This window comes from Streptococcus equinus (assembly GCF_900101445.1).
Lineage (GTDB): Bacteria > Bacillota > Bacilli > Lactobacillales > Streptococcaceae > Streptococcus > Streptococcus equinus_B.
This window is the reverse complement of record NZ_FNKE01000001.1, coordinates 1424542-1482212: the sequence shown is the minus strand read 5'-3', so window position 1 is coordinate 1482212 and position 57671 is coordinate 1424542. Positions and strand designations below refer to the sequence as shown.

Annotated in this window: 54 protein-coding genes and 1 pseudogene (1 of these 55 running past the window's edge); 43 read left to right on the top strand and 12 right to left on the bottom strand. The window is 37.4% G+C overall.

Annotated elements, in window-relative coordinates:
- A protein-coding gene (locus tag BLR83_RS07350) for a YhgE/Pip domain-containing protein (RefSeq protein ID WP_074561042.1) crosses the window boundary here: on the top strand, positions 1-2277 show its 3' portion. It extends 438 nt beyond the left edge of the window; the window shows 2277 of its 2715 coding nt (coding positions 439-2715); its start codon lies off the left edge, out of view; the stop codon is at positions 2275-2277.
- A 151-nt stretch (positions 2278-2428) separates the two neighbouring features.
- Entirely contained in the window at positions 2429-2782 is a 354-nt protein-coding gene (locus tag BLR83_RS07345) for a DUF1304 domain-containing protein (RefSeq protein WP_074561041.1), read from the top strand.
- Between the two features lie 37 nt (positions 2783-2819).
- Here the strand turns inward: BLR83_RS07345 and BLR83_RS07340 are convergent, their stop codons facing one another.
- The 4 genes from BLR83_RS07340 to BLR83_RS07325 form a co-directional block, all read right to left on the bottom strand.
- Positions 2820-3728, bottom strand: a complete 909-nt coding sequence (locus BLR83_RS07340) for a DUF4097 family beta strand repeat-containing protein (RefSeq protein ID WP_074561040.1) — start codon at positions 3726-3728, stop codon at positions 2820-2822.
- A complete protein-coding gene (locus BLR83_RS07335) occupies positions 3725-4309 on the bottom strand; it encodes a DUF1700 domain-containing protein (RefSeq protein WP_074561039.1) in 585 nt (194 codons plus the stop codon). The genes BLR83_RS07340 and BLR83_RS07335 overlap by 4 nt, the downstream gene beginning before the upstream one ends.
- Positions 4296-4622, bottom strand: a complete 327-nt coding sequence (locus BLR83_RS07330; protein ID WP_074561038.1) for a PadR family transcriptional regulator — start codon at positions 4620-4622, stop codon at positions 4296-4298. The genes BLR83_RS07335 and BLR83_RS07330 overlap by 14 nt, the downstream gene beginning before the upstream one ends.
- A gap of 250 nt (positions 4623-4872) precedes the next feature.
- Positions 4873-5166: a WXG100 family type VII secretion target gene (locus BLR83_RS07325; protein ID WP_021143347.1), complete on the bottom strand. Its 294-nt coding sequence runs from the start codon at positions 5164-5166 to the stop codon at positions 4873-4875.
- A gap of 242 nt (positions 5167-5408) precedes the next feature.
- Here BLR83_RS07325 and essA point away from each other — a divergent pair, with 242 nt between their 5' ends.
- From essA to BLR83_RS07255, 13 genes are all read left to right on the top strand, one after another.
- Positions 5409-5879 (top strand): type VII secretion protein EssA, encoded by a 471-nt coding sequence (gene essA, locus BLR83_RS07320; RefSeq protein ID WP_074561037.1) that lies wholly within the window; start codon positions 5409-5411, stop codon positions 5877-5879.
- Entirely contained in the window at positions 5860-6126 is a 267-nt protein-coding gene (locus tag BLR83_RS07315) for an EsaB/YukD family protein (protein ID WP_074561036.1), read from the top strand. Before essA ends, BLR83_RS07315 begins: the two co-directional genes overlap by 20 nt.
- Positions 6116-7264 carry a type VII secretion protein EssB gene (essB, locus tag BLR83_RS07310; protein WP_074561035.1) on the top strand — a complete coding sequence of 383 codons (1149 nt, stop codon included), beginning with the start codon at positions 6116-6118 and terminating at the stop codon, positions 7262-7264. Before BLR83_RS07315 ends, essB begins: the two co-directional genes overlap by 11 nt.
- Before the next feature lie 6 nt (positions 7265-7270).
- A complete protein-coding gene (essC, locus tag BLR83_RS07305) occupies positions 7271-11722 on the top strand; it encodes a type VII secretion protein EssC (RefSeq protein WP_074561034.1) in 4452 nt (1483 codons plus the stop codon).
- A 7-nt stretch (positions 11723-11729) separates the two neighbouring features.
- A complete protein-coding gene (gene esaA, locus BLR83_RS07300) occupies positions 11730-14525 on the top strand; it encodes a type VII secretion protein EsaA (RefSeq protein ID WP_074561033.1) in 2796 nt (931 codons plus the stop codon).
- Between the two features lie 71 nt (positions 14526-14596).
- Positions 14597-15013 carry a YwqH-like family protein gene (locus tag BLR83_RS07295; RefSeq protein ID WP_074561032.1) on the top strand — a complete coding sequence of 139 codons (417 nt, stop codon included), beginning with the start codon at positions 14597-14599 and terminating at the stop codon, positions 15011-15013.
- Positions 15014-15024: 11 nt separating this feature from the next.
- On the top strand, positions 15025-15306 hold the full coding sequence (locus tag BLR83_RS07290) for a hypothetical protein (protein WP_024344449.1): 282 nt from the start codon (positions 15025-15027) through the stop codon (positions 15304-15306).
- 4 nt (positions 15307-15310) lie between these two features.
- Positions 15311-15973, top strand: coding sequence for a DUF4176 domain-containing protein (locus BLR83_RS07285; RefSeq protein WP_074561031.1), 663 nt, complete (start codon positions 15311-15313; stop codon positions 15971-15973).
- On the top strand, positions 15963-17693 hold the full coding sequence (locus BLR83_RS09795) for a T7SS effector LXG polymorphic toxin (RefSeq protein WP_159427757.1): 1731 nt from the start codon (positions 15963-15965) through the stop codon (positions 17691-17693). The genes BLR83_RS07285 and BLR83_RS09795 overlap by 11 nt, the downstream gene beginning before the upstream one ends.
- Entirely contained in the window at positions 17680-18408 is a 729-nt protein-coding gene (locus BLR83_RS07270; RefSeq protein WP_074561030.1) for a hypothetical protein, read from the top strand. Before BLR83_RS09795 ends, BLR83_RS07270 begins: the two co-directional genes overlap by 14 nt.
- Positions 18409-18415: 7 nt before the next feature.
- A complete protein-coding gene (locus BLR83_RS07265) occupies positions 18416-19159 on the top strand; it encodes a hypothetical protein (protein ID WP_074561029.1) in 744 nt (247 codons plus the stop codon).
- A gap of 12 nt (positions 19160-19171) precedes the next feature.
- Positions 19172-19600 (top strand): hypothetical protein, encoded by a 429-nt coding sequence (locus BLR83_RS07260; RefSeq protein ID WP_074561028.1) that lies wholly within the window; start codon positions 19172-19174, stop codon positions 19598-19600.
- 1 nt (position 19601) lies between these two features.
- Positions 19602-20063, top strand: coding sequence for a DUF5085 family protein (locus BLR83_RS07255; protein WP_074561027.1), 462 nt, complete (start codon positions 19602-19604; stop codon positions 20061-20063).
- Between the two features lie 26 nt (positions 20064-20089).
- Here BLR83_RS07255 and BLR83_RS07250 read toward each other — a convergent pair whose 3' ends face one another.
- Complete coding sequence (locus BLR83_RS07250; RefSeq protein WP_074561026.1) at positions 20090-20665, bottom strand: TetR/AcrR family transcriptional regulator; 576 nt, start codon at positions 20663-20665, stop codon at positions 20090-20092.
- A 296-nt stretch (positions 20666-20961) separates the two neighbouring features.
- Here BLR83_RS07250 and lepB point away from each other — a divergent pair, with 296 nt between their 5' ends.
- The 4 genes from lepB to BLR83_RS07230 all read left to right on the top strand — a co-directional run bounded on the left by lepB (position 20962) and on the right by BLR83_RS07230 (position 28511).
- Positions 20962-21576 (top strand): signal peptidase I, encoded by a 615-nt coding sequence (gene lepB / locus BLR83_RS07245; RefSeq protein WP_074561119.1) that lies wholly within the window; start codon positions 20962-20964, stop codon positions 21574-21576.
- A 31-nt stretch (positions 21577-21607) separates the two neighbouring features.
- Positions 21608-26005, top strand: a complete 4398-nt coding sequence (locus BLR83_RS07240; RefSeq protein WP_074561025.1) for a SpaA isopeptide-forming pilin-related protein — start codon at positions 21608-21610, stop codon at positions 26003-26005.
- Between the two features lie 68 nt (positions 26006-26073).
- The gene (locus BLR83_RS07235) at positions 26074-27507 is read left to right on the top strand and encodes an isopeptide-forming domain-containing fimbrial protein (RefSeq protein ID WP_074561118.1); all 1434 of its coding nucleotides are present in this window, start codon (positions 26074-26076) and stop codon (positions 27505-27507) included.
- Positions 27508-27680: 173 nt separating this feature from the next.
- Positions 27681-28511, top strand: coding sequence for a class C sortase (locus BLR83_RS07230; RefSeq protein ID WP_074561024.1), 831 nt, complete (start codon positions 27681-27683; stop codon positions 28509-28511).
- Between the two features lie 23 nt (positions 28512-28534).
- Here BLR83_RS07230 and BLR83_RS09840 read toward each other — a convergent pair.
- The 5 genes and pseudogenes from BLR83_RS09840 to rpmF all read right to left on the bottom strand — a co-directional run.
- A pseudogene (locus tag BLR83_RS09840) lies at positions 28535-28660 on the bottom strand (trehalose operon repressor); the annotation flags it as partial.
- Positions 28657-28983, bottom strand: a complete 327-nt coding sequence (locus BLR83_RS07225) for a hypothetical protein (RefSeq protein ID WP_074561023.1) — start codon at positions 28981-28983, stop codon at positions 28657-28659. The pseudogene BLR83_RS09840 and the gene BLR83_RS07225, both read right to left, overlap by 4 nt.
- 102 nt (positions 28984-29085) lie before the next feature.
- Positions 29086-29622 carry a 2'-5' RNA ligase family protein gene (locus tag BLR83_RS07220; RefSeq protein ID WP_074561022.1) on the bottom strand — a complete coding sequence of 179 codons (537 nt, stop codon included), beginning with the start codon at positions 29620-29622 and terminating at the stop codon, positions 29086-29088.
- Positions 29623-29724: 102 nt separating this feature from the next.
- Positions 29725-29874, bottom strand: a complete 150-nt coding sequence (gene rpmG / locus BLR83_RS07215; protein WP_002262412.1) for a 50S ribosomal protein L33 — start codon at positions 29872-29874, stop codon at positions 29725-29727.
- Positions 29875-29890: 16 nt separating this feature from the next.
- The gene (gene rpmF, locus BLR83_RS07210; RefSeq protein ID WP_003066947.1) at positions 29891-30067 is read right to left on the bottom strand and encodes a 50S ribosomal protein L32; all 177 of its coding nucleotides are present in this window, start codon (positions 30065-30067) and stop codon (positions 29891-29893) included.
- A 287-nt stretch (positions 30068-30354) separates the two neighbouring features.
- On the opposite strand from rpmF, the gene hisS reads away from it, so the two are divergent.
- The 5 genes from hisS to BLR83_RS07185 all read left to right on the top strand — a co-directional run bounded on the left by hisS (position 30355) and on the right by BLR83_RS07185 (position 36905).
- The gene (hisS, locus tag BLR83_RS07205) at positions 30355-31632 is read left to right on the top strand and encodes a histidine--tRNA ligase (RefSeq protein WP_039696129.1); all 1278 of its coding nucleotides are present in this window, start codon (positions 30355-30357) and stop codon (positions 31630-31632) included.
- Positions 31633-31788: 156 nt separating this feature from the next.
- On the top strand, positions 31789-33537 hold the full coding sequence (aspS, locus tag BLR83_RS07200; protein ID WP_039696130.1) for an aspartate--tRNA ligase: 1749 nt from the start codon (positions 31789-31791) through the stop codon (positions 33535-33537).
- Entirely contained in the window at positions 33537-34475 is a 939-nt protein-coding gene (locus BLR83_RS07195) for a YitT family protein (RefSeq protein WP_039696131.1), read from the top strand. Before aspS ends, BLR83_RS07195 begins: the two co-directional genes overlap by 1 nt.
- A gap of 44 nt (positions 34476-34519) precedes the next feature.
- Positions 34520-35386 carry a YitT family protein gene (locus BLR83_RS07190; protein WP_074482318.1) on the top strand — a complete coding sequence of 289 codons (867 nt, stop codon included), beginning with the start codon at positions 34520-34522 and terminating at the stop codon, positions 35384-35386.
- A gap of 103 nt (positions 35387-35489) precedes the next feature.
- Positions 35490-36905, top strand: coding sequence for a prolyl oligopeptidase family serine peptidase (locus BLR83_RS07185; protein WP_074561021.1), 1416 nt, complete (start codon positions 35490-35492; stop codon positions 36903-36905).
- Positions 36906-36933: 28 nt separating this feature from the next.
- Here BLR83_RS07185 and BLR83_RS07180 read toward each other — a convergent pair whose 3' ends face one another.
- Positions 36934-37227, bottom strand: coding sequence for a bacteriocin immunity protein (locus BLR83_RS07180; protein ID WP_074561020.1), 294 nt, complete (start codon positions 37225-37227; stop codon positions 36934-36936).
- A 112-nt stretch (positions 37228-37339) separates the two neighbouring features.
- The gene (gene argS, locus BLR83_RS07175; RefSeq protein ID WP_074561019.1) at positions 37340-39031 is read right to left on the bottom strand and encodes an arginine--tRNA ligase; all 1692 of its coding nucleotides are present in this window, start codon (positions 39029-39031) and stop codon (positions 37340-37342) included.
- A gap of 189 nt (positions 39032-39220) precedes the next feature.
- Between argS and argR the strand changes: the two genes are divergently transcribed.
- The 19 genes from argR to nrdG all read left to right on the top strand — a co-directional run bounded on the left by argR (position 39221) and on the right by nrdG (position 57272).
- On the top strand, positions 39221-39658 hold the full coding sequence (argR, locus tag BLR83_RS07170; protein ID WP_006531423.1) for an arginine repressor: 438 nt from the start codon (positions 39221-39223) through the stop codon (positions 39656-39658).
- A complete protein-coding gene (locus BLR83_RS07165; protein WP_039696136.1) occupies positions 39655-40008 on the top strand; it encodes a YlbF family regulator in 354 nt (117 codons plus the stop codon). Before argR ends, BLR83_RS07165 begins: the two co-directional genes overlap by 4 nt.
- A complete protein-coding gene (gene mutS / locus BLR83_RS07160; protein ID WP_074561018.1) occupies positions 39995-42562 on the top strand; it encodes a DNA mismatch repair protein MutS in 2568 nt (855 codons plus the stop codon). Before BLR83_RS07165 ends, mutS begins: the two co-directional genes overlap by 14 nt.
- A 119-nt stretch (positions 42563-42681) precedes the next feature.
- Positions 42682-44622, top strand: a complete 1941-nt coding sequence (mutL, locus tag BLR83_RS07155) for a DNA mismatch repair endonuclease MutL (RefSeq protein ID WP_074561017.1) — start codon at positions 42682-42684, stop codon at positions 44620-44622.
- Entirely contained in the window at positions 44623-45216 is a 594-nt protein-coding gene (ruvA, locus tag BLR83_RS07150; RefSeq protein WP_074561016.1) for a Holliday junction branch migration protein RuvA, read from the top strand.
- A 29-nt stretch (positions 45217-45245) separates the two neighbouring features.
- On the top strand, positions 45246-45797 hold the full coding sequence (locus BLR83_RS07145; RefSeq protein WP_074561015.1) for a DNA-3-methyladenine glycosylase I: 552 nt from the start codon (positions 45246-45248) through the stop codon (positions 45795-45797).
- Positions 45798-45998: 201 nt separating this feature from the next.
- Positions 45999-47180 (top strand): MFS transporter, encoded by a 1182-nt coding sequence (locus tag BLR83_RS07140; protein WP_268844489.1) that lies wholly within the window; start codon positions 45999-46001, stop codon positions 47178-47180.
- Between the two features lie 128 nt (positions 47181-47308).
- Positions 47309-48568 (top strand): competence/damage-inducible protein A, encoded by a 1260-nt coding sequence (locus tag BLR83_RS07135; RefSeq protein WP_074561013.1) that lies wholly within the window; start codon positions 47309-47311, stop codon positions 48566-48568.
- A gap of 49 nt (positions 48569-48617) precedes the next feature.
- Complete coding sequence (gene recA / locus BLR83_RS07130; RefSeq protein ID WP_039696214.1) at positions 48618-49772, top strand: recombinase RecA; 1155 nt, start codon at positions 48618-48620, stop codon at positions 49770-49772.
- A gap of 197 nt (positions 49773-49969) precedes the next feature.
- On the top strand, positions 49970-50368 hold the full coding sequence (gene spx, locus BLR83_RS07125) for a transcriptional regulator Spx (RefSeq protein WP_004233512.1): 399 nt from the start codon (positions 49970-49972) through the stop codon (positions 50366-50368).
- 246 nt (positions 50369-50614) lie between these two features.
- Positions 50615-50884 carry an IreB family regulatory phosphoprotein gene (locus tag BLR83_RS07120; RefSeq protein ID WP_003066890.1) on the top strand — a complete coding sequence of 90 codons (270 nt, stop codon included), beginning with the start codon at positions 50615-50617 and terminating at the stop codon, positions 50882-50884.
- Positions 50881-51300, top strand: a complete 420-nt coding sequence (gene ruvX / locus BLR83_RS07115; protein WP_020917593.1) for a Holliday junction resolvase RuvX — start codon at positions 50881-50883, stop codon at positions 51298-51300. The genes BLR83_RS07120 and ruvX overlap by 4 nt, the downstream gene beginning before the upstream one ends.
- Before the next feature lie 32 nt (positions 51301-51332).
- The gene (locus BLR83_RS07110; protein WP_006531413.1) at positions 51333-51650 is read left to right on the top strand and encodes a DUF1292 domain-containing protein; all 318 of its coding nucleotides are present in this window, start codon (positions 51333-51335) and stop codon (positions 51648-51650) included.
- 115 nt (positions 51651-51765) lie between these two features.
- Positions 51766-51894, top strand: coding sequence for a hypothetical protein (locus BLR83_RS10085; RefSeq protein WP_268844488.1), 129 nt, complete (start codon positions 51766-51768; stop codon positions 51892-51894).
- A 42-nt stretch (positions 51895-51936) separates the two neighbouring features.
- Positions 51937-53511 carry a glycosyltransferase family protein gene (locus tag BLR83_RS07105; RefSeq protein ID WP_074561012.1) on the top strand — a complete coding sequence of 525 codons (1575 nt, stop codon included), beginning with the start codon at positions 51937-51939 and terminating at the stop codon, positions 53509-53511.
- Between the two features lie 102 nt (positions 53512-53613).
- The gene (gene nrdD / locus BLR83_RS07100; protein ID WP_074561011.1) at positions 53614-55839 is read left to right on the top strand and encodes an anaerobic ribonucleoside-triphosphate reductase; all 2226 of its coding nucleotides are present in this window, start codon (positions 53614-53616) and stop codon (positions 55837-55839) included.
- 116 nt (positions 55840-55955) lie between these two features.
- Complete coding sequence (locus BLR83_RS09975) at positions 55956-56102, top strand: hypothetical protein (protein ID WP_200796313.1); 147 nt, start codon at positions 55956-55958, stop codon at positions 56100-56102.
- Positions 56103-56113: 11 nt separating this feature from the next.
- Complete coding sequence (locus BLR83_RS07095) at positions 56114-56617, top strand: GNAT family N-acetyltransferase (RefSeq protein ID WP_074561010.1); 504 nt, start codon at positions 56114-56116, stop codon at positions 56615-56617.
- Positions 56618-56657: 40 nt separating this feature from the next.
- Complete coding sequence (nrdG, locus tag BLR83_RS07090) at positions 56658-57272, top strand: anaerobic ribonucleoside-triphosphate reductase activating protein (RefSeq protein WP_074561009.1); 615 nt, start codon at positions 56658-56660, stop codon at positions 57270-57272.
- Positions 57273-57671 lie beyond the last annotated feature (399 nt).

The window sequence follows — 57671 nt, the reverse complement described above, 5'->3', positions numbered from 1 at the left end:
ACTAAGCTTAAAGATACTGTTTCAGAAAATATTACAAAGACTTATACAAAAGCTGTCTTCAAGAGCATGACAGACTTGCAAGATGGTTTGAAAAAGGCTAGCGATGGTGGTAATCAATTAGTTGATGGTAGTCAAAAACTTGAATCAGGTAGCCAAACTATTACAGATAACCTAAATAAAGCCGCTTCAGGAAGTCAACAGCTCGCTGATGGCTCAACAACACTTGTTAATGGTCTCGGTGAATATACAGACGGTGTTGGACAATTAGCACCTGGTCTTGATGCTTTGTATGGAGGAATTCTTCCTTATACAAATGGAGTTGGCCAATTATCAGCAAACTTGCCAAAATTGTCAACAGGTGCTGATCAAGTATCAGCAGGTGTGACAGAGTACACCACTGTTGAAGGTAAGGTTGCTAAAGTTATGCCTCAATTGACACAAGGTTTTAATACATATGCTAACGGTGTTTCAAAAATCTCAGCAGGTCAAACAGCTTTTGCAACAGCTTTAACATCGTATACTGATGGTGTAGATCAACTATCAGCAGGTTTAACTCAATTAAATGCTAAATCTAAAGAGTTAACTGATGGTATTAATCAATTACAAACAGTAAGTAGTAACAATTTAGATCAATTAATCGCAGGTGCGACAAATCTTAATAATGGTTTGCAAGCCCTTCAAACTGAACTAGATAATACAAGCTTACCAGATACATCACAATTGCAAGCCAGTCTTAATGAGCTAAATCAACTAGGGCAAAGTCTATCTGCGATGAGTTCAGCAATTTCATCTATTAATAGCTCAGATTTAGCGGCTGTTCAAGCAACTTCAGCTTACCAAGGGCTTAGCTCAGAACAACAAGCTGAAATTGATGCAGCTATTACAAATAGTACTGGTGCAGCAACTGCGAATAATTTGGTAAATCAAATTTCTGGTATTCAAACACAACTTGCTTCGCTTCAAGGTTTATCAACACAATTAACGAATTTATCAGCTCTTCTTGATAAAGTAGCTACCTTGAAAGCTAGTAGCTCTGCTGCTAGCGCAGGAAGCCAACAATTAGTAGATGGTTTGACACAGTTTAAAGCTGGTTTCTCAGACACAGCACTTTCAGCCTATGCTTCAGGTGTTTCTAATTATACAGCAGTTGTTGGCCAATTAACTACCGGCGCTAATAAAATAGCTGGTGCTAATGAGCAGCTACTAGCTGTTACCTCACAATTGAGCACAGGTAGTAACGCACTTGTTTCAAATAGTCCTCAATTAAGTAATGGTCTTGCTCAAGTTCAATTTGTAACTTCAGCTTTAGCTGCGAAAAATGATAAGTTAGCAAATGGTGCTAATGAAGTAGCAGGCGGCGTTAAACAAGCAAGAGACGGCGCTAATCAACTCGATTCTAAAAGTGATGAGTTAAGAAGCGGTACTAAGAAAGCAGCTGATGTTGCTAACAAGTTAGCTTCAAACAATGATAAACTAAATAGTGGTGCTAAGAAATTGCAATCGGGAGCACAAGAATTGGCTTCTGGTTCAAGTAAATTGGCTGATGGTAGTGGCACATTGACAAATGGCTTGACAACATTGACAGATGGCTTGACAACGTTGACAAGCTCATTATCTGATGCTAGTCATCAATTATCATTAGTTTCAGTAGATAGTAAGAATGCGAAAATGGTTTCTGCTCCTGTATCTACAGCTGCTAAAGATAAAGATAGTGTAAGAACCAATGGTATTGGTATGGCGCCTTACATGATTGCTGTATCACTTATGGTTGTTGCTCTTTCAACAAATGTTATCTTTGCTGATTCATTATCAGGACGTCCTGTTAAGAATCGCTTTGAATGGGCAAAACAAAAATTGTTCATCAATGGTTTGATTTCAACAGCAGGTTCAGTAATTCTTTACGCTGCTATTCAATTCCTTGGATTTGAAGCTAACTATGGTTGGCAAACACTACTCTTCATTATTTTGAGTGGTTGGACATTGATGGCTCTTGTAACAGCATTAGTCGGTTGGGATAATCGCTACGGTTCATTTGCTTCATTGATTATGTTGTTGTTGCAAGTGGGTTCTGCTGGTGGTTCATATCCAATTGAACTTAGTCCTAAGTTCTTCCAAGTCGTTCACCCATACATGCCAATGTCATACATTGTTACTGGATTACGTCAAACAATTTCAATGACATGCTCAAATGGTAAAGAAGTTGCTGTTCTAACTGGTTTCCTTCTTGCCTTCATGGTCTTAGGCCTTGTCATTTATAGAAAACAAGATGCAGAGTGATAGGTTTCCTATCCTCTGTTTTTTTGTAGGCAAATCATTTGAAGAATGTCTTAAGCTTTTGTATACTTAACAAAAGTCGATTAATTTAAAAACGTTTACGATGAGTTTACAGGTGTGTCAAATCTGTAGGTTATGAGAAAGAGGGGAAATAATGTCAATTATTACACTGATTTTAGCTGCTTTAGTAGCTTTGGAACATTTTTACATTATGTATTTAGAGACATTTGCGACACAGTCTAAAGCAACAGCGCGTGTCTTTAACATGTCATATGAGGAGTTGAAACGTGAGTCAGTAACTAATCTATTTAAAAACCAAGGGATTTATAATGGTTTGATTGCTGTCTTTTTGCTTTACGGTATCTTTACAGGAAATACAACTGTTGTGGTTATTTTCCTTTTGAATGTTGTTTTGGCAGCTCTTTATGGTAGTGTAACTGCTGATCGAAAAATTATTATTAAACAAGGTGGTTTAGCTATTTTGGCCTTACTGACATTTTTATTTTAAGATATAAAAAAGGTGCCCTATCGGCACCTTTTTTAGTTTAATTAATAGTAATATCACCGGTATTACCGTCAACTTTTAGGATGTTTTTGGTTGAAGGAATTAGGGAACTTGAGATATCACTGTCTCCCATGCTATGGCTTGATTGGACAGTAAGGTTTTTATTTGCCAAGGTGATGTCAATATCACCAGTGGTGTTTGACAAAGTATTGATTCCTTCGAAGGTGATAGCGTTGGCTGAAAAATCACCAATTGAAAGGTCAATATGTGAGTCGGTTAATTTACCATTTTCAATGTCAATATCACCTGTGTTGGTTGTTAGAGAGAAGTTGGTAAAATCAGAATCTTGGAAGTAAGCATCCCCAACAGAAAGGGTGCTTTTTCCTGATTTAAAGGCACAATTGGTAAAATCCAAATCTCCAGCGTTGAGTTCGATATTAGCGTAATCAGCACAGATAGCTTTCATTTTGAAGTCACCAACTTTTAGGTTAGTTTTAATTGACTGAATGTCTGTATTTTCAGGAACAGAGATGATAATGGTATGTTTATTGGTTATTGTCCCAGTTTTAGTTAGGTTAACAAGGTCAGCTAAACTGAAAAGATTAATGGAAGATCTGTGGTTACCATTCCAACTACCTGTTTGTTTAACGGCTAATGTCCCATCTTTAGTGACTTGGTAAGAAACAGGAAGTTTTTTACTGTCAGAGTAGGAAATAAAAGGCTGGTCAATGTTTTCTTTTGCGATTGTGACATCAAAAGCTGTTGCATTGATATCAATTTTATCAAATTGTTCAAGTGATGCTTTATGATGTTTGATTTTAGATTTCACTTCGTATTTTTGATTGAGTTTTGTTAAACCTCCAGTTGCTAATCCGACGCCAGATAGTCCTGCTCCTGCTAAACTAGCTCCAATCCCGATACCTAAAACGATTTTTGTCCACTTTTTCATGATTTTCTCCTTTTACTTGCCGCTTTTTGAATTAATTTGCTGATACTTTTTACTGCGAATTTCCCAACAGCACCAGCAGCTAAAAGAGCTAGTAGTGCTAATCCGAGTGATAGAAGTCCCAATCCAACTCCCAAGGCTGTCGTTGATGGGGCAATACTGAGGTAAGACCAACTGTCAACCAACATGTAAACGCCAGATGTTAAAAGAGCAACTCCTAGAGCTAGTACCATGGCTATAATGGCAATCCCAATCGCCAAAATGGTAATAATAACCATAAGTAGCGCCAAAATGAGTGGTAGGGCAACTGGGCTAGCTAGAATAGCTAAGATAGCAATCCAGATAATGACAGCTTTGTTTTTAGGGGATTTTTCATCCTCAACGATTTTTTCATCGAGTAATCGACTGATAATATCATGAGCTGCATCTTTTGGTGCTCCAAGTTCGGCAATAACTTCTTCTTCGTTTTCAGGACCAGCTTCATCGAAATATTCTCTGAAATAGTCCATTGCTTCCAAGTAGTCTTCTTTTGGCAATTTTTTGAGGTATTTATCTAGTTTTGCCAAGTACTCACTTTTCGTCATCCTCTAATCTCCCTTCGACAATGTCATCGATTTTAGTGGTGTACAATTGCCACTCACCCTTTAGAAAGGTGAGCTGTTGTTTGCCGCTTTCTGTAGTGGTATAGTATTTACGTTTGCGACCTTGGTATTCTTGTTGGTAGGTATTTAAATAACCTGCTTTTTCGAGTTTCTTTAAGATGGGATAAAGCGTTGATTCTTTGATATTAGCTACTTTTTTAATGGTGTGACTAATAGCGTAACCGTAAGAGTCTTCTTTATCGACAATCGCTAGGATAAGAAATTCAATAACCGTCGCAGAAGTTGGAAAATACATAGCAAATTCCTTTCTGACAATATATAAAATTTTTATATATAATTATTTTATATATAAACTATAAATTAGCTTAATCGAAAAGTCAAGCATAATATATAAAAATTTTATATATTATAAAAATATAGAGTGTAAAGATAAAAAAACTACTGTAAACTTAGGTTTACAGTAGCTGTTAAAATCAAATTTTGGAAAAGGTGGATTCTGTTAATGGCATTTTTAACAGTCTCCCAGTCCACCTTGCCAGAACAAATTAGTTAAGTCCGAATGAAGCAGAGTCTTGTGCATCACGTTCTGCAACAGTTTCAGCATAGTTGTTTAATTGTTGATTGATGCTTGCAAGCAACTCTTCAAATTTTTGAACTTGAGTGTAGAGTTGGTTGTATTGTTCAAGGTAAGCGTTGAAAGCTTGACCTTTCCATTCTTCAGCAATTTGGCTATTCATGCTGTTTACAGATTGGATAGCTTGCTCGATTTGTTCTTTTGAACGAGTGTAAACTTGAGCTTGCTCCTTAAGTTGTTCTGGTGTTACGCTAATAGCGGCCATAAAAATCTCCTTTAAAATTTATTTTTTTCTAAATTATACGCTTTTATTTTTTTTTGTAAAGTATAAACCGTAAAAAATCAATTTTATTTCATCGGGTGAATAAATAATTTGGACTCATGATATCGTTTTATATGGCAAAATATTTGAGTGAAAAGGCTTATTTTGCTATTGGTAGATAGCTTAAAAAGTGGTATAATTATGAGACATACATGAAAGGGAATTTAATATAGACATTTAGGAAAATGAAAAAAGGGATAATGGGGATTTATATTTTGTGTTTATTTTTAAGCACACCAGTCGTTTTGGCAGAAAACGGCAATCTAAATTTAAATACGGACTCTATTTCTAACACGAAACAGAAGTCAGCAGGTAATAGCATTGAGGAGCTTTATGCGCCGAATCTTTTTTTAAATCGCACACAAGAAGTTGTCGATAAGGAACATCAAAAAGAAAAGAAGATGCTAACAACTGCGAATCATTCTGTTTTTAAGAAGGATAATAAAAAGACAACTTATTATCGCTTAGATACTGAGAAGGTGACGTCAAAGCAATTTGTTAATTATCATGTTGATGAGAGTTACAAAGTTGCTAAAGAGAATCAATCTCAGAAGAAATCGTATTTGAATTCGATTGCTGTTTTTTGCTTTTTTATTTTGATGACAGGATTGGGAATTTATTTGGGAAGGAAACGTCATGGCATTCGACAACATTGATATTACGATTGCTTATCAAGATAAGCAAATTGATTTACGAATTTCGCGAGGTTTATCTCTTATTAGGCTAGAAGAGTTATTAAGAGAGTTACATATTTTGTCTCGGCTGGGTTTTATTGAAAAGGAAAATCAAGCTTGGGAACTTTGCTTGAAAAATAAGGCGATAACTTTAAATCGCTACGAGATGTTAGTTAATTTTCCGTTAGGAAATGGGGATATTTTGGAGATTAAAACTTATGATATTTGAGGATAACCATTTAAAACTTGTAGAAAAAGACAATCAGTTATTAGTGACTGTGCAGCCAAGTGATTATGATCGAAAGAGTCAAGAATTTATTAAAGAATACGTTAAGGCGCAAGTATCATTGACTGAAAATGGAGAGTTGGTCTTAGCATATGAGTTGCCAGCTTTTTCAGAGAGTTTAGCGACTTGCATTGCTAAGGCAACGACAGATTTGGAGCGTTATTCTTTAGCTCAAAAAGTGGCGACACTGACTGTCAAACCAAATGACTTTAATGTTGTTTACCTTCATCCGCAAAATATTTATATTTCTGGTAATGATGTTCGTTTGATTCACTATGGGGTCAGTCATATTTTAGCGCCTCAAGTGTTTAATCAAGACCGATACTTAAAGGTTTATAAAGCTTTAGTGGCTTCTATTTTACTGCCAAAGGTTGAGTTTGAATTAGCGGTTGAAGGACTTGATGCAGTTCGTGAGACAATCGCTGAAAAAATCAATGCCTTTCATTCGATTGCTGAAATTAATCAATTTATCAGTGAAGAATGTTATCGTTTAGAGCAAAAAAACAAAGAAAGCAAAGTTCAAGTTAACAAAAAACAATGGCGCGCGTTAGTTGTTGGAGCAATTTTTCTAGCAGTAGCAACATTGACTTTAGGCTTCTTTACTTATAAGTCATATTCGAGAGATTTACCGCTGAAAAGTGCTGTGATTGATTCGCAAGCTGCTTTTATGGCAACTGATTATGACAAGGCTATTGATATTTTGGAACCTTACGGTATTAATCGTCTGCCGAAATCGGCCAAGTATGTTTTAGCAACTAGTTTTGTGAAGTTGGATAATCTTAATTCTGAGCAGATGGAAGCTGTTTTAAATACGATTACTCAGTCTTCAGATGAAACCATTTTAAATTACTGGATTTATTTAGGGCGTGGTGACTTGGAAAAAGCACTTGATGTGGCTCAAAATATCGGAGACACTCAGTTGATTTTACACGCTTATACGAATTTATATGAAAAAGTGAAAGCTGATACGAAAATGAGTGGTTCTGACAAGCAAAAGAAACTCAATGAATACGAGAAAGAAATTAGTAAGCTTTCTAAAGAACTTGGAGAAACATCAGGTTCACAATCTAATGGGGATTAATGATTTATGAATCAAAATGATAATGTAACTTATTACCACCATCTTGGTGATTATTTGGGAGATGATAATCAATCACAAGCTTTTTTGCTAAGCTTGTCTGATAAATTATTGTACATGCGCTTTTCTGAAACCTCTCCTTTGGTTTTTGATGGTAATCGCTACAGCTTGAGTGATGGTGAAATTTTTAGAAATGATCAAAAAATAGCTAATCAGAAAGTTCTTGGAGAAGCTGAAGACTATTATTTTTTGAAACCTGAAATAGATATTTTTACGCTTTACTTGTATCCGCCACATGAAAACTTTGTCTTGTCGTCATCTGATACGTCAGATATTCATTTGGATAGCGAGACCGTTGTCTTATTTTCTAAAGAAAAGGTGTATATCGAGTCTTTGGGAACTTCATTAGTCTATCTTAATGGCAAGCGTGTCCGTGATAATATCTCACAAGCATTTAATGTGGGTGATTCTGTTTTTATTGAGGACTATTTGATTGAACGTCGTCATCATCAATGGAAGATAACGCGTTTTTGGGACAAGCCAGAACTGACACAAATGGAAAAATTCTTGTTCCAAGCACCGATGAGTGAATTTCCAAGTGATTTTCCAGATTATCACAGAAGCCCTCGTATTGTACCAACCATTTACAGTGATGCGATTGTCATTGACAGTCCTATGGAAGCCAGTTCAATGGGACGTAATTCTTTGCTTCGTGCAATTGTTCCACCACTTGGGATGTTTGGGATTACTGCTTTGACAAGTCTTGTCAGTCGTAGAAATCCTTGGATGATGCTTGGTATGGGCGGCTTTAGTTTGCTCACTGCTGGGATGACTTTGACACAATATTTCCAAGACAAGAAATATTATAAAAAGCAAGAATTAATTCGTGTTGAAGATTATGACCGCTATCTCTTAAAACAAATCTCAAAATTAAGTCATTATCACAATGAAGAAAAAGAAATTTTAGATTATAATCAACCAGATATGGACACTTTAGCTAAGATGGTTTTTGATTATGATTCTCGTATTTATGAACGAATGAATTATAATGCTGACTTTTTACAAGTGTCTTTAGGAACTGGTGATATTGATACGAAGTTGAAACTTCAAACCTCTTTTAAGGAGCAAAGTAAAGATAAACAAGCTATTTTTGCTAAAAAGACGGTTGAAAAGTATCGTAAACAACATCAGGTGCCGATTACTTTATCTCTTAGCCAAGCGACTGTTGGTATCATTGGAACCTATGATACAACTTATCCAGCAATCTCTAATCTTTTGATGCAACTGGCGGTTTTTCATAGTTATCAAGATATTAATTTTGTGATTTTGGTGCCTGAGGAGTCTTATCAAGAAAATTGGTATCAATGGCGTTTCTTACCGCATTTCAAACTTCAGGAACGTAATGTTCGTGGCATTGTTCATGATGCGCGTAGCCGAGATGCTGTTTTAAATGCTCTTTATCAAATTATTCAAAAACGCATGCAACTCAAGCGAGAAATGGGAAGTAAAGATGTTCGCTTTGCACCTCATTATGTAGTGACTATCTTTGATGATTCTTACTTGGTTGGACACAGTTTAAATGAGTACTTAGCTGAAGATTTGACAGAACTTGGAATTACAGTGATTTGGATTAAGGAAGCACAGCGTTTCTTGCCAGAAACTGTGACAACTTTGGTGGAATATCAAAACCAAAATGTGGGTCAAATTATCAATGACAATGGAGAATATCTAGCACAACGTTTCACACCGTATCCAGAAAGTAAAAATTACGAAGCGATTGCTAGAACCTTGGCTAATCTACATCACGTGGAAGTCGAGAAGAATTCGATTCCTAAATCAGTTACTTTCTTGGAACTTTATAAGGCTGAAAAAGTTGAAGATTTGCAGTTAGCTGCGCGATGGGCTAAGGCAGATACATCGAAGACTTTAGCGGTTCCTTTGGGACTTCGAGGACGTGATGATATTGTTGAGCTGAATTTGCACGAACGTGCTCATGGTCCTCACGGTTTAGTTGCAGGGACAACTGGTTCAGGGAAATCTGAAATCTTGCAATCTTATATGCTATCTTTGGCTGTTAATTTTGGTCCAGAAGATGTTGGTTTCTTGCCGATTGACTTTAAAGGTGGGGGAATGGCTAATCTCTTTAAAGGTCTTCCGCACCTTATGGGAGTTATTACGAACTTGGATGGTGCAGCCAGTGCGCGTGCGCTAGCTTCTATTAAAGCAGAACTTCAAAAACGTCAACGTCTGTTTGAGGCTTTTGGAGTCAATCATATTAATGGTTATACGAAGCTTTATAAGCAAGGGAAAACAGCCACAGATGGTGGCAAATATCCTACAAAACCATTACCACATTTGTTCTTAATCAGTGATGAATTTGCAGAGTTGAAGGCTAATGAACCTGAGTTTATGTCAGAGTTGGTTTCTGCTGCTCGTATTGGTCGTTCACTTGGGGTTCATTTGATTTTGGCAACGCAAAAACCATCAGGGGTTGTTGATGACCAAATCTGGTCAAACTCACGCTTCAAATTGGCTTTGAAAGTATCAGATAAGTCAGATTCAAATGAAATTATTAAAACACCTGATGCTGCTAGTATTGTGGAACCTGGGCGTGCTTACCTACAAGTCGGAAATAATGAAATTTATGAACTCTTCCAGTCTGCTTGGAGTGGAGCAAGTTACCAACCAAACAAATCAGAGAAGCAAGAGGAAGTCGATGATCGTATTTGGTTGATTAATGATTTGGGGCAATACGAACTTTTGACAGAAGACCTTTCTTTGGAAGAAGACTTGAATGTTCAAACAGAAAAGACACAGACAGAGCTAGAAGCTTTGGTTGATTATATTTCAGCCTATTCGCAAACAGCAGGAGTGATAATTCCTGATAAACCTTGGTTGCCACCGTTAGAAACTAAGATTGTTTCTCCAGTTTTAGAGATGTCTTGGTCTGAGGAAAAATGTTTGGCTGTGCCATTTGCCATGATGGATGTACCATCTGAACAAGCTAAGCGTAATTATAATTTTGATGTGGAAGAGTTGAGTCACACTGTTATTTATGGTTCACCAGGTTTTGGTAAATCTGTTGCTTTGCAGACTTTAGTAATGAATTTTGCCCGTCTCAATACACCTGAACAAGTCCAGTTTAACTTATTTGATTTTGGAACAAATGGGCTCTTACCATTGAAAGATTTGCCTCATGTTGCTGATTTGACACGCCTAGATGAGGAAGAGAAACTTCTGAAATTCTTAAAACGCATTGATAATGAATTGAAAATGCGTAAGGAATTATTTGCTAAATACAGTGTTGCAAGTCTTTCTCAATATGAGCAAAAAACTGGCGAAAAACTCCCTGTTATTTTGACAATAATGGATGGTTTTGATGCGATTAAGGATAGTCCAAAAGAGGAAGTTATCGAAGCATGCATGAATCGTATTTTACGAGAAGGTTCAAGCTTGGGTTGCTATTTGATTGTGACAGCTTTGCGAGCTAATAGCTTGAAGATTAGCATGTCAAGTAACGTTTCAACTAAGATGGCTCTATTCTTGGTTGAAGACCATGCTGTTAAGGATGTTATTGGACGTAATGCCTTGATTCCACAAGAAATCTTTGGACGTGCTCAGGTGAATGATGACAAACCATATGAAATCCAAATCTATCTTCCAAGTGAAGGTGATGAAGATATTGAGCGTTTGCGTCACTTAGAAGAAGAGGTGGCTGAAATGGATAAAGCTTGGACTGGACAACGTCCAAAAGCTATTCCAATGCTTCCAAATGACATTAGCCTTTCTGACTTCTATGGCAATGCTTATACGATGACAATGATAAATCATTTGCAAGTACCGCTTGCCTTTGATAAGGAAACCACAAATGTTATCGGTTTTGTGCCTGAAAAACATGGCTATTTTGTAATTATGGATGATACCCCAACGCAAACACGTTTGTTTGAAACGATTATTCTTAAGAATATGGCTTATTTCAAAGGACACGCGCAACGCATCGTCTTTGATCCAGACCAACGTTTTGAAGGGGCTGTCGATAGTTTTGATTTGATAGCGTCTGAAGAAAATTACAGTACGGTCATGAATGATTTGCTTGGAGAAATGGCTTCGCGTTCGCCAGAAGCTGTTAATCAGCCAATTTTTGTCTATGTACCAGAGGCTCATGCCATTAATGATAAATTAATGTTGTCTAACAGTGCCTTGGATACCATCTTGAAAAAAGCGGCTAAAGTCAATATCTACTTTATTTTCCAAGGACATCAAAAAACGATTGAAACGCGCTTTGATGAATTTAACAAACGCTTGAGATCAAATATTCCAGCTGGAATGTTTGGTACGCGATTTGCAGATCAAACCATTATTAAAGGTCGAACACGTTACGGAGAACCTCTATTAGAATCAGATGAAGCGCAGTTCTTTGAAGGTAGAGAAGTTTCTCGCGTTAAAATACCTAAGGGATAGGAGAAAAATGAAAAAAATTAAGATTAAACCAAGTGTTGTAGTAATTGCATTTAGTGTTTTCGTTTCTATTTTGGCAGTTTCGTCAGGAGTCTTTGTGTATACGCAAGACAAAGAAGTTTCAGTGACAGATAAAGCTAAAAAAGATGAGCGATTGACCGTTGCCTTGGTTAATGAAGATGCAGGTGGTAACTTAAATAATGTCAATTATAACTTCGGTCAAGAATTCACGAATTTATTAACCAATGCAGGGGATTCCAAAGAGAACTGGGTTACCATGCCACGTAGCTTGGCTGAAAGTAAATATAGTGATGGCAGTGCAGATGTCATTATTTATATTTCAAACGACTTTTCAGACAAAATTCTTCAATTGGAAAGTTTTAACCCGTCACAAGCTAAAATTGGTTATAAAGTTAAAAAATCAACAGACACTGTTAAAGAAAAAAATGTTGAAAGCCAAGTTGGCACATACTTGAACTTGATTAATCAACGTGTGATTAAAATGTATTTTTCAAGTGTGATTGGAAATCTTGATGACGCCAAGCGAAATGTTGCAAATATCGTAAATGACCAAGAAACAAGCTACACAAGCTTATCTAACTACATTTACACACCATCAAATGCAGCTAGTCAAAATCTTGGTGGTTTAACAAGTTATGCGACTGCTCTCCAATCAGGGAACAAAGCCTTTGAAGATAGTCAGGCGAATTTCACCAAAGGCGTTTTTGAAATGCTTAACGCAACAAGTAATGGTTTAAATGGGGAATTACCAGAAGTCAAAAGTTTTGTTGATCTTCAAGCGGATATTGCTAAAAGTAATGTCGCTACCGCTAATACAGTTATTTCAGATCAATTTAAAACAGATACAGACCTTTATAATAACTTAAACGATAATGCTCTTAGTAGCTTAAATAAATTCTACGCACCATCAGCTATCACAAGTGAATCTAATGGTGGTAATACCGTTTATAATTTATTTGCTAATAGCATTTCAGATTATAATGGCATTATTGAAAATTATCGCAGTCAAGTTGAAAATACCCGAAATCGCTTGATGGATTTATTGAATCAGGTTCAAGAAACACGTTCAAAAGTATCTGAACAATATTTCAATGCAGATTTAGGGCTCGATAAAAATAATTATTTAGGAATTGGTAACCGAGAAGACCGTAAATCAGCTATTAAAGGTGATGTTCAAAATCAAATTACGACTCAACAAGTGAAAGATGCGCTTGCTAATCAAATTAAGAGCTCACTTGGAGGGACTCTTCCATCAGAGTATGAAGGAGAGATTGCTAATTTGATGGGAAGTATCGATGTTAACAGTGCTGATTACAACGCTCTCTTTTCAAAACTAGAAAGCATGGGAGCTATCACGTCTGACGAAGTGGCTGCTTATCAAGCAAAACTAGGCTTACTTAACCAATACCAAGCAGTAAAAGGTGTGATAACTGCTGGCGGAGCAACTTATTCATTCTTAACTGCTGAAGATGCTAAACCTAGCCAGTCAAATGTTATTTCTATCAACGTTGCACCGACCTCAACACAAGTAACAACGACACAAGTAACTGATTCAGCTAAAGATGCTTCTGAAACAGAATCAAAAGATAACCAAACAAACTCTCAAGAAAGCACTGAAACAAAACAAGATGCTACAACTGTTGCCATCACTGACGTTTCAGGAGGAAGAGTTGTTTTTGCAGATGACTGCTCAACAAGCAAACAAATTACAAGCGCCCAAAGCTTGAAAATCACTTATACTTTTGACTCGCTCGCTGTTGGTACTCATACCATTAACTTCAATTTGAGAATTGGTGACAGTACTATTCCAATGACTTATACAACCTTTGTGACAGACACTGCAGATGATGTGGCATTGGTTAAAGAAGATTTGAAAGCTATTTTAGCGCAATTAAGCAATATCAGCACAGCAGCTGCTATGGTTCAAACTTTATACGGCGAACCTGGTCAAACTGATTTAAGTAAAGTCAATGTAGCCAATCCATCTGCTAACTCTGTAGTTAAAATGTATGGTAATTTGACGTATGATAATATCGCAGGTCTTGATATTGATAACTATAAAAATTCAGGACTTACTTTGTATACTGAATTGACTAATGAAATGACTGAATTACAATCAGCTATTAATGATTTACCTGGTTTATCTGACGAGCGTTTGCCTCGTAATTACTTTGCACAAGGTTTACAAAGTTTAGTAGCTTGGTATAACACAGCAGCCGATAGTTTGAATGCGGAATTTTCAAATTGGTCACATAATCAAGCTAAGGTACTTAATGTCGCTCCTTATGGCAGTGGAAATGCAGACGGAACGAGTCTTTATGTTGATGCTTCTAGTGGAGATGCTCTTTATAGCAGTATTTCAGAACTTGTCAAATCAACATCAGATAATGCTCAATCAACAACAAGTAATTATCAAGCATTGGGAACAATGACTGACCAGTTTACACAATTGGTTTCTCAAGTGAATACGATTCAAAAAGATGTTGATGATACTATGGCAAATACTAATAAACTTATTAGCAGCCAAGCTGGCAATATCCAAGAAAGCACAACATATGCTACGAACTTTTCTAAAGTATTGAAAAACGCTCGTAGTGGTGGTACAGATAACGAAGCTGTTATGAATTTCTTGTCTAATCCAGTGAACATCACGAAAAAAACAACCAGTGGTGTGGTTGCAGAAAAAGACAATAAGATTTGGATTGTTGTGACAGCTCTTGTTTCAAGTATCTTATCAATTATCGTGACATATTTCTTAACGAAATCAAGTAAACCAAAATTCTAATTAAGTATGATAAGTCCGGGTGCTTTTAGCATCTGGATTATCTTGCATTTATTTTAAAAAGGGAGAATGCTGTGGGGAGCAAAGAAGTAAAACATTATCAAAGTTGTGCTAGAACTTGTCGTAGTCACAGTAGTAGTTTGCGTTCGAATCGCAAAGCTGCTATGGACAAAAAAGAAAAATTGGAAAAGGCAAAATCTAAAATTACCAGTGAATTAAGTCAAATCTCTAGTCAAAAATCGACCTTGTCGACTTTAAATAACGTTGACACAGGAAATTTTGTAGGTGACCGTCAAGCTAAATATCAAGGAAAAATGTCAGCGGCACTTCAAAAGTTATCAACTTATAAAACAAGTGAAGATGATAATTTGACATCTATTAATAATAAAATTGCTGAACTGGAGACTACGATTTCAAGCCTAACATCGCAAATTAGCAGTTGGGATCAACAGGCTGTGATGTACGATCGTATGGCTGCAAGTAGCATGTAAGGGGAGAATTTATGGCAAAGACGGGAGTAGATTTAGAAGAGTGGAAGAGTTTAACAGATGGTGTTGCTTCTTCGACAAAAGGTATTAGTAAATTGAAGTCATTAACATTTACAGAGACAACCTTAAAACCATTTCCTGACTTTAATAAAAACATCAAAAAGTTTAATGCATCCATCAAGAAATTAAAGACTTTTACTAAGGATGATGCAGATAAAATGTACAAGGCTGGTAAAAATAAAGCTGACGATGATGCTAAGGAAGCTGAGCACACACGTAGTAAGGGAGGCAAATAATGCAATGCAAAATGAATGGTTGCTAATGCTTAAAGAAGCTCTGAAATCTTTAAAAATTGCTGATGCGGATATCGAATTTTTGGAGAGCTTAGCTTTGGTATTTTCAGGCCATCCAGATGCCTTTACAGCTTGCCATTTGGCTTATTTGGATGAAGAAAAAGTTTATCAGTATCGTCCAATTATTGGAGCCTCTTATGAATTTACCTTTGATTACGATTTAGGCAAGGTGACGATTAGCAGACCAGATGGTCAGTTGGACTTGTCATTGCCACTATTTCAAGCATTTTTATCATACGTGGACTTGTTATTTGGTAAAATTTATCCTTTAGGCAGTATTGTTGAGCTTGATAAGGAGCTTTTACCTGAAAAATTGGTGAGTTCTTTTGCTCGGGAAAATATGGATTTTAACGTTGTTATTACAGGGCGCCGTGCTTTGGTCAATAATCAGACCGCTTATGCCGATTATATTGGCTATGTCTGGCCGTATGGCATGGATTTTGAGACGCAACCACTTTTGATTAGTAATCTTTTTGTTAAACGTGTGATTTCAGAAGGTTATACGGATGCGCGTGATAAGCATTATTGTGATGAAGAGTTACGTCGAGCCTATTTTTATGATAAAATTTTCTCAACGTTGTATCCAAAGGGAGAGATTTATGAAGATTAAGATGAGCGAGGTAATAGCGCAGCGCGATAGCCTCAAAAGCTCTATCAGCCAAACAAAGAGTCAGCTTTCAAGCGCCAAGAAAATGCTTAAAAGCGCAGCCAATTCAGAGGCTTTAAAAGGTGATGTTAAAGATGCGATTGATAACAAAATTAATAACTACCAAGTACCTTTGCTGACTAATTATGTGAACAGCTTGGATGTCATTTCGCAAGGTTATGACAATCTCATCAGCACTTTTAAGAGTATTGTGAGTGAAAACAGTGACTCTGCTATTATCGACACAGACGCCTTACAACAAATGGTGGACAAGTTCGACTCACCGCTAGAGCAATTAAAGACAAGCTCAGATGCGATTAACAAGGCAATTGACGATGTCGCAGACATTGTTACTCTGACTAAGGTCACAACGGATGATGCCATTTCAGAATTTAGAGGTGCCAAGAAAGTCCTAACTAACACCATCAAGGACATGGGGAATTTCAATAATACCGTCTTTACCAGCGAAGTAGGTGATATCCTAGATGAACAAAACACGCAAATTACAAGCTTATCTGACCTAGGAAGTGGTTCGTATACTAGCAAAAAAGCTAAAGATTTCTACAAGAAGACAGCTTTCAAGACAGAAGTTAAAGAAACTAAGCTTGTTGTTAGCGGCAAGGCTAGACGTGACCAACTCAAAAATGAACTCGCCAAGAATTTGTATGACTCTAAGTACAGTGGGTATATGGTAGAGCAGACAAGATTGGAAGCGACTATTGGTAGTATCACAGCACCTTACTTAGTGGGGAAAAAATACTATAAAACTGCTAAAAAGTGGGCAACCTCAACTTATGCTGAATATCGTTTCTCAGAAAATGGAGTAGGCAGTACAATTATTAAAAAATCTGATAAAACAGTTGATCATGTTTTAGATTTTATTTTTGGAACGAGTGACAGTTTGAAAAAGAATGAGCACCACAGTATTGTTAAGTTTCATAGTGGGAGAGTCACCAAAAGTTTTGAAAAAATGATGAAAACACTTGGTGAAACGGACTATTCAAAAGAAGTCAGAAAGTCATTAAAAACAGTTGAAAAGGATGGCTTAAAAGGGGTTGCTAAAGCCAAAGAAATTGCGAAAGGTGTTGTAAGAGGAACAAAATCTAATGTGATTTCTGAAGCTGAGGAAGCATTTAATACCAAAACATTTAAAAATGTGATTAAGGCTACCAAGAAAACTGGTAGAATCACTAAAGGTGTGAAAACAGCGTTTAAGGAATCAAATGTTGGAACAGCTCTAAAAACTGGTTCAAAATTTGCGAAGGGTGTAGCTGTTCTCAATGTCGTAGATGGTGTGGTTGAGACTTTTGATAATGTCGAAAAAAATAAAACCCAAGCTAAAAGGCAAGGGTTACACGGAGCAGAAGTTTCAGCCAGTGTAGCGACAGGCTTTGCCGTGGATGCAGCAAAAGCTACCGTTAAAGGTGTCGCAAGTACGGCTGCTGCTACAGCAGGAGCGGCATTTGTGGGTGTCTTGGCAACGGGAGCTGGCTTCGCAGCTGCTCCTGTATTAGTAACAGGTTTAGCTGCTATAGGTGCAGCTTATGGTGCATCCTGGCTTGTAGATAAAATTGATAGTAAGGGTAATATTTCTACAGGTATTAAATCAAGGGCGAATAATTTGATTAAAGGTACTACTAGTTTTATAAAAGGAATGAAAGGATGGAATCATGGGGTTAATTGAGCGTCTTAGAATTTTGTTAAAAAAACAGCAAGAAAATATTTCTGGTGGAGTCCCTTATTGGGGTGTATATTCAGGTTTGTTAATTTTATATCCATTGGTCTACTTTGGATTTTTAATAATAGTTAGCAACTCGATAGTTCCTAATTCTTTAGTAAGCTTTGGAATATGGTTTGGTGGTATAATTTGGCTACTTTCTATTCTTTTGGTAGCTATTTCACATAAATTAAAAAATCAGTTTTACTCAAGTTTAGCAGTATTTTTCATGGCAGTATACGGTTTTTTAGCTTTACCCTTTATTACAACTGCTTCAGAGGGGGGAACTTTAAGATTTATAGTAATCCAAGAAATTTTAATTTTTATCTGGCCATTGATATCTTATGTTATTTTAGCTTTATTTATTTTAGATGATAAAGGGAACTATATAGATGATAGCCAAAAAATAAAGTATATGCACTTGATATACTTGCCTATGTATTTAGGAAGTTTATGCATACCATTCAATATTCTCTTAGGAAATTTTATGAGGTTTGTATTTTTAGGATTTGAAATGACAATGTCAAATTCTTTAATTCTTATATGGTCATATATTCTCTACCCTCTCCGTCACAAGGATGATGAGGTTGTTGATTCAACAGTTCAAAGTCGAGCGGTCAATGCTTTGAATGACACGTTACAAGACAAACATTTTGATAAAGATGAAATTAAGGAAGATTGATGTCAACATGGGATTAATTGAGCGTTTAAAGTTACAGCAAAAGCGAAAAAAAGAGGCTGTTAAAAAAGGAATGTCTCGCTTGGGAAATTTATCAGGATTATTTATTTTATATCCTCTTATATTCTTAGTGTATTATGGTACTATGAGTGATTCTGAACTCCCAATGGTATTAAGTAGAATAATTTTTTACTTAGGTATTATTATTTGGATAATTTCTTTATCTTTAACAGTTTGGGATTTTCTTCATAATAATCAGGTTCTTGTTGGACTTTCAACATATTTTATGTTTATTTATGGACTTTTTGTAACTCCAATTGTATCAACAACAGCGTGGGGTGATGGTAATTTACAATTTATCATTTTACAAGAAGCTTCCATTATCTTGTATCCAACTATATTTTCACTTATAGCGGCTGTGATATTTACTGGTAGAGATGGTAATTTTCGTTTTGCTAAACTGAGAAATATAGTTGGTAATATTTATATTTATATCCCTGCCCTTGTAGCAATGTTTGGATTATTAATGTCATATCTTGTTTCAGAGTATTATGTTATCTACCTATTTTGGGGTATGGCAATTTTTTGTTCTATTATAATTGATACAATATGGTACATGGCTTTCTACCCACTTCGTCACAAGGATGATGAAGGTGCTGATTTGACAGAAGCTTCAGAAGTTCAAAGTAAAGCAGTAAATGCATTAAATGAGACGCTACAAGACAAACATTTTGATAAAGAGAAATTTAAATAAAAGGGAATTAAAATGATTGAAAAAGCTATTATTAAGCAAACACATTTAGTGAAAAAGACGGTTCGTATTGAGGCGGATCAGTTGCCAGCTTTATTTGAATATACAGAGTATTTGCCGTTTGAATTTGGTATTTATAAAGATGGTCCAACATTTTTTGAAATTACGCCGTCACAATATCAAGAAGAAAAACAAACTTATGATGTTTATATTCCGATTAATACAGAGGTTGCCTCAACTGATGATTTTACTTATGTACCAAGCTTAGAAATAAAAGGTGTGCGTAAGCGAGTGCCTTTTGAGGAAGGACTTGATGAACATTTAAATAGCATGAAAGATTACATGCGAGATGAAGGTCTGGCTATTCCTGATAAACTCTTTTTAATCATTACACCGGTTTATGGTCAATTATTTGTGGATATTATTATTCCGGAGGAAAATTGAAATGACAGAGATTTTAGAAGGACGCAATCAAACCTTAACGCTATCTAATGTTTGGAGTGTTAATTATACTGTTGAGGTAAATAAGATAGGGATTGCTTTTAAAGATGCCTTAGATAGTATCACAGCTGCTGGTTACACCTTAAAGACTGATTTGTTTTATTCAACACCTCAAGTAGAAGGCCATGATGGCATGCTAGATATTACGGTTTATTTACCTGTGAATGAAGACTATCTAGGAGAAGAGGTTGAGTTAGCAGAATTTAATAGTTATTTTTCAATTTCGACCATGTATGGTGTTCGTATTTCAAGCACAAATCCTGAGGATTTTGATAAAGCTTTAGAAAAACTACAGGCTATGTTAATTGAGAACGATGCCGAAGAAGCTTCACCAATCTTTTTCATGTCTTCAAAGATTAATGGAACTGTTTATACAGATATTAGAATCGGTGTTCGTTTTGAGTAGAATACAAAAAGCTAGAGACTTAGTCTCTAGCTTTTTTGTGTTTCCATGGTGTAATAAGAATATAAAGGGGCTTTTGCTAAATTTAAAAAGTCTTTTTTAAATTCTTGGGGCGGCATAGGTGCTTCTTGAAGGAGCCAAGTTTTGATAATAACAACGATTTGTTCCACGATAATTTTGGTTAAGACGTCTTTGGGGAGATTAAAGGTTTCGCTTTGGGGACGAATGATGTCTATTGCCCACTCAGTGTAGGTAGATACGATGGTATCTTCAAATGGTTGGGTAATAGCAGCTGTGTGTAAGAGTCTTAAGTGTTCTCTTTTATCGTAGACAAAAGGTAGCAGGTTATCAGCAACATAATCCAAGGGATTGCCATCTTTTTCTTTATCATAATGACGACACCACTGGCGAATTTCCCAGATGATGTAGTCGTCGACATAAGTGATAATTTCATTAAAATTTCTAAAGTGTTTCTGATAAATCGCTTGTCTAGAAACACCAGCTTTTAATGCAATTTCAGAGATGGTAAAGTTTGTCTTTTGGGGAGTTTCTGCGACTAATTCGAAAAAGGCACCTATGATTTTTTCACGTGTGTATCTTGCCATAGTGTTTTCCTCCAATGATAGTTTGTATTTTACCATAAAATAAAAGAGTTTTTCTCATTATTAGAAAAGAAAGATAATTGCCTATTCTAGCTAATCTACACCTTGTAAACCTTGATAAATTAACATTATGTCTATCTTTTTTCTAATTTTATTGTTTTTGGGTTTACGGAGTGTAAATAAAAAATGATAGCTTTTTACTAGATATGAGGATAAAATTAATTCGAAAAAAAGGCTGTCATATTAAGCCTAGGAGTTTGTTAGGAGTCATTAGAAACGAAAAAGGATTTGTAGTCAAAATGAAAAAACTTTGTACTGTCAGGACGCAAGGAATAAGCATAAGTGATTTACCTGATTCAAAGGAACTATTAAAAGAACTAAGCAAAGTAAAGTATCGAGAGCGTTATTTTCGGACGCTCAGAGGAACGATTTTTGCTTTGATTACAGTGGCTGCGTCAGCAGTATTAGTAGCGAGCATTTGGTTACCAGTTCTAAAAATTTATGGCAATTCTATGACACCTAATTTGGAGGCTGGGGATATGGTAGTCTCTGTCAATAGTAAACGTCTGGAACAAGGTGATGTAGTGGCTTTTTATTATAATAACAAGATTCTAGTAAAGCGTGTGATTGCAACATCTGGTCAATGGGTCAACATAGATAAAAAAGGTAATGTCTCTGTTGATGGTAAAAAATTGAAAGAGCCTTATTTGCAAAAACATGAAAGGGCTTACAGAGAGACTAATATTAATTTACCCTATCAAGTTCCAGATAGTCATTATTTTGTTATGGGAGATCATCGCAGTGTGTCGATAGATTCTCGAAATAAGGCGGTTGGTACGGTTAGTGAAGATCAGATCGTTGGAAAATTAACCTTTCGGATTTGGCCGCTAACACGCTTAGGAGCAATTGAGTAACAAGGATTTATAGCAAAAGAAAGGAGTTCTTATGAAAAAGCTGTGGCTCAATCTGATGACTCGATTTAAGCTGAGGCTTAGAGAAAGTGTTATTGCAAGGATAGCTTTGGCTTTATCGATTATTGTCGTTTTTTGTACAACTTATGCTTTAATTTTACCCGCCCTAACTGTCAGTACGGATAATCGTTCAGCTCTGATGCAATCAGCTGAAAATGTTTCTACCGAGCAACTAGAAAGCTCAGAAGAAAAGATGCAAGTGGAAGCTTCAAGTTCTGAACAAGAAACATCAGAACAGAAAGACAGTCAGACCTCTTTAGATACGTCTTTAGAAGCTAGACGGTTGCAAGAAACAGCTGATAACCTAACAGTAGTGGCAGATTTTACGCAAGGGACTTTTACAGAGGAGGTCTCTTTGAAAGTTAGACCGATAGCAGACACGGGAGAGATTAATCAAAAAATATCTACTGTTTTACGTGAAACAAAGCAGAGCCTGTCTAAGGCATTATCTTATGATATTTCTTTTATTAATGCGGCTGGTCAGGAAGTTGAACCTCAAAAAGAAGTCACTGTTTCCTTGCAGTTCAATGCTGCGATAACTAGTTCGAAGTTGCAAAGCAGCTGGAAGTTATATCATTTCATTGGTAATGATATCAACCATGTAGAAGATTTGACGCACGAAAGTGACACCAATATTGAGCAGGACAGTTCAGAAAATGTTAAAAGTATTGGCTTTAAGTCTGATTCCTTTTCAACTTATACTTTGGCAGGAGTCACTTACGCAGAGTTTAAAGAGTATTTAACAGGTTATTCTTATGATGAAAAAACTGTTGAAGAAAATCTGGCAACAAAGGTTGTGACTGTTGATTTGGAGCTTGATTACACAATTTCTAAGGCTCATTTGATGGCAGATAGGTATTATTATCTAGAATTACCCAATGGGACTGCTATTGGGCAAGATATAAATCTTGGGACAGAATATATCGGCAAGGATACGAATCAAGTTGATGCTTACACTTATCGCTTTGTTTATGACGAAGTCACGGGAAAATATTATATCTTGATTGCTTTTATTGAGAGTTATGTCAATGATATTACCGATGGCACACAGTCTAAAGGTTGGATAAAATACGATGCTACTTACGGTAGTGACTACCAGCAAAATGATGGAGGTTATCAAGTTGTTTATTCAGATGATCTGATTGTGACCATTCCTGAAGATTCGATTAAGAAAAATTACGATTTGACGACTTCAAAATCAGGTACGGTCACTTACGATGCTGATACGCCTTATTTAACCTATACCGTAAAAGTTGATTCGAAATACGGCACGCCAAGTTCAATTGCTATCAAAGATATTCTGAAAGCATCAGGCATTTCTCTGGCTGCTATTGATTCTGTCAGTGTCACCAAGTCAAGCTACGCTGGTAGTTCAGAAAATGTGATTGCGACAGAAACTCTTACTTCAAGTGCTTACACTTACCAGTTTAAGGCAGCAAGTAATAGTTTGGATATGACACTTCCTCAATTGCACTCAGGAGGTGTGGATGCTAGTGGAAATCCAATTGGGCACTTTTATACCATTACTTACCGTTATAAGATTTCTGGTTTAACAGCTGGTTCATCAGTTACGGCAAATAACACGGTGAGTGCAAGTTCGCAGACAGATACAAGTGATAAACAGTCACATACAAGTAGTTCTCAAGTAACTTTAGCTCTAAATCAACTTGATAAAAAAGGACAGTACAACGATTCTGATGGCACGATTACTTGGACGATTAGAGTCAATGAGGGGCAAAGTGATATTGCCGGTGCCCGATTAACCGATGAGATGTTTGCGGCAACCAGTGACCTAACCATTTCACCAGATGCTGGTGCGACTATCGAATACAAGAATGGAAAAATTTCAGGCATTCGATTTAGCGCCCTTACAAATGGTAAAAATACAAATAGCTATACCATTACTTACACAACGCCAGTTGATTTTACGGATGTAGGCTGGGACGATAGTACCATCAAAAACAAAGTTGTTTTAGATGATGATGGCAAAAGCTCAACCAAAAATGACCAGACGAGTAAGGAAGCTGAAGTAACTCTTCCAGGAACAGGAGATATTACCAAAGAAGTGTCAGAGGTCATGGAGTTATCTGAACCAGGTGTCAGAGAAGTGGTTTGGGATGTTGAGATAAAAATGCCAAATTCAGGAGTGCTTAAAAAGGGGACAGTGTTTACAGATACATTGAAAGATCCGTGGAGTCCAAACGCTGATGTTCATTGGTACACTAAAGCGCAGTTGGAAGATCTTTACCACCGATTAGAAGAAGTTTTAGGAAAGAACAATTTTACATTAGAGGCACGTCAATCTTATTCTGATTATACGGATTACAGCCATTTAAGAGATAATGTTCACTATACAGAGTTTAAAGTGACTCTAACAGCTGATAAAACATCTTCAAAGGATGTCATGATTCATTATAGATCAATGATTAGCCTGGAGAAGAGTTCTAATCAACGTTATAGTAATCACATCATATCAGGAACTCACAGTGTTAGTACGGAGTACAATTATAGTAAGGACTCTAACGTCGTCAAAACTGATGGCCATGGTAATTCTGGAACAACTAAAACGACAAGTGCTGACGGAACGGTTACTTGGATGGTCAAAGTTGAGTTAGATGATAGTGCTACAAGTATGGTAGTGACGGATACTTTGCCAGAAGGTATTAGCTTAATAGGTCTATCATATGGTCAACGTTGGGGACAAATTAATGCTAATTTTGAGAACAACTCGCTGACACAAGGAACTAACGGCTGGGGAACCTATAACATTGCTTTAAACGGAACAGTTTCAAGTGATGGTGTGGTAACGCTAGATTTCACGACAACTGATGGCAAGAGTTTAAAGAACAACGTTGGTGGGAACAGTGATTTTTGGATGACTTTTACAACTCACTACGATGATTTTACAGAAGGCAGTTCTAAGTTAGTCAAATCTCTCACAAATAATGTTTCTGTTACGGTCAATGGTGAGGATTATGGCTCAGATAATCAGACGCAAGAAGTAACGTTTAGTTCAGATGAGGGGAACTCTACAACGCCTGATGTTAAACCAATTGCTAAATCAGGTGAATGGGATAATGCCAAACGTCAGTTGTCTTACAGCTTGTCAATCAATCCTCAAGCAGATGATTTAGTTGAAGGCTCAGACACGATAACTTTGACGGATGTTATGCATAATTGGTCAAATGTGGTTTCTGAATATCTTATTCAAGATTCAGTGAAACTTTACTACACTGATGGTACTGAAGTTCCAACCAGCGAATGGGCTTGGAAGATAAGTTCAACAGATGATGGGTGGGGCAATCATTATCACACCTTAGTGGTGACAATGAAAGATTCTAAGGCTTATATTCTTGATTACTCTTATCAATTAACAAAACCAAATGAAGATGCTGCCGCTTATTATTATCCTCACAATACGGCGATGCTTGAAGGTGTAGCAAATGGCTCAGATCACACCACAACGACAGTTCATTGGCAAAGAACGGGAACAAGTTCTGGATTTGATACTGAGAAAGCTTATATTATTAGCAAAGTTGATGCGGATAATTTTGGTTTAGATTTAGAAGGAGCAGTCTTTACTGTTTATAAATATGACGGTGACTCAGATGATAGTAACGATGAAATCGTGACGACTTATCAGACAAATGCCAAAGGTCTCATCTCTATTGTCTACTCTTCGGGTAACTATCAAGAAGATCAGATTTACTATGCTAAGGAGACACAAGCTCCGGCAGGATACGAGTTGCCAGATAATCCTTCTAAACACTATTTCTATTGGGATGAGGATGGTAGTTTTTCGGCTTTGCCGATAACCATTTCCAAATTAACCAATCTCTCAGAAAATAATGGTTCTGATTTTGTTGAAAATAAAAAAGCCAAGACTATTAATCTTACGGTTAAAAAGCAATGGTTCGATGCAGATGGTCAGGAAATCGGCAGTGCAGACGGTTCGATTGTATATGATGTGATACAAGTCGCAACAAAGGAAAATGGAGAAAGAACTGAGACATTTTATAAGTCTGGTGAGACTATGAGTCATTCAGATGATTGGACAAAAAATTACTCTAATTTACCAATAACAGATGCTCAAAAGACTGTTACTTATACTTACTATGTTCGAGAGCATGCAACTAGTGGATTTGACATTAGTTATGATAATGGAGCTCAAGTATCGGAAGAACCATCGACTCTTGCCTTGGCTTCAGATTCGGCTCTTATTGTTATGAAAAATACTGCACAGAAACGATACGCTTTGCCCAAAACGGGTGGTAAAGGTGGTATTTGGTACTACGTTCTTGGAGCAATATGCATACTGATTGTTGTAGGGGTGTTGATAGCATTTATATACGGTAAAGGTGGTGTTGCTTAACGAAGACGAGTAACTGCCTTGAAGTAAATATTTAAATATTTATATTGATTTAAAGGAAAGGACTTATGATGAAAAAGATTAAATTATTTTTGGCAGCCTTGCTAGCTCTTGTTTTTGCCTTTTCAGCTGGCAAAGCAAAGGCTTATGACATCACTGTTGATAACGGTGGTAATGGCACTTATGAATCGTACCGTATCTTTACAGGAACGTTATCAGAAGATGGAAAAACTCTTTCAAACATTAAATGGGGAGATGGCATTACAGAAACAGGTCGAACTGCTTTACAAGAAAAATACAAAGTGAGTTCTGCCGCAGCTCTTGCTGAGGTGATTGGAGCAGAAGGCTTCACAGCAACGCAGGCAGAAGAATTTGCGAAAGAGGCTGGTAAATACCTTCAAAATCCCGGCGGTTTAACAGGACTTACTGCTGGTTATTATCTTGTGCAAAATAAAACAGTTGGTAGTAATGAAGCCTATACTAACTATATCTTAGAAGTTGTTGGAAATGTTACTGTAACACCAAAGACTGATATTCCTACACTAGAGAAAAAGGTCAAAGATACAAATGATAGTAAAGGTGAGGAGACAGATTGGCAGGATTCGGCTGATTACGATTTTGACGATAGCGTGCCTTTCCAATTGACCGCTACTTTGCCAAGTAATTTCGATAGCTATGAAACTTATTATTTTGAAATTACAGACTCTCTTTCAGATGGCTTAACTTACAATAAAGATGCTAAAATTTATCTTGTAAATGGTAATCAAAAAGACGATGTTACAAAGAACTTTACCATTGAAACTGCTGATGGATTGCATTTTAAAATAGCTAATCTAAAAACTATTTCAGGTGTTACGGCTTCATCTAAAATTGTGGTTGAATACACTGCCACACTTAATAAAAGTGCTGTTATTGGTAAAGTTGGCAACCCAAATACAGCTAAATTGATTTACTCAAACAACCCTAATAGTCGAGGAACTGCTGGTAGTACGACAGAAACACCAGAAGATACCGTGATTGTCTTTACTTATAAAGTTGTTGTCAACAAAGTTGACGAAAACAGTAAACCTTTGGCAGGTGCTGGATTTACCCTTTTCAAAAAAGTTGCTGATGCTTGGAAGGAAGTTAAGACAATCTCAGCTAGCGAAGCAACAACATTTACCTTCTCAGGGCTTGACGATGGTGTTTACAAACTTTCAGAAACAACCACTCCAGATGGTTACAATAAAATTGATGATGTTGAATTCACAGTAACCGCAGAGCATGATGCCTTATCAGACAATCCTGCTTTGACCTCTCTTTCAGGAGATGCAGCCAGTGGTGAGCTTGCTTTTACGGCAGCAGTTACTGAAGGTAGTTTGTCAACTGATATTATCAACCAAAAAGGAGCACGTCTACCATCAACTGGTGGTAAAGGAACAGCACTCCTTTACGTGCTAGGTTCGGCACTTATTTTGGTTGCTGGTATCCTGTTAGTAACCAAAAAACGTATGGATACTAAGTAATAATAGGCTCTAGTTTTATCGTAGGAAGTCAATAAAGCAAGGTTATTTATCAGCGTTAACACTTTACACCAAGGACTATTTTTGTAAAGTTCTTGTTTACAACCTTGTCAACTTGATAGTGGGAGTGATTGGTTACAGTCACTCCCTTTCCTATTTTTAGAAAGAAAAATGTAATGCGATTTAGAAAATTCAAAGAGAATTTTGCTACAGCTATATTGATTAGTTTGCTACTAGTTGGTTTGTCCTTGGTTTTGTATCCGACAGTTAGTGATTATTGGAATTCATTTCATCAGTCAAAAGCAGTAGCTTCTTATTTGCAAGATGTTGAGGATATGGAAGAGAGTAAAAAGGATAGTTTGCGAGAAGAGGCGCGTGTCTATAATGAAAAACTTCCTCAAAACGTGACACCGAGTTTACAGGTAAGTGGGTACGACAAAACTCTTTACAATGAAACTTTCAAGGTATCAAAATCAGGGATTATGGCTTATATTGAGATACCAAAGTTAAATACCACACTTCCTATTTATCACGGGACAGACGAGACTGTTTTGCAAGTAGCTATTGGTCATATTCCGAGAACATCTTTTCCTATAGGAGGAAAAGGTAGTCATGCGGTGGTTTCTGGTCATAGAGGCTTGCCATCAGCAAGATTATTTACAGATATTGATCATTTGGTAGAAGGAGATATATTCTTAATTCAGGTTTTAGATGAAACGTTGACTTATCAAGTAGATCAAATATTGACGGTGCTTCCGCAGGAAGTATCAGCTTTACGGATTGACCCAAATCAGGATTATGTCACTCTAATTACCTGTACGCCTTACGGCGTCAACACTCACCGTCTTTTGGTGCGGGGACATCGTGTAGCAACACTAAAAAATGACGTGAGAGTCGTTTCGGAAGCTAGCCAAGTAGAAACATTACTAGTTGCTCCAGTAATTGCAGTATGTATCTTTATCGTGATGTTACTAAGCGTGATGTTTTATCGGAAATGTCGACAATAAAAACTAGTTAGCCTTTTGGCTGACTAGTTTTTTTCGTTAGTTCGTGTGGCAAAATCGACAAAACGGAATTTTTCAAGTTTATGTCGGCTTTCAGTGAATTGGAATTGTTGTTTATTGGCTAGGTAGACTTTTGATTTGACAGAAATTATAATAACAAGAGGATAATTAATAAAATTGCAATGATTAAAGTGATAGATAGCACATAAATCACTTTACCAGCAAGGCTATGAGGGTTAATAGAGACACCAAGTGTTCTTAAGCGCGTTAGGTCATCTCTTTTCGCAAATTGCTGGCATTCATACCGATAGGCAGAGACAAGAAGTCCAAGAAGGGTAAGACAGAAGCAGCATAAGATGATTTTTAGACCAAAAGGCGATAATGATTTACCAAATACTGCAGCAACTATAAAGAAAAAAATAGACAACACTAAAAAAATGAGAACAGGTCCCCTTTTATCTTGACTAGTTTTCATAAAACCTCCCCAAATAACCTTTTTCCTCATTATAGCACTAATTAGTTTAGATAGACAATAAAAAATTATCTCCCTCAAGCTCTTACTTGGGGGAGATTGTTTTTATGAGAATGTTTTTTGAAAAATATCTTGAACTTGATTGTCAGGTGTAATAGAAATCAGTTTTATTCCCATTATCTTTCCTTCAGAAAGTGATAAGTGCTTCAGACAATAATGATAAGTCTTAGCCATCTTATCTTCAGCAATTCGGTTAGCAATTGTAAGATGTGGAACCCAGTTATTGGGTGAGTAAAGTGAGTCCTTGCTGAGATAATCACTTAATTGCTGATGGATATCAAAATGAAGTTTACTCATCTGCGGAGTTTTTATAGGGCTAAGAAAAATGATATTGGCATTAATAAAAGAACCAATAGATGTAAACGAAATATCAATTGGCTTATCAGGAAATGTTAAAGTTTCTAGTCCTTTTATGATATCGTCTTTGGTGGTGCCTTCGTCAAATGATGCTAAGGTAATATGTGGCTCTCTATCTGTTACTTCGTAAGCATATTGAGATAATTGGGCATCACTTAGCTCTTTCCAAAATTCTTTAATAGTCGCTTGTAGGTTATCATCCAATGTCATAATAAGTGCAAACATATCTCCACATCCCTTTAAGTATTTTAGGTAATATTATATCATCTTTTGAAAGACAATAAAAAACCACTTTAGCAAATAAGCTAAAGTGGTTTTTGTATTCAATTATTTTACTTCAGTAAAGATTACGTGTTTACGCAATTTTGGTGAGTATTTTTTCAATTGAAGACGGTCTGGAGTGTTACGTTTGTTTTTTGAAGTAAGGTACAAGCGTTCACCAGATTCTTTGTGTTCAAGTGTAATATTTACGCGCATGGTATCTCCCTTCTAATTATTTAGCTGCTTTAGCGATTTTACGTCCTTTGTAGTATCCTTTAAGTGATACACGGTGAGAACGTGAGTAATCTCCAGTAGTTTCGTCAAATTTAACTGATGGAGCAGTCAATTTGTAGTGTGTACGACGTTTGTTTTTCTTCGCTTTTGAAGTGTGACGTGCAGGTACTGCCATGTTTTATTTCCTCCGATAATATTTTTCTTTGTTCTTGATTTTGAATCAACTTTAACATAATAACATATCTTTTTTGTAAAGTAAAGTTACTTGACAAAAAAATTGAAAAAGTTGGCAATTTAACGTTTTCAGGCAAGTTGGGCTTTAATAAAATACGAAAAATAAATAGTCCCTTCTTCTTTAGCTGCCCTTTTTATGATAAAATAAAGAGTGATTGAATAGCTACAATAGTAGAAAGGAATTAATGGGCTGAATTTGCAAAAATTTGGTGCCGGTATATCTTATTTATGAAATTACAAAAACCTAAAGGAACACAAGATATTTTACCTAGCGAAAGCGCTAAATGGCAATATGTCGAAGCTGTTGCACGTGAAACCTTCAAAAAATACAACTACAGTGAAATTCGTACACCAATGTTCGAACATTACGAAGTTATCAGTCGTTCAGTCGGTGATACAACTGATATCGTAACAAAAGAAATGTACGACTTCCATGATAAAGGTGACCGCCATATCACTTTGCGTCCAGAAGGAACAGCGCCAGTGGTTCGTTCTTTTGTGGAAAATAAATTATTTGCACCAGAAGTTCAAAAACCAGTTAAAATGTACTACATTGGCTCAATGTTCCGTTACGAACGTCCACAAGCTGGTCGTTTACGTGAATTCCACCAAGTCGGTGTTGAGTGCTTTGGTTCAGCAAATCCAGCTACAGACGTTGAAACAATCGCTATGGCTTACCAATTGTTCCAAACATTGGGCATTAAAGATGTCACACTTCACTTGAACACTCTAGGAAGTGCTGCTAGCCGTGCTGCTTACCGTCAAGCTTTGATTGATTATTTAACACCAATGCGTGACAAATTGTCAGCAGATAGCCAACGTCGTTTGGATGAAAACCCACTTCGTGTTCTTGACTCAAAAGAAAAAGAAGATAAAGTAGCTGTTGAAAATGCGCCATCAATCCTTGATTACCTTGATGAAGAAAGTCAAGCTCACTTTGATGCCGTGCGTGAAATGCTTGAAACACTTAACATCCCATATGTAATTGATACTAATATGGTTCGTGGACTTGACTACTACAACCACACTATCTTTGAATTCATCACAACTGTTGATAAATCTGAGTTGACAATCTGTGCAGGTGGTCGCTACGATAGCCTTGTTGAATACTTTGACGGACCAGAAACACCTGGATTTGGTTTTGGACTTGGTCTTGAACGTTTGCTTCTTATCTTGGACAAACAAGGTATTGAATTACCAGTTGAAAAAGAAATGGATGCCTATATTGCTGTCTTGGGACAAGGTGCTAACATTAAAGCTTTGGAATTGGTACAAGCTATTCGTAACCAAGGCTTCTCAGCTGAACGTGATTACCTTGGACGCAAGATTAAAGCACAATTCAAATCAGCTGACGCTTTCAATGCCAAAACAGTCATTACATTAGGTGAAAGCGAAATCGAAGCAGGTCAAGTCACTGTTAAAAATAATAAAACACGTGAAGAAGTTTCAGTCAGCTTCGCGGATATCGAAACAAACTTTGCAGAAATCCTTGCTAAATTAAGCTAAGAAAGCAAACTTTGCAAAAAGTTATGAGCTCTTTGTTAATGAAAAGGCTTAATGAGAAAAGAATTTGAAAAACTCCCCCCACATGGGTGGGGTTTTTCTTTGCTTTTTGCTATAATAGATGGGAATGAATAAATTTAAAACGGAGAATCATATCAAATGAAACGTACAATGTATGCTGGTCGTGTTCGCAGCGAACACATTGGCCAAGAAATTACTCTAAAAGGTTGGGTCGGACGTCGTCGTGACCTCGGTGGACTTATTTTCATCGATCTTCGTGACCGCGAAGGTATCATGCAATTAGTCATCAACCCAGAGAAAGTTTCAAGTGATGTTATGGCAACTGCAGAAAGCCTTCGTAACGAATTTGTTATCGAAGTAACTGGTGTCGTTGCACAACGTGAACAAGAAAATACTAACTTGCCAACTGGTGCTGTTGAATTGAAAGTATCAGCATTGACAGTTTTGAACACCGCTAAAACAACACCATTTGAAATCAAAGATGATGTGGAAGTTAGCGATGATAACCGTCTTCGTTACCGTTACTTGGATCTTCGTCGTCCAAAAATGCTTAACAACTTCAAATTGCGTGCTAAAGTAACTCACTCAATCCGTAACTACTTGGATGGTTTAGAGTTTATCGATGTTGAAACACCAATGTTGACAAAATCTACTCCAGAAGGTGCGCGTGACTACTTGGTACCAAGCCGTGTGAACCAAGGTCATTTCTACGCTTTGCCACAAAGTCCGCAAATCACAAAACAATTGTTGATGAACGCTGGTTTTGACCGCTACTATCAAATCGTTAAATGTTTCCGTGACGAAGACTTGCGTGGTGACCGTCAACCTGAATTTACACAGGTCGATATGGAAACTTCATTCTTATCAGACAAAGATATCCAAGATATCACTGAAGGAATGATTGCTAAAGTCATGAAAGACACTAAAGGAATCGATGTCACATTGCCATTCCCACGTATGTCTTATGACGATGCAATGAACAACTACGGTTCAGATAAACCTGATACACGTTTTGAAATGCTTTTACAAGACTTGACAGACCTTGTCAAGGATGTTGACTTCAAAGTCTTCTCACAAGCTCCAGTCGTAAAAGCAATCGTTGTTAAAGGCAATGCAGATAAATACTCACGTAAAAGCATTGATAAATTAACAGAATTCGCAAAACAATTTGGTGCTAAAGGTCTTGCTTGGGTTAAATTTACTGATGGTTCTCTTAACGGACCTGTTGCCAAATTCTTGACAAGTATTGAAGACAAGTTGACAGCAAGTTTACAACTTGAAGACAATGATTTGGTACTTTTCGTTGCTGATACACTTGAAGTTGCTAACAACACACTTGGTGCACTTCGTACACGTATCGCTAAAGAACTTGATATGGTTGACAACTCTAAATTCAACTTCCTTTGGGTTGTTGATTGGCCAATGTTTGAATGGTCTGAAGAAGAAGGACGTTACATGTCTGCTCACCACCCATTCACATTGCCAACTGAAGAATCAGCTCACGAATTAGAAGGTGACCTTGCTAAAGTTCGTGCCGTTGCGTACGATATCGTTCTTAATGGTTATGAACTCGGTGGTGGTAGCCTACGTATCAACCAACGTGAATTGCAAGAACGTATGTTCAAAGCTCTTGGCTTTACAGCTGAAGAAGCAGCTGACCAATTTGGTTTCTTGCTAGAAGCTATGAACTACGGATTCCCACCACACGGTGGACTTGCTATTGGTCTTGACCGTTTTGTTATGCTTCTTGCTGGTGAAGACAACATTCGTGAAGTTATTGCCTTCCCTAAAAATAACAAAGCAACTGACCCAATGACACAAGCACCTAGCCTTGTTTCAGACAAACAATTAGAAGAATTGGCTTTAGCAACTAAAACTAATAACTAATGATTAAAAAAGCATCCTTAAAAAAGAAAACAAAGTATATCGTTAGCCGTTGGGCTAAGAAATATGGCCTTTTAAAAACGATGCAAAGCATTTCAAGAGAGAAGTACGCGGAAAAAATTTCCGCTTCTCTTTTTTATGGTTTGCTTTCAGCCATCGCGGTAAACTTCTTCTTCCAACCAGGTCACGTCTACTCAAGTGGTGCAACTGGTTTGGCACAGGTTTTGTCAGCGATTAGCGAGCGTTTGATTGGCTTTAGATTACCGATTTCTATCGTTTTTTATGCCATTAACTTGCCACTTTTAATCTTGGCTTGGTATAAAATTGGTCATAAATTTACCGTTTTTACCCTGATTACAGTTTCCATGAGTTCATTCTTCATCCAAATTGTTCCAGAGATTACCCTAACAACTGATCCACTTGTCAATGCTATTTTTGGTGGTTTGGTTATGGGTACTGGTGTTGGATTTAGTTTGAAATCACGTATTTCCAGTGGTGGTACTGACATCGTCAGCTTGACCATTCGTAAAAAAACAGGACGTGATGTCGGAAGCATTTCCCTTATGGTAAATGGCGTCATCATGATTTTTGCGGGCATTCTATTTGGTTGGCAGTATGCCCTTTACTCAATGGTGACTATTTTCGTCTCAAGTCGTGTGACGAATGCGATTTTCACAAAACAAAAGAAAATGCAGGCAATGATTGTAACCAGCTGCCCAGAAAAAGTTATCGCTATGATTCACACTAAACTTCATCGTGGGGTGACACAGATAAATAATGCTGAGGGAACTTACAATCATGAAAAGAAAGCAGTTCTGCTAGCTATTATTACTCGAGAAGAGTACAATGATTTTAGATATTTGATGAGGAAAACAGATCCTAAGGCCTTTGTTTCGGTTGCTGAAAATGTTCATATTATTGGACGTTTTGTCGATGACTAACCTTTTGATTAATTTCCAATAATCAGTTTTAGGAGGAGTGTAATATGGCTCAAAAACTTAGACAAGTACGAAGCCTATTGTTGATTGCTCTTGGTGTAGCAATGTATACCTTTGGTTTTGTTAAATTTAATATGGCAAACGCTCTTGCTGAAGGTGGCGTTGCAGGGGTAACCTTGATTATCCATGCACTTTATAAAATTGACCCAGCTTATACTTCTCTCATTTTAAATGTTCCTTTGTTTATCATGGGAGCTAGAGTTTTGGGGCGAAAATCATTAGCCTTGACCATTTATGGGACAGTTTTACTTTCCTTCTTTATCTGGTTTTGGCAACAAGTACCAGTGAAAATTGTGCTGCAAAATGACATGATGTTGGTTGCTGTTGTTGCTGGTTTATTTGCTGGTGCAGGTAGTGGATTGGTTTTCCGATACGGTGCAACGACAGGTGGTACAGATATCATTGGACGCGTGATTGAGGAAAAATTTGGCTTTAAATTAGGTCAAACGCTTCTATTTGTGGATGCTCTTGTATTGACAGCGTCACTTGTTTACATTGATTTACAACACATGCTTTACACTTTGGTAGCAAGTTTTGTGTACAGCCAAGTGCTAACAATTGTGCAAAATGGTGGTTATACAGTACGCGGTATGATTATCATTACCCAAAAATCGCAAGAAGCTGCGGATGCTATTTTAAATGGTATTAACCGTGGGGTCACTTACCTAAATGGACAAGGGGCTTACTCAGGGAATGAAAAAAATATCTTGTACGTTGTTTTGAATCCAGGTGAAGTTCGTGATGTCAAAGCTATCATGGCTGATCTGGACCCAGATGCTTTTATTTCCATTATAGATGTTGACGAAGTTGTTTCCTCTGACTTTAAAATCAGACGAAAGAACTACGATAAATAGTCAAAAAGACGAGGTGGTTTCACCCGTCTTTTTTTGATTGACATAAGTGCGGAAAATTCATAAACTAAAGGAAAACGATTACAATGTATAGGAGTGATTTGAGATGGCTAAAAGAATTGATGTTACAATTGCCAAAGTGTCCATGATTATTAAAGGTTATGAATGTGGACCAGGTGTCCCAAAACTTTTGGTACAGTTGACGCATAAAGTGTCAGGAGTTGTCGCTGATAAGCTCCTAGTCAGGACTGCAGGTAAAGAACGTCAGATTAGTCGAGTGTACTTGTCAGATGACAAGGGACAAGAAGTCAGCAGTGCCAGTGAGTATCTAGTTATCCAAATGCCTGTGATTTTTGATAGTCAGAAAAATGCAGCTATAGCTTGTCCATTTTATTACAATCTAGAAACCTTGCACAATACTTGGGTGGAAGATTATCCAGTTACTATAAATGGATTAGAGGTAATTTGTGACGGTGAAGTGGCTGAACTATCTGGAAACTATGATATTATCCATAACCGTCTATCACCTGATACTGATGTCTTTAATAAGCGTGGCTTTTATTCTGGAACTTATCTCAATCCATTAACGAAGCAAACAGAAAAACTCACCCTTCATTATGTGGCTTACGAGCCTAAATTAAAATCAGGAGAAAGTTTTCCTTTGTTAATCTGGCTGCATGGTCAAGGTGAAGGTGGGGTAGACACGGACATTACCCTTCTTGGAAATGAAGTAGTAGCTCTTGCAAGACCTGAGATTCAATCGCATTTTTCAACAAATGGTCAAAAAGGACTTTATGTTTTAGCGGTTCAATCGCCAACTTACTGGATGGATGAAGGCGATGGAACCAATGGTGCTGGCGCTGGCGATTCGCGTTACACAGAGATTCTGATGGATACCATCAAAAATTATGTTGTGAGCACGTCTGCTGTAGATACCAATCGCATTTACCTAGCAGGTTGTTCAAATGGTGGCTACATGACGATTAATCTTGCTATTTCAAATCCTGGTTATTTTGCGGCTCTAGTTCCTCAAGCGGCAGCCTATTCTTATTATCAATATGAGCGAAATGCTGACGGTTCATACGCCATTTCACCTTTTTCTAATAGCCTTATTCGTAAAGATGACTTTTATTTTGATGAGGAAAAAATGCTAGCGCTAAAAGAGATACCGATGTGGTTTATCCACGCAGCCAATGACACGATTGTCAATCCAAAGGATTATTCATTGCCTATTTACAAGACTTTGCTTGATAGCGGAGCTGAGAACAAGTGGTTTTCTTACTTTGAAAGTGTCGAGGGAACAGACATGAAAGGTGTCTCTTACCTTGGGCATTTATCTTGGATTTATTTCTTTAAAGACCAAGTGTCAGGGGTGCAGGATGTCTCTGCTATCAAAAGTGCGAAAGACTTATCAGGCTTTTCTCCAAGTAATAAAGGAAAAGGCGGCACAAGCACAGCTAAAGTCTCAGGGAAAACTTATCACAATATCTTTGATTGGTTAAATGACCAGAAGAAAGCATAAAAAAAGACCGTTAAAACGGTCTTTTTGACTATGGATGAAAGAGGCTGCCTAGCATAATAGCAGTAGCGGCATGACCTTTATATTTTTCAGGGCTGTCAGCAATTTCTTTGTAAAGTGTTGTGATTTCAGGTGATGTTTTTAGTTTATGCGTTAGCAAATACATAGAAATGGCATGAGCCAGTTTGGTACGTGCTAGTTGATCGTGTTCGTTTTTTTCCAAATCTTTAGCAAGTGCAAAGATGTCAGCTTTTAAAGGTTCGCTATCAGGTAAGCTAGCATAAGCTTTACTGAGCAATTCCATGAGATGATTTTCCCTTGTCATAATAAAAATCTCCTTTATGATTATGGCAATAGTTTATTATTTTAGCTCAAAAAGGTCAAGAAAAAAGAGAGTGGACAGATTCCAACTCTCTTTTATATATTGTTAGAAATGATTACATTTCGTTAGGAGCTTCAACGCCAAGGAGACGAAGGGCTTCTTTAAGAACTGTAGCAGTTGCGTAGCTTAGTGCTAGACGGCTATCACGTTCTGGGCTTTCATCAAGGATACGTGTGTGTGCGTAGTATTTGTTGAAGCTTTGTGCAAGGCTGATAGCGAATTTCGCAATGATTGATGGTTCAAAGTTATCAGCTGCACGTTTGATAATGCGTGGGAAGTCTTGGATAAGTTTCACAATTTCCCAGCTTTCAGCATCATCAAGGCTGTAAACGTCGTTTACAGATGGTGTAAACTCAGCTTTACGAAGGATTGATTGGATACGAGCGTGAGCGTATTGCACGTAAGGTCCAGTTTCACCTTCAAATGATACCATAGCGTCAAGGTCGAAGTCGTAACCGTTCAAGCGATCTGTTTTCAAATCGTAGAATTTGATAGCGCCGACACCGACAGCATGAGCAACAGCTTCTTTATCAGCAAGGTTAGGGTTTTTAGCGTTGATTTGATCTTCAGCGCGTTTAACAGCTTCAGCAATTGTTGGTTCAAGAAGGATAACGTTACCTTTACGAGTTGAAAGTTTTTTACCTTCTTTAGTAACAAGACCAAATGGTACGTGAGTGATATCTTCATTCCATTCGAAGTCCATTTCGTTAAGAACGGCTTTCAATTGTTTGAAGTGAGCTGATTGTTCGTTACCAACAACGTAGATAGCTTTGGCAAAGTCGTAAGTACGTTTACGGTAAAGGGCAGCAGCCAAGTCACGTGTGATGTAAAGTGTTGCACCGTCAGATTTTTTAATCAATGCAGGGTGTTCGATACCGTATTTTTCAAGGTTAACAACTTGAGCACCTTGAGATTCTTCAAGAAGCCCTTTTTCAGTCAAGATATCGACAACTTCATCCATTTTATCGTTGTAGAAAGCTTCACCGTTAAAGCTGTCAAATGAAACACCTAGTTCATTGTAAAGGCGGTTAAATTCAACAAGACTTTCGTCACGGAACCATTGCCATAGTGAGATAGCTTCTTCGTCGCCTGCTTCCAATTTACGGAACCATTCGCGAGCTTCTTCATCAAGTTCAGGTTGTGTTGCAGCTTCAGCGTTGATACGAACGTAAAGTTTCAAGAGTTCGTCGATTGGATGAGCTTTAACAGCTTCTTCGTCACCCCATTTTTTGTAGGCAACAATCAACATACCGAATTGTTTACCCCAGTCACCGAGGTGGTTGATTTTAACAGCTTTATAGCCGATTTTTTCAAAAATGTTAGCCAAGCTATCACCGATAACAGTTGAACGAAGGTGTCCAATTGAGAATGGTTTAGCGATGTTTGGACTAGACATATCGATAGCAACATTGCGACCGTGTCCTTCATCTTGGCTAGCGTAGTCGCTTCCGTTTGCGATAACTTGCCCTAGGACATCAGCAGAGATGCTTTTTTTGTCAAGGAAGAAGTTGATGTATGGTCCAACAGCTTCGATTTTTTCAAAACCAGCTGTGTCCATTTTTTCAGCAATATCTGCTGCAATCATTTGTGGTGCTTTACGAAGGATTCGAGCCAATGAGAATGCTGGAAAGGCAAGGTCCCCCATATCAGAATTTTTTGGCACTTCAAGCAGATTAACAATTTGTTCTTGGTCTAATTCTGGAACAATAGTGTGAATGCGTTCTGCAATTGTACGTTTAGTATCCATGATTTTCTCCTAAATTAGTTAGTCATATTATTTTAACATAAAAATAAGAAATAAACGAGGCAAGTGACAAGAAAACGTTTGAAGGAGTAAAAATTAAGACTTTATAAGGAAGATAGCTCAAGGAAAGGTGAAAAAATTTCAATTTTTTGGTATAATTTTAAGGATAAATATACACAAAGGGAAAGTTAAATGAATAAAATAGAACGTCAAAATCGAATCAAACGTTTGATTCAATCAGGCCATATCGGCACACAAGAGGAAATCAAGCGACATTTGCAGGAAGAAGGCATTAACGTCACTCAAGCGACCTTGTCACGTGACCTTCGTGAAATTGGACTGTTGAAATTGCGTGATGCTTCAGGAAAACTCTATTACAGCTTGTCTGAAACTTCAGAGACAACTTTTGGAGCGAATATCCGTTCATATATCCTAAAGGTGGCTCGTGCAGGTTTCATGTTGGTGTTACATACTAATCTTGGTGAAGCAGATGTTTTAGCCAACTTGATTGACAGCAGCGATATCGCTGAAATTTTAGGAACTGTGGCTGGCGCTGATACTTTGTTGGTCATTTGTAAAGATGAAGAAACAGCAAAAGCTTTTGAAAGTGACTTATCAACAGGCTTATGAGCAACTATGAAGAAGCCGTAGAACGATTGCTAGAAGTCATAAAAAAGCATGATAGCGTCATCGAATTTCAAAAGGCTGAAGAAAAGATAAAGGACTTTCCAGAACTAGAAGAATTGGTCAAAGACATGAAGGCTTACCAGCAGGAAGCTGTGCTTTTTCACAAGATTGATAAAGCGCACGCTGAGAAAAAAGCTGGTGAGCAAGCTGACCAGTTGCAAGAAGAACTATCAGACCTTCCAATTGTCAAAGATTACCGTGCAAAAATGCAGGATGCCAGTGACCTAGTTCAATATATTACAAATAGCTTGGAAACGAAAATTAACGAGGAGTTAAGTAATGGCAAAAGATAAAATTTCTCCAGGCATGCAACAGTATTTGGATGTCAAAAAAGACTATCCAGATGCTTTTTTACTTTTCCGCATGGGAGACTTTTACGAACTATTTTATGAGGATGCTGTTAAGGCGGCACAGATTTTAGAGATTAGTTTAACTAGTCGTAATAAAAATGCTGACAATCCTATTCCGATGGCTGGTGTTCCTTATCATTCAGCCCAACAATACATTGATGTCTTGGTTGAGATGGGGTATAAGGTAGCCATTGCTGAGCAGATGGAAGATCCGAAGCAGGCAGTTGGTGTGGTTAAGCGTGAAGTTGTTCAGGTGATTACACCAGGGACAGCAGTTGACTCTTCTAAACCAGATAATGCCAATAATTTCTTGGTAGCCATCGACTCAGATGGCAATACTTTTGGTTTGGCTTACATGGATGTGTCAACGGGTGAGTTTTACGCGACAAGTTTGTCTGACTTTACAAGCCTAAAAAGTGAGATTTTAAACCTCAAGGCTCGTGAAATCGTGGTTGGTTACGACCTTTCTGAAGATGAGCAACACAGCTTGGTTAAACAACTCAATCTTTTATTATCGTTTGAGCAAGAGCGCTATGAAGATGTGCATTTGATTGACCCGAATTTAACAGCGTTAGAGATTTCTGCTGCTGAAAAATTACTTCAATACGTTCATACGACACAAAAACGTGAACTCAGTCACTTGCAAAAGCTGGTTCACTATGAAATCAAAGACTATCTTCAAATGTCTTATACGACAAAATCAAGTCTTGATTTGCTAGAAAATGCCCGCACAAGCAAGAAGCATGGTAGTCTTTACTGGTTGCTTGATGAAACTAAGACGGCTATGGGGATGCGTTTGTTGCGTAACTGGATTGATCGTCCATTGGTTAATCAAGAACAAATTGAGGAACGTCAAAATATTGTCCAAGTTTTCTTAGACAACTTCTTTGAACGCAGTGATTTGACGGACAGTCTAAAAGGTGTTTATGACATTGAACGCTTAGCTAGTCGTGTGTCATTTGGAAAAGCCAATCCAAAAGATCTGCTTCAACTTGGTCACACTTTGGGACAAGTACCAACAATCAAAGCCATCTTGGAATCTTTTGACAGTCCTTACCTTGACAAGCTTGTCAACAGCATTGACACTTTACCAGAGCTAGAGTCATTGATTAGCTCTGCTATTGACCCAGACGCTCAGGCAGTGATTACAGAAGGAAGTATTATCAAAACTGGTTTTGATGAGACTTTGGACAAATACCGTAAAGTCATGCGCGAAGGGACAAGCTGGATTGCTGAGATTGAAACCAAAGAACGTGCGGCAAGTGGCATTACAAATCTGAAAATTGATTACAATAAAAAAGATGGTTACTATTTCCATGTAACAAATTCTAACCTTTCTTTGGTGCCAGATTACTTCTTCCGTAAAGCAACTTTGAAGAATTCAGAGCGTTTTGGTACGGCAGAATTGGCTAAAATTGAAGGTGAAATGCTAGAAGCGCGTGAGCAATCAGCGAGTCTTGAATATGATATTTTCATGCGTGTTCGCGCACAAGTGGAACGTTATATTTCACGTCTGCAAGATTTGGCAAAAGCTATTTCTACAGTCGATGTTCTGCAAAGTTTGGCAGTGGTTGCGGAAAACAACCATTATGTCCGTCCAAGCTTTAATGATAGCCATGAAATTAAGATTGAAAAAGGTCGCCATGCGGTTGTTGAAAAAGTCATGGGTACGCAAGAATATATCCCAAATACCATCACATTTGGCAGAAATACCAATATTCAGCTGATTACTGGTCCAAATATGAGTGGTAAGTCAACTTATATGCGTCAGTTAGCTTTGACGGTTATCATGGCACAGATGGGGTCATACGTTGCTGCTGAGAGTGTCAGTCTTCCCGTTTTTGATGCGATTTTCACACGTATTGGTGCAGCAGATGACTTGATTTCAGGTCAATCAACCTTTATGGTGGAAATGATGGAAGCCAACCAAGCCATCAAACGTGCCAGTGGAAAATCTTTGATTCTCTTTGATGAATTGGGACGCGGGACAGCGACTTATGATGGAATGGCTTTAGCACAATCTATCATTGAGTATATCCACGATCACATCGGTGCTAAGACTATGTTTGCGACTCACTATCATGAGTTGACATCACTGTCAACTACCTTGACACACCTTGTCAATGTCCATGTTGCAACGCTTGAACGTAACGGTGATGTGACTTTTCTTCATAAAATCGCAGAAGGACCAGCTGACAAATCTTATGGTATTCATGTTGCGAAAATTGCAGGTTTGCCAGAAGATTTGTTGCAACGAGCAGATAGTATTTTAAGGAATCTCGAATCAGGTGCTGCGCAGCTTCATTTGACAGCTGAGGCTGAGGATAAGGTTCAGGAAAAGACAGAAGTAACAGAACCTGTCGCAGAGCAGCTTAGCTTATTTACAGATGACTCAAGTAACCAAGAGGTGATTGAAGCCCTCAAGAAAGTTGACTTGATGAATTTAACACCAATGCAAGCCATGAATGTCATCTATGAATTAAAAAACATGTTATAAAACTAAGGGGCAATCTAAAAGCAGATTGCCTTTTTACTTTGTGTTATAATTAAAGGTAAACAATCCTGAATGAAAGGAAAAGGAATGCCGCTTCAAAACTGCATTCTATCAGATAAATTATGAGTAAAATTATTGAGTTGCCAGAGGTTTTGGCCAACCAGATTGCTGCAGGTGAAGTGATTGAACGACCAGCCAGTGTGGTTAAAGAATTGGTTGAAAATTCGATTGATGCTGGAAGTAGTCAGATTACCATCGAGATTGAAGAATCAGGTCTTAAGAAGATTCAAGTCACTGATAATGGTGAGGGAATTTCTCAAGAGGATGTGGCTTTAAGTTTGCATCGCCATGCTACAAGTAAGATTAAAAGCCAAGCTGACCTTTTTCGTATCAGAACTTTGGGATTCCGCGGTGAGGCCATTCCTTCCATTGCCTCAATTAGCCACTTTACAGTGAAAACAGCGACTGCTGATGAACACTATGGAACGCTTTTAGTGGCAAAGGGGGGCGAGATTGAGCGACAAGAACCAATTTCAACACCTGTCGGGACAAAAATTACCGTTGAAAATCTTTTTTATAACACTCCTGCTCGCCTCAAATACATGAAGAGCTTGCAATCAGAGTTAGCACATATTGTGGATGTGGTTAATCGCTTGAGCCTAGCTCATCCAGAAATTGCCTTTACTTTAATTAATGATGGTCGTCAAATGACAACGACTTCTGGTACAGGTGATTTGCGTCAAGCCATCGCTGGTATTTATGGTCTAAATACAGCTAAGAAAATGATTGAAATCTCAAATGCTGACCTTGATTTTGAAGTCTCAGGTTATATTAGCTTACCAGAATTGACGCGTGCAAATCGCAATTACATTACCATTTTAATCAATGGTCGCTACATCAAAAATTTCTTGTTAAACCGTGCTATTTTGGATGGATATGGGTCAAAATTGATGGTTGGTCGCTTCCCAATTGCTGTCATTGACATTCAAATCGACCCTTACCTTGCCGATGTCAATGTTCACCCAACTAAACAAGAAGTTCGTATCTCAAAAGAAAAAGAGCTCATGAGCTTAATCAGCTCAGCTATTGCAGAGAGTTTGCGTGAGCAAGATTTGATTCCAGATGCTCTTGAAAATCTAGCTAAGTCAAGTACACGAGGTCTTCCAAAACCTCAGCAAACGAGTCTGCCTTTAAAACAAACCGACCTTTACTATGATAAGGAACGTCATGATTTCTTTGTGAAATCAGATACGGTCGAAGAAGAGCCAGTGCAGTTGTTTAATGAGGTTGACAAAATTGTCAAGCCAGTTGACAAGCAATCTTCAGTTAGGTATGCACAGCGTGCAGCGGCAGATCAAGAGTATGATGAGCATGATAATCTTGATTTTAAAAATAAAACGAAAATCAATCGCATGATTGAAAGTCTTGATAAGGAGGAAGCTTCGACTTTCCCTGAGTTAGAGTACTTTGGGCAAATGCATGGTACTTATCTTTTTGCGCAAGGCAATGGTGGGCTTTATATCATCGACCAGCATGCGGCGCAGGAACGTGTTAAGTATGAGTATTACCGTGATAAAATTGGCGAAGTTGATGATTCATTACAACAATTGCTAATGCCATATCTATTTGAGTTTTCTGGGGCAGATTTCATTAAACTTCAGGAAAAAATGGAGCTTCTAAAGCAAGTTGGCATTAATTTAGAACCATACGGCAATAACACTTTTATCCTTCGCGAGCATCCTATTTGGATGAAGGAAGAGGAGATTGAGACAGCTGTTTATGAAATGTGTGATATGTTACTGTTGACCAACGAAGTTTCTGTCAAGAAATACCGTGCTGAGTTAGCGATTATGATGTCATGTAAACGATCAATCAAGGCTAACCATACCCTTGATGACTATTCAGCACGACAACTCATTGTTCAATTATCTCAATGTAAGAACCCTTATAACTGCCCACACGGACGTCCAGTGCTTGTCAATTTCACCAAGTCAGACATGGAAAAAATGTTCCGTCGTATTCAAGAAAATCACACAAGTTTAAGAGAGTTAGGAAAATACTAAATGTACGATTATATCAAAGGAAAATTAACTAAAATTACTGCGAAATACATTGTTATTGAAGCAGGGGGATTAGGTTATATTGTCAATGTTGCCAATCCTTACAGCTTTTCAGATTTGATGAATCAAGATATCCAAGTCTACCTTCATCAAGTAATTCGTGAAGATGCTCAACTTTTGTTTGGCTTTCATACTGAAGACGAAAAGGCTGTTTTTCTTAATCTGATTTCAGTTTCTGGGATTGGTCCTACAACCGCGCTAGCTATTATCGCAGTGGATGATAATGAAGGTTTGGTTAATGCCATCGACACAAGCGACATTAAATACTTGATGAAATTCCCGAAAATCGGGAAAAAAACTGCCCAACAAATGGTTTTGGATTTGGCAGGAAAATTTGTCGATGTTTCTGTGGAAAATGGCAAAGCTTCTCAGACCAAAGCGGCAGCAAACGAGCAGCTTGAAGAAGCCATGGAAGCTCTTTTGGCGCTTGGCTACAAAGCAGCAGAGCTTAAGAAAATTCGTAAGTTCTTTGAAGGCACAAATGAAACGGCAGAACAATACATCAAATCAAGCCTTAAGATGTTGATGAAAGGCTAAGTATCAAGGAATTTTAGGAGATGTTTCACATGAAACGTTGTAGTTGGGTAAAGGAAAGTAATCCTTTATATGTTGCTTACCACGATACGGAGTGGGGAAAACCATTGCATGATGATCAAGCATTGTTTGAACTTTTGTGTCTTGAAACTTATCAAGCTGGACTTTCGTGGGAGACTATTCTTAATAAACGCGCAGCATTTAACCAAGCCTTCTACGATTATGATGTGGCAAAGGTAGCGCAGATGTCTGATGATGAACTTGAGGTTCTTCTTCAAAATCCAGCAATCGTTCGAAATCGTCGTAAGATTTATGCGACCAGAAGTAACGCACAAGCTTTTATGAAGGTTCAAGAGGCATTCGGTTCTTTTGACGCTTATCTTTGGTCTTGGGTTGATAACACGCCAATTGTAAATGATGTTGAGAATTATGCGACCTTTCCTGCCAGCACGTCTTTATCTGAAAATCTTTCTAAGGATTTAAAAAAACGTGGCTTTAAATTTGTAGGTCCTGTTTGTGTTTATTCTTTTCTTCAGGCAGCTGGCTTGGTTAATGACCATGAAGTTGACTGTGATTTTAAATAATGATAAAGCATCTGAAAACGTCATTCAGGTGCTTTTTATGTTTTTTAAAAAAATTGACAGCAGTGTCAAGTGGCGTCAACGCTTCTTTACACCTTGCCTTTAAAAAATCGTGCTATTACTTGATAAAATAAGGATTTCTTGTTGACATTCCCTGTAAAAGGTTGTATCTTAATAGGAAAACTAAATCAAGGGTAGGTGGAGATGATGACAAGCATTAGGAGAAATACTTTTGTTTATTTGCTAGCAAATTTTTTAGTGACAGTAGCTTACTCCATGCCACATTCGATTTTAACGGTTATTTTATTGGCAAAGGGATTAAGTTTATCGCAAATATTACTCATTCAATCTGCTTATAGTATTGCGATTGTCTTATTTGAATTTCCAAGTGGTTTGTTGGCGGATAACTACTCACGGAAAAATCTTTATAGCTTATCTAAGGTATTTTTGATTGTCATGTTTTTGATTGTGCTTTTCAGCCATAACTTTTACATGATTTTTGGTGCTTGGTTTTGTTATGGGATAGCTGCCGCTCTTGATAGTGGAACCCTTGATGCTTATATTATTAACCAATTAAAATTAGCACACCGTGAAAGTGACCTTCAGCGATTTTTGGCGCTTAGCAACCGTTTGGAAATCATTGGGCTTCTAATTGGGAGTAGTTTAGGTGGTATTCTTTATCAATTCATCGGTATCAATATTTATGTCCTTGGGACGACTTTTCTAGTGGCTTCAACCTTGGTTAGCTTTTTCTTTTTTAAGGAGACAACGAAGTCTTTTGGTTTGCAAGAAAGTCATGTCGCGGTTCTTAAAAAGCAGATTCAAGAGAGTTTTAAAGAGCTGCGCAGGCAACCGCATCTAAGTGTGATTCTTGTTTTTGACTTTTTAACGCAGATTTTCTTTCAGACGCATTTTCAGTTGTGGCAGTCCTTTTTCTTAAGCAAGGGAATCAGTAGCTGCTATTTCCCAGCTTCTTACATTGCCTTTCAAGTGATTACCTTATTTTCGTATTCTATCAACATCGAAGGCATTAAGAAGCATGCTGGACTTATTAAATTTAGTCCATTGATTATTTTTCTGCCTTTAACTTTCTTTTCAGGACACTTGGGCATTTTCTTGCCAGCTTATTTTATCTTCATTTTTGTTTTTTATGTCATTGAATTTATCTTAAATTATCACTTTAACAAAATGGTGTCGATTGAGAATATTTCGTCTTTGGTTTCTTTTAAATCGACAGTAGGGCGTTTGGGAAGTATCCTTTTACTGTGTCTTTTGAGTTTTATGGTGAAAATCGTTGCTGTTGAGACGGTTATGGCCATTAATTTTATGGCTTCTGTAGGATTTCTTGCTCTTTTGGGTGTGTTTTTTAAGATAAAAAGAAATTGACAAGTTTGTAAAGAGTGTTGACAGCCTTTTTCTGTAGTTGGGCTGTCATTTTTTGCAAAAAGTCATTAATTTTCAGCATTTTTTGATAGAATAAAACTAAATTACGAATAGATAAGTAGGTGGCAATTATGAAAGCTGAGATTATCGCTGTAGGAACAGAGATTTTAACAGGACAAATCACAAATACCAATGCACAATTTTTATCAGAAGAATTTGCCAAGTTAGGGATTGATGTCTTTTTCCAAACAGCTGTTGGGGACAATGAAGAACGTCTTTTGTCTATCATTGATTTGGCAAGTAAACGTAGCGATTTAGTTGTTCTTTGTGGTGGCTTAGGACCAACAGAGGATGATTTGACAAAGCAAACCTTAGCAAAATATTTAGGGCGTAACTTGGTCTTTGACGAACAGGCAAGTAAACGTCTAGATGAGTTCTTTGCGACACGTCCTCAATTTACAAGAACAGCTAACAATGAACGTCAAGCACAACTCATTGAAGGTTCAACTCCTTTGCAAAACAGCACTGGCCTAGCTGTTGGTGGCGTGCTTGAAGTTGACGGCGTTACTTATGTTGTTCTTCCTGGCCCACCAAGTGAGCTTAAGCCAATGGTCTGGGATTATTTAGTGCCTTTGTTATCTAGTGACCATAAGCAGCTTTACTCTCGTGTTTTGCGTTTCTTTGGCATTGGAGAAAGCCAGTTGGTGACTGTTTTATCAGATTTGATTGACAATCAAACAGATCCAACCATTGCACCATATGCTAAGACAGGCGAAGTAACGCTGCGTTTGTCTACAAAAGCAGACGACATGGAATCAGCTAAGGAAAAACTAGACCAGCTAGAGCAAAAAATTCTTTCTAAGAAGACTTTAAATAGCATTCCGCTTGAAAATTTGCTTTATGGTTACGGTGACGATAATAGTATGGCGCGTGTTGTTTTTGATTTGCTTAAGAAAAAACACAAGACCATCACGGCTGCGGAAAGTTTAACAGCAGGACTATTTCAATCAAGTATTGCAGACTTCTCAGGCTCTTCATCAGTCTTTAATGGTGGTTTTGTGACTTATAGTATTGAAGAAAAATCAAAAATGCTTCAGATTCCGCTAGAAGATTTGCAAGAACATGGGGTTGTTAGTCATTTTACAGCTGAGAAAATGGCTGAGCAATCTCGTAAGTTAACAGATGCTGATTTTGGGATTGGATTGACAGGAGTTGCAGGACCAGATAGCTTAGAAGGTCACCCAGCGGGAACAGTTTTCATTGGTATTGCTACTAGAGAAAAAGTTCATTCTATTCGTGTTCTCATAGGTGGACGAAGCCGTTCAGACGTGCGTCATATTGCATGTTTGTATGCTTTTAACTTGGTACGTCAAGCTTTATTACAAGATTAAATTCTGCTATAATAGAGCTAGTATCTCGAACAAACAGAAAGGGAAAAATTTGGCTAAAAAGACAAAGAAAACAGAAGCTATCACGAAGAAATTCGGTGATGAGCGTAAAAAAGCACTTGATGATGCTTTGAAACTAATTGAAAAAGATTTTGGTAAGGGAGCTGTTATGCGCCTTGGTGAACGCGCTGAACAAAAAGTTCAAGTGATGAGTTCAGGTAGTTTGGCTCTTGATATCGCTCTTGGTGCAGGTGGTTACCCTAAAGGACGTATCATTGAAATCTACGGTCCTGAAAGTTCAGGTAAAACAACTGTTGCCCTTCATGCTGTAGCACAAGCTCAAAAAGAAGGCGGTATTGCAGCCTTTATCGATGCTGAACATGCCCTTGACCCAGCTTATGCAGCAGCCCTTGGTGTTAATATTGATGAACTTCTTTTGTCACAACCTGACTCAGGAGAACAAGGTCTTGAAATCGCTGGAAAATTGATCGATTCAGGTGCGGTTGATCTTGTTGTTGTCGACTCTGTTGCCGCTCTTGTTCCACGTGCCGAAATCGATGGCGACATTGGTGATAACCACGTTGGTTTGCAAGCTCGTATGATGAGTCAAGCTATGCGTAAACTGTCAGCTTCTATCAATAAAACAAAAACAATTGCCATCTTTATCAACCAATTACGTGAAAAAGTTGGTGTTATGTTTGGTAACCCAGAAACTACACCTGGTGGACGTGCCCTTAAATTCTACTCTTCAGTTCGTCTAGATGTGCGTGGAAACACACAAATCAAAGGTACTGGTGATCAAAAAGATAGCAATATTGGTAAAGAAACTAAAATCAAAGTTGTTAAAAACAAAGTTGCTCCACCATTTAAAACAGCTGAAGTGGAAATCATGTATGGTGAAGGAATTTCACGCACTGGTGAATTGATTAAAATCGCTAGTGATTTGGATATCATTAAAAAAGCTGGTGCTTGGTTCTCTTACAACGGTGAGAAGATTGGTCAAGGTTCTGAAAATGCTAAGAAATATTTGGCAGATCACCCAGAAATCTTTGACGAAATCGACCACAAAGTTCGTGTTCATTATGGGCTTGTTGAAGAAACTGAAGATGAAAAAGCAGCAAAACTTTCTGAAGAATCAGCAGCAACTACTGAAAATGTAGATGAAGTTGTTCTTGATTTGGACGATGCGATTGAAATTGAAGAATAATTTTGAAAGCACTTTAAAGCTTGAAACGATGCGTTTCAGGCTTTTTTGATTATTTCTGCCTCAAAAGGGATTATTTTTTGCAAAAAAAATAAATCTTTTTAATTGACTTTTCGAAAAAATAGGTCTTAGGTCCCATGTGCTCCATTATGTATGTGTGCTATAATACAACTATCATGGGATAGAAAGTGAGAGTGCACATGATTAAAATTTACACAATTTCAAGTTGTACAAGCTGTAAGAAAGCCAAGACATGGCTCAACGCTCATCAGCTCCCTTATAAAGAACAGAATTTAGGAAAAGAACCACTATCACGAGAAGAAATCTTAGCGATATTAACAAAAACAGAAAACGGTATTGAAAGTATTGTTTCTTCTAAAAACCGTTATGCAAAAGCACTTGACTGCGATATTGAAGAATTAAGCTTAAGTGAGGTTATCGACCTTATCCAAGCTAATCCACGTATCCTAAAAAGCCCAATTTTGATTGACGATAAACGTCTTCAAGTTGGTTATAAAGAGGATGATATCCGTGCTTTCTTGCCACGCTCAATTCGTAATGTGGAAAATGCCGAAGCTCGTCTTCGTGCAGCATTGTAATATAATATATAGTAGAAAAGATACCATTTGGTGTCTTTTTTTAACTCTTGATTAGTGTGAAATAAAGCTTAAATAGTGGAAAAATGAAAAAGTTTACATCCTTTTTATGTCAGCTTTTCTGACCACTTTTACTGAAAATTCTTGGGAATCTCAATAAACTTTGGTTAAATAAAGTCAGATTCTTGTGAAATCTTAGTGAATAAGCTATAATAATTGGTGACAGCTATTTAGAAAGAAGGTGTAAGTATGGGATTTACAGATGAAACTGTACGCTTTAATTTAGACGATAGCAACAAGAAAGAAATTAGTGAAACTTTAACAACGGTTTATCGCTCTCTTGATGAAAAAGGTTATAACCCAATTAATCAGATTGTAGGTTATGTCCTAAGTGGTGACCCTGCTTATGTGCCTCGTTACAATGATGCCAGAAATCAGATTCGTAAATACGAACGTGACGAAATTGTTGAAGAGCTTGTCCGCTATTATCTCAAAGGAAATGGAATCGATTTGAAATGAGAATCATGGGACTAGATGTCGGCTCAAAAACTGTTGGTGTAGCGATTAGCGACCCACTTGGTTTTACAGCACAAGGCGTAGAAATTATCAAAATTGATGAAGAAGCTGGCGAGTTTGGGTTTGAAAGACTTGGAGAGTTAGTTAAACAGTATAAAGTTGATAAGTTTGTGGTTGGTTTACCTAAGAACATGAACAATACTGAAGGACCTCGTGTAGAAGCAAGTAAAGCTTACGGTGACCAAATTAAAGAACTTTTCAATATTCCTGTAGATTATCAAGATGAACGTTTAACAACTGTTCAAGCAGAACGTATGCTAGTAGAACAGGCTGACGTTAGTCGTGGTAAGCGTAAAAAAGTTATCGACAAATTAGCTGCACAGCTTATTTTGCAAAATTATTTAGATAGAATGTTTTAATCTAATCATTAATTCATTTAAAGGAGAAAATTATGGCACATAACCATAACCACGATCATAACCATGATCACGAGCATGAAGTTATTACACTTGTAGACGAACAAGGTAATGAAACACTTTTTGAAATTCTTTTGACAATCGATGGTCGCGAAGAATTCGGTAAAAACTATGTTCTTTTGGTACCAGCAGGTGCTGAAGAAGATGAACAAGGTCAAATTGAAATTCAAGCTTACTCATTCACTGAAAATGAAGATGGTACTGAAGGCGACCTTCAACCAATCCCTGAAGATTCAGATGCTGAATGGGATATGATTGAAGAAGTTTTCAACAGCTTCTTGGATGAAGACTAAGTTTGTACGATGAGAGGTTAGGAGTATTCCTAGCCTCTTTTTTGTTAGTTATACTAAGGAAGTCAAAAGTGGCTTTTTTTATTTTACGAATAAGTAAAATAAAGGAGGTTATTTTATGGACAAAAACAGTCGTTTAAGTAAAAAAGAAAAGGATTTCCTAAAACGCTACCAATCCAAGCCACGTCACCGTTTTAGGGAACTTTTAGCTTACTGTGCTATCCTTAGTAAATTGACTAATGATTAGTTTTTGTTATACTTAGAGTATGACAATTCAAGGAGAGAATAAGTGAATACATCAGAACAAGCAAATGTAGATCAGACGGCTGTATCATCTTATAGTCGTTCATCTCGTAAAATCGGTGAAGTTAGCAGTCATCTAGAACCTTCTAGACGAACAAAAGTGCCTCAACCTCATAAACTTTATATTTTGTTATTGAGTGTTGTGGTGAGCTGCTTATCAGTAGCCGTGCCAATGTTTACAGACATGGCAAATAGCCTACAATCACAAAATCTTTATATTGGATTAATGTTTACGCAAGGACATCTTCCATTTACAGATATGTTTGCAACAGGTGGCTTCTTGTACTATGCAGTGATTGCCTTGGCTTATTACCTTGGTTCGACGCTGTGGTTGGTTCCAATTCAAATCGTTACTTTCTATTTATCAGGAATTTATTTCTATAAATTGGTTAACTATTTCACCAACAGCCAACGTGTGGCAGTGGCATTTAGTGGGGCTTTTTATCTACTTAATGTTGCCCTTGGTTTTGGTGGTTTGTATCCTATCCAATTTGCAATGCCTTTTGTTATGGTCTCATTGTGGTTCTTAACAAAATACTTTGCTGATATTATCAAGGATGAAGCCTTTATTTTATATGGATTTGCGGGCGCAGCAGCTATGCTTCTAGAACCACGTACTTTGGTGTTCTGGGCGCTTTCTTTCCTAACAATTATCGTCTTTAATTTGAAACAAAGACATTTTGCGCGTGGTTTCTACCAATTGTTGTGTATTATTTTCGGGACTATTTTAGTCTTTTACACAGCTGGATACTTTATCTTGAATGCGCAAGTATTGTCACCTTATATTACACAAGCTATTGTTTACCAATTTACTAATTTTGCAGTAAGTGATGGTAACTTGATTTTGACTTTGTTGTTCCAACTTGTACTGGCTTTGGCATCAGGGCTTTTGCTTGGTGCGGTGTCATTTGGAAAAGTTGTCAAAGGTGAAGATAAGGTAGCTAAATGGCTTATTTTACTAGTCTTTATCGTCTTCTTTGCGATTGATTTATTTACACAAAGTTACCAATTCTATAACCTATTGGCAGCACTGCCTTTTGGTTTGGTGTTGACTGCTATCGTTTTGGGTGAACAATATCAACGTAGTTTGACTAAAACATCACACCGTCGCAGAAAAGCATCAGACAATGCTGGAATTTTTGGCTTATATCTTAAACGTCACTTCTATTTGCCAATTTTAGTGCTTGTCTTTGGTGTTGGGCAGCCTTTGGTGCACACTGTTTTATCTGCTAATGCCAATAGTGAACGTGGTATCATTGCAAATTATCTTGCCAAAAATGCGACTAAAGATGATACTGTCTACGTTTGGGATGACTCATCTAAAATTGGAATCAATAGTAAGCTAGCAAGTAGTTCACAATTTACATCTCCAGTTGTGAATACCGCTAAATCTGCTAATGAAAAAGTTTTAGAAGATGAATTGCTACAAAATATGGGGTCATATATTGTGGTCAATAAGGACCAAAAAATTTCTGATTCACTTAAAAATAATTTTTCTTCTAACTATGAAGAGGTCCAAATCGGCGGTATTACAGGCTTTACCGTCTATCATAAAAAATAAAGGAAAACGCAATATCTTGTGGTTAACAAAAAAAGTGACCACAAGATATTGATTTTTTTTTTTGTCCCGTGTTATAATAGACGAGTAAGAAGGAGTGTTCATATGATTACATTAGAAAAAGAAAAAATTGCTGCACAACCTACTGTAAAAGTTATCAAACGCGATGGACGTTCTGTAAACTTTGATTCAGATAAAATTTATAATGCTTTGGTTAAAGCAAGCAATAACGTGACAAAAATGTCACCGGTTGTTGAAGCAAAATTAGAAACTATTTCAGATAATATCGTTGCTGAAATTTTTGATCGCTTCAAAGACAACGTCAAAATTTATGAAATTCAAAATATCGTTGAGCATGAACTTTTAGAAGCTAATGAATACGCAATTGCTCAAGAATATATTAATTATCGTACAAAACGCGATTTTGCGCGCTCTCAAGCGACAGATATCAACTTTTCAATTGATAAACTTTTGAACAAAGATCAAACTGTCGTTAATGAAAACGCTAACAAGGATAGTGAAGTCTTCAATACACAACGTGACTTGACTGCAGGTATCGTTGGTAAATCAATCGGTCTTAAAATGTTGCCAGCTCACGTTGCCAACGCTCACCAAAAAGGTGATATTCACTTCCACGACCTTGATTACAGCCCATATACTCCAATGACAAACTGCTGCTTGATTGATTTCAAGGGAATGTTGGGGAACGGCTTTAAGATTGGTAATGCTGAAGTTGAAAGTCCAAAATCTATCCAAACTGCAACAGCACAAATTTCACAAATCATTGCTAACGTTGCCTCAAGCCAATACGGTGGATGTACTGCAGACCGTATCGACGAATTCTTGGCACCATATGCTGAACTTAACTACAAAAAGCATTTAAAAGATGCTGAGGAATGGGTTGCTGAAGACCGCCGCGAAGACTACGCACGTACAAAAACGAAAAAAGATATCTACGATGCGATGCAAAGTCTTGAATACGAAATCAATACTTTGTTCACATCAAACGGACAAACACCATTTACATCACTTGGTTTTGGTCTTGGTACAAACTGGTTTGAACGTGAAATTCAAAAAGCTATTCTTAAAATTCGTATCCAAGGTCTTGGTAGCGAACACCGCACAGCTATCTTCCCTAAACTAATCTTCACATTGAAGAGTGGTCTTAACCTTGAAGAAGGCACACCAAACTACGATATCAAACAATTAGCTTTGGAATGTGCCACAAAACGTATGTATCCAGATGTGCTTTCATACGATAAAATCGTTGAATTGACTGGTTCATTCAAAGCACCAATGGGATGTCGTTCATTCCTTCAAGGTTGGAAAGATGAAAATGGCGTTGAAGTGAACTCAGGTCGTATGAACCTTGGAGTTGTTACAGTCAACCTTCCACGTATTGCTATGGAATCACATGGTGATATGGATAAATTCTGGGAACTTTTCAACGAACGTATGGGAATTTGTAAAGATGCGCTTGTTTATCGTGTTGAACGTGTTAAAGAAGCTACTCCAGCAAATGCTCCAATCCTTTACCAATACGGTGCTTTCGGTAAACGTCTTGGTAAATACGATAACGTTGATGAACTTTTCCGTCACCGTCGTGCCACAGTATCACTTGGTTACATCGGTCTTTACGAAGTCGGAACAGTCTTCTTCGGACCAGAATGGGAAACTAATCCAGAAGCAAAAGAATTCACAGTTGACATTATCCGTAAGATGAAAGATTACTGTGTTGAATGGTCAGACGAATATGATTATCACTTCTCAATCTATTCAACACCATCTGAAAGTTTGACAGACCGTTTCTGCCGTCTTGATACTAAGAAATTCGGTATTGTTAAAGATATTACAGATAAAGAATACTACACAAACTCATTCCACTATGATGTACGTAAGAATCCAACACCATTTGAAAAATTGGACTTTGAAAAAGTTTACCCAGAAGCTGGTGCAACTGGTGGTTTCATTCACTACTGTGAATACCCAGTTCTTCAACAAAATCCAAAAGCTCTAGAAGCTGTTTGGGATTATGCTTATACACGTGTTGGATACCTTGGTACAAATACACCAATCGACCGTTGTTATAAATGTGGTTTTGAAGGAGACTTCACACCAACAGAACGTGGATTTGTTTGTCCGAACTGTGGTAACAGCGATCCAAAATCAGTAGACGTTGTTAAACGTACTTGTGGATACCTTGGTAACCCTCAAGCTCGTCCAATGGTTAATGGTCGTCACAAAGAAATTTCTGCGCGTGTTAAACACATGAATGGTTCAACAATTAAAAATCCAGGTGACTACCACATGCACAAAGATAAGAGTTGTTAATAAGACTCGTTAACCAATAATTATGGTTTAGACAGTTTCATGACATATTGAAGCTGGAGACGCTTGTCCCAGCTTCTTTATTATATTGATAAAAAACTTGAAGAAAGGAAAAAATCGTGGGAAAATACCAATTAGATTATAAAGGCATGCAACAAGTCGAACGTTTTCATGAAAAACATTCAACTTCTAAGGGTAATAAAAAAGCGCGTGTCAATGAATTGAAAGCACAATTTTTGGAAAAAGCGAAGAAAAAAAGTAAATAAGAGGTAAGCCTATGCAATTACGAAGACCTGAATTATCAGATAAAGCAGCCGTTATTGAGATGATGAAAGAGTTTGAAATGAGCCAGTCTGCCCATGATGGTGGTTTCTGGGATGTGGATAACTTTGATTATGAGGACTGGCTTGAAGGTAATCGCCTGAGCGAAATGGGGATTAATGTGCCTGCAAACTTTGTTCCAGCCGTTCAGTTTGTTTCATTTGCTGATGATGGCAGGGCTTTGGGATTTTTGCATTTGCGCTTACGCTTAAATGAGAATCTTTTAAAACAAGGCGGCCATATTGGGTATTCTATTCGTCCAACTGAACGCCGCAAAGGATATGCTAAAGAGCAACTGCGCTTAGGTTTATTAGAAGCGAAGAAGAAAAACATCACTAAAGCTTTGGTCACATGTCATGATGACAATGAAGGTAGCCGTAAGGTAATATTAGCCAATGGTGGCCAGCTTGAAGATATTTTAGATGCTGTTGAGCGTTACTGGATAAGTTTGGAAGATTGATTTACTTATAATAGGAATTAAAAATAGAAAGAAGGCTAGGATGGAAGAAAAAAACTGGAATACTCCCAAGCCTGGTGAATGGAAGTCAGAAGAATTAAGTCAAGGTCGCGTTATCGATTATAAAGCCTTTAACTTTGTTGATGGTGAAGGGGTGCGTAACTCACTTTACGTGTCAGGTTGTATGTTCCACTGTAAAGGGTGTTATAATGCTGCAACTTGGTCATTTAAGGCAGGGCAGCCTTACACACAAGAGCTAGAAGAGCAAATTATGGCTGACCTGGCGCAGCCTTATGTTCAAGGCTTGACGCTTCTTGGTGGAGAACCTTTCTTAAATACAGGTTTTCTTTTGCCACTAATTAAGCGCGTGCGCCGTGAACTTCCTGAAAAAGATATTTGGTCTTGGACTGGATATACTTGGGAAGAAATGATGCAAGAAACACCAGATAAACTAGAAATGCTAAGCCTAATTGATATTTTGGTAGATGGTCGCTTTGATATTACTAAGAAGAATTTGATGTTACAATTTCGTGGATCATCTAACCAACGTATCATTGATGTTCAGAAGTCTTTGAAAGCCGGAAAAGTTATCATTTGGGATAAATTAAATGATGGCGATCAAAAATTTGAGCAAGTTAGTCGTGATGACTTACTATAATTGTGGAAAAAGGAGCTGATTTTCAAGAATTGGCTACTTTTTTTGCCCAAAATAAAAGTTATTAACAGCTTTTTTCCAAAAAATGTGGATAGCTCTTAAAGCTTGATATGAAAGGATTCTTGGTGAATTTATACACAAGTTATCCCCAGTATATAACCATACTTATCCACAAGTTGTGAATAACTGTGTGTAAATTGTGTAAAAATAAGCGAATTTTCAAGATATTTTACCTTTTTTAATAAAATAGGCTTAAATGATGTGAAAATTTCATGCAAAAAAGCCGGTAAAAAGAACTTTTACCGACTTTTTATCTATTTGAGATTTCCAAAAGGAAACCTATTATCAGCGGGAACACAAAATAAAGAATAGTTTATCAAGCAATTTTTACTGAACGATTTG

What these genes read in the sequence shown, in the direction of transcription:
- BLR83_RS07345 (WP_074561041.1), top strand. Translation starts at nt 2,429, where the DNA reads ATGTCAATTATTACACTGATTTTAGCTGCTTTAGTAGCTTTGGAACAT.
- BLR83_RS07340 (WP_074561040.1), bottom strand. Translation starts at nt 3,728, where the DNA reads ATGAAAAAGTGGACAAAAATCGTTTTAGGTATCGGGATTGGAGCTAGT.
- BLR83_RS07335 (WP_074561039.1), bottom strand. Translation starts at nt 4,309, where the DNA reads ATGACGAAAAGTGAGTACTTGGCAAAACTAGATAAATACCTCAAAAAA.
- BLR83_RS07330 (WP_074561038.1), bottom strand. Translation starts at nt 4,622, where the DNA reads ATGTATTTTCCAACTTCTGCGACGGTTATTGAATTTCTTATCCTAGCG.
- BLR83_RS07325 (WP_021143347.1), bottom strand. Translation starts at nt 5,166, where the DNA reads ATGGCCGCTATTAGCGTAACACCAGAACAACTTAAGGAGCAAGCTCAA.
- essA (WP_074561037.1), top strand. Translation starts at nt 5,409, where the DNA reads ATGAAAAAAGGGATAATGGGGATTTATATTTTGTGTTTATTTTTAAGC.
- BLR83_RS07315 (WP_074561036.1), top strand. Translation starts at nt 5,860, where the DNA reads ATGGCATTCGACAACATTGATATTACGATTGCTTATCAAGATAAGCAA.
- essB (WP_074561035.1), top strand. Translation starts at nt 6,116, where the DNA reads ATGATATTTGAGGATAACCATTTAAAACTTGTAGAAAAAGACAATCAG.
- essC (WP_074561034.1), top strand. Translation starts at nt 7,271, where the DNA reads ATGAATCAAAATGATAATGTAACTTATTACCACCATCTTGGTGATTAT.
- esaA (WP_074561033.1), top strand. Translation starts at nt 11,730, where the DNA reads ATGAAAAAAATTAAGATTAAACCAAGTGTTGTAGTAATTGCATTTAGT.
- BLR83_RS07290 (WP_024344449.1), top strand. Translation starts at nt 15,025, where the DNA reads ATGGCAAAGACGGGAGTAGATTTAGAAGAGTGGAAGAGTTTAACAGAT.
- BLR83_RS07285 (WP_074561031.1), top strand. Translation starts at nt 15,311, where the DNA reads ATGCAAAATGAATGGTTGCTAATGCTTAAAGAAGCTCTGAAATCTTTA.
- BLR83_RS09795 (WP_159427757.1), top strand. Translation starts at nt 15,963, where the DNA reads ATGAAGATTAAGATGAGCGAGGTAATAGCGCAGCGCGATAGCCTCAAA.
- BLR83_RS07270 (WP_074561030.1), top strand. Translation starts at nt 17,680, where the DNA reads ATGGGGTTAATTGAGCGTCTTAGAATTTTGTTAAAAAAACAGCAAGAA.
- BLR83_RS07265 (WP_074561029.1), top strand. Translation starts at nt 18,416, where the DNA reads ATGGGATTAATTGAGCGTTTAAAGTTACAGCAAAAGCGAAAAAAAGAG.
- BLR83_RS07260 (WP_074561028.1), top strand. Translation starts at nt 19,172, where the DNA reads ATGATTGAAAAAGCTATTATTAAGCAAACACATTTAGTGAAAAAGACG.
- BLR83_RS07255 (WP_074561027.1), top strand. Translation starts at nt 19,602, where the DNA reads ATGACAGAGATTTTAGAAGGACGCAATCAAACCTTAACGCTATCTAAT.
- BLR83_RS07250 (WP_074561026.1), bottom strand. Translation starts at nt 20,665, where the DNA reads ATGGCAAGATACACACGTGAAAAAATCATAGGTGCCTTTTTCGAATTA.
- lepB (WP_074561119.1), top strand. Translation starts at nt 20,962, where the DNA reads ATGAAAAAACTTTGTACTGTCAGGACGCAAGGAATAAGCATAAGTGAT.
- BLR83_RS07240 (WP_074561025.1), top strand. Translation starts at nt 21,608, where the DNA reads ATGAAAAAGCTGTGGCTCAATCTGATGACTCGATTTAAGCTGAGGCTT.
- BLR83_RS07235 (WP_074561118.1), top strand. Translation starts at nt 26,074, where the DNA reads ATGAAAAAGATTAAATTATTTTTGGCAGCCTTGCTAGCTCTTGTTTTT.
- BLR83_RS07230 (WP_074561024.1), top strand. Translation starts at nt 27,681, where the DNA reads ATGCGATTTAGAAAATTCAAAGAGAATTTTGCTACAGCTATATTGATT.
- BLR83_RS07225 (WP_074561023.1), bottom strand. Translation starts at nt 28,983, where the DNA reads ATGAAAACTAGTCAAGATAAAAGGGGACCTGTTCTCATTTTTTTAGTG.
- BLR83_RS07220 (WP_074561022.1), bottom strand. Translation starts at nt 29,622, where the DNA reads ATGTTTGCACTTATTATGACATTGGATGATAACCTACAAGCGACTATT.
- rpmG (WP_002262412.1), bottom strand. Translation starts at nt 29,874, where the DNA reads ATGCGCGTAAATATTACACTTGAACACAAAGAATCTGGTGAACGCTTG.
- rpmF (WP_003066947.1), bottom strand. Translation starts at nt 30,067, where the DNA reads ATGGCAGTACCTGCACGTCACACTTCAAAAGCGAAGAAAAACAAACGT.
- hisS (WP_039696129.1), top strand. Translation starts at nt 30,355, where the DNA reads ATGAAATTACAAAAACCTAAAGGAACACAAGATATTTTACCTAGCGAA.
- aspS (WP_039696130.1), top strand. Translation starts at nt 31,789, where the DNA reads ATGAAACGTACAATGTATGCTGGTCGTGTTCGCAGCGAACACATTGGC.
- BLR83_RS07195 (WP_039696131.1), top strand. Translation starts at nt 33,537, where the DNA reads ATGATTAAAAAAGCATCCTTAAAAAAGAAAACAAAGTATATCGTTAGC.
- BLR83_RS07190 (WP_074482318.1), top strand. Translation starts at nt 34,520, where the DNA reads ATGGCTCAAAAACTTAGACAAGTACGAAGCCTATTGTTGATTGCTCTT.
- BLR83_RS07185 (WP_074561021.1), top strand. Translation starts at nt 35,490, where the DNA reads ATGGCTAAAAGAATTGATGTTACAATTGCCAAAGTGTCCATGATTATT.
- BLR83_RS07180 (WP_074561020.1), bottom strand. Translation starts at nt 37,227, where the DNA reads ATGACAAGGGAAAATCATCTCATGGAATTGCTCAGTAAAGCTTATGCT.
- argS (WP_074561019.1), bottom strand. Translation starts at nt 39,031, where the DNA reads ATGGATACTAAACGTACAATTGCAGAACGCATTCACACTATTGTTCCA.
- argR (WP_006531423.1), top strand. Translation starts at nt 39,221, where the DNA reads ATGAATAAAATAGAACGTCAAAATCGAATCAAACGTTTGATTCAATCA.
- BLR83_RS07165 (WP_039696136.1), top strand. Translation starts at nt 39,655, where the DNA reads ATGAGCAACTATGAAGAAGCCGTAGAACGATTGCTAGAAGTCATAAAA.
- mutS (WP_074561018.1), top strand. Translation starts at nt 39,995, where the DNA reads ATGGCAAAAGATAAAATTTCTCCAGGCATGCAACAGTATTTGGATGTC.
- mutL (WP_074561017.1), top strand. Translation starts at nt 42,682, where the DNA reads ATGAGTAAAATTATTGAGTTGCCAGAGGTTTTGGCCAACCAGATTGCT.
- ruvA (WP_074561016.1), top strand. Translation starts at nt 44,623, where the DNA reads ATGTACGATTATATCAAAGGAAAATTAACTAAAATTACTGCGAAATAC.
- BLR83_RS07145 (WP_074561015.1), top strand. Translation starts at nt 45,246, where the DNA reads ATGAAACGTTGTAGTTGGGTAAAGGAAAGTAATCCTTTATATGTTGCT.
- BLR83_RS07140 (WP_268844489.1), top strand. Translation starts at nt 45,999, where the DNA reads ATGATGACAAGCATTAGGAGAAATACTTTTGTTTATTTGCTAGCAAAT.
- BLR83_RS07135 (WP_074561013.1), top strand. Translation starts at nt 47,309, where the DNA reads ATGAAAGCTGAGATTATCGCTGTAGGAACAGAGATTTTAACAGGACAA.
- spx (WP_004233512.1), top strand. Translation starts at nt 49,970, where the DNA reads ATGATTAAAATTTACACAATTTCAAGTTGTACAAGCTGTAAGAAAGCC.
- BLR83_RS07120 (WP_003066890.1), top strand. Translation starts at nt 50,615, where the DNA reads ATGGGATTTACAGATGAAACTGTACGCTTTAATTTAGACGATAGCAAC.
- ruvX (WP_020917593.1), top strand. Translation starts at nt 50,881, where the DNA reads ATGAGAATCATGGGACTAGATGTCGGCTCAAAAACTGTTGGTGTAGCG.
- BLR83_RS07110 (WP_006531413.1), top strand. Translation starts at nt 51,333, where the DNA reads ATGGCACATAACCATAACCACGATCATAACCATGATCACGAGCATGAA.
- BLR83_RS10085 (WP_268844488.1), top strand. Translation starts at nt 51,766, where the DNA reads ATGGACAAAAACAGTCGTTTAAGTAAAAAAGAAAAGGATTTCCTAAAA.
- nrdD (WP_074561011.1), top strand. Translation starts at nt 53,614, where the DNA reads ATGATTACATTAGAAAAAGAAAAAATTGCTGCACAACCTACTGTAAAA.
- BLR83_RS07095 (WP_074561010.1), top strand. Translation starts at nt 56,114, where the DNA reads ATGCAATTACGAAGACCTGAATTATCAGATAAAGCAGCCGTTATTGAG.
- nrdG (WP_074561009.1), top strand. Translation starts at nt 56,658, where the DNA reads ATGGAAGAAAAAAACTGGAATACTCCCAAGCCTGGTGAATGGAAGTCA.